Annotated in this window: 44 protein-coding genes (2 of these 44 running past the window's edge); 28 read left to right on the top strand and 16 right to left on the bottom strand. The window is 73.4% G+C overall.

Annotation, left to right across the window (positions count from 1 at the left end):
* Window positions 1-623 carry the 3' portion of a CaiB/BaiF CoA transferase family protein gene (locus BCD48_RS31870; protein ID WP_198543475.1) on the top strand. Its footprint begins 559 nt before the window's first position, so the window shows 623 of its 1,182 coding nt (coding positions 560-1,182); the start codon falls outside the window, past its left edge; its stop codon occupies window positions 621-623.
* A gap of 509 nt (window positions 624-1,132) precedes the next feature.
* Complete coding sequence (locus tag BCD48_RS31865) at window positions 1,133-1,990, top strand: SAM hydrolase/SAM-dependent halogenase family protein (RefSeq protein ID WP_071052112.1); 858 nt, start codon at window positions 1,133-1,135, stop codon at window positions 1,988-1,990.
* 154 nt (window positions 1,991-2,144) lie between these two features.
* On the opposite strand, the gene pucL is transcribed toward BCD48_RS31865, so the two are convergent.
* A complete protein-coding gene (gene pucL, locus BCD48_RS31860) occupies window positions 2,145-3,035 on the bottom strand; it encodes a factor-independent urate hydroxylase (RefSeq protein WP_071052077.1) in 891 nt (296 codons plus the stop codon).
* A gap of 1,206 nt (window positions 3,036-4,241) precedes the next feature.
* On the opposite strand from pucL, the gene BCD48_RS31855 reads away from it, so the two are divergent.
* From BCD48_RS31855 to BCD48_RS31790, 14 genes are all read left to right on the top strand, one after another.
* Window positions 4,242-5,570, top strand: coding sequence for a L,D-transpeptidase (locus BCD48_RS31855; protein WP_071052076.1), 1,329 nt, complete (start codon window positions 4,242-4,244; stop codon window positions 5,568-5,570).
* Window positions 5,571-5,759: 189 nt separating this feature from the next.
* Window positions 5,760-6,929 carry a phosphatase PAP2 family protein gene (locus BCD48_RS31850; RefSeq protein ID WP_071052075.1) on the top strand — a complete coding sequence of 390 codons (1,170 nt, stop codon included), beginning with the start codon at window positions 5,760-5,762 and terminating at the stop codon, window positions 6,927-6,929.
* A gap of 454 nt (window positions 6,930-7,383) precedes the next feature.
* On the top strand, window positions 7,384-8,139 hold the full coding sequence (locus BCD48_RS31845; protein ID WP_071052074.1) for an OmpA family protein: 756 nt from the start codon (window positions 7,384-7,386) through the stop codon (window positions 8,137-8,139).
* Window positions 8,140-8,271: 132 nt separating this feature from the next.
* A complete protein-coding gene (locus BCD48_RS31840) occupies window positions 8,272-8,682 on the top strand; it encodes an encapsulin-associated ferritin-like protein (protein ID WP_071052073.1) in 411 nt (136 codons plus the stop codon).
* A complete protein-coding gene (locus BCD48_RS31835; RefSeq protein WP_071052072.1) occupies window positions 8,679-9,485 on the top strand; it encodes a family 1 encapsulin nanocompartment shell protein in 807 nt (268 codons plus the stop codon). The genes BCD48_RS31840 and BCD48_RS31835 overlap by 4 nt, the downstream gene beginning before the upstream one ends.
* Before the next feature lie 439 nt (window positions 9,486-9,924).
* Complete coding sequence (locus tag BCD48_RS31830; protein ID WP_071052071.1) at window positions 9,925-10,122, top strand: (2Fe-2S)-binding protein; 198 nt, start codon at window positions 9,925-9,927, stop codon at window positions 10,120-10,122.
* Window positions 10,123-10,216: 94 nt separating this feature from the next.
* Window positions 10,217-10,702: a bacterioferritin gene (bfr, locus tag BCD48_RS31825; protein WP_071052070.1), complete on the top strand. Its 486-nt coding sequence runs from the start codon at window positions 10,217-10,219 to the stop codon at window positions 10,700-10,702.
* A gap of 324 nt (window positions 10,703-11,026) precedes the next feature.
* A complete protein-coding gene (locus BCD48_RS31820; protein WP_241842154.1) occupies window positions 11,027-15,331 on the top strand; it encodes a putative bifunctional diguanylate cyclase/phosphodiesterase in 4,305 nt (1,434 codons plus the stop codon).
* A gap of 668 nt (window positions 15,332-15,999) precedes the next feature.
* On the top strand, window positions 16,000-17,229 hold the full coding sequence (urtA, locus tag BCD48_RS31815; protein WP_071052068.1) for an urea ABC transporter substrate-binding protein: 1,230 nt from the start codon (window positions 16,000-16,002) through the stop codon (window positions 17,227-17,229).
* Between the two features lie 97 nt (window positions 17,230-17,326).
* The gene (gene urtB, locus BCD48_RS31810) at window positions 17,327-18,205 is read left to right on the top strand and encodes an urea ABC transporter permease subunit UrtB (RefSeq protein ID WP_071052067.1); all 879 of its coding nucleotides are present in this window, start codon (window positions 17,327-17,329) and stop codon (window positions 18,203-18,205) included.
* Window positions 18,206-18,300: 95 nt separating this feature from the next.
* Entirely contained in the window at window positions 18,301-19,554 is a 1,254-nt protein-coding gene (urtC, locus tag BCD48_RS31805) for an urea ABC transporter permease subunit UrtC (RefSeq protein WP_083419492.1), read from the top strand.
* Window positions 19,554-20,411 (top strand): urea ABC transporter ATP-binding protein UrtD, encoded by an 858-nt coding sequence (urtD, locus tag BCD48_RS31800; protein ID WP_198543474.1) that lies wholly within the window; start codon window positions 19,554-19,556, stop codon window positions 20,409-20,411. Before urtC ends, urtD begins: the two co-directional genes overlap by 1 nt.
* Window positions 20,412-20,539: 128 nt before the next feature.
* Entirely contained in the window at window positions 20,540-21,247 is a 708-nt protein-coding gene (gene urtE, locus BCD48_RS31795) for an urea ABC transporter ATP-binding subunit UrtE (protein WP_071052066.1), read from the top strand.
* A gap of 281 nt (window positions 21,248-21,528) precedes the next feature.
* Window positions 21,529-22,719 (top strand): alpha/beta hydrolase family protein, encoded by a 1,191-nt coding sequence (locus BCD48_RS31790; protein ID WP_241842153.1) that lies wholly within the window; start codon window positions 21,529-21,531, stop codon window positions 22,717-22,719.
* A 24-nt stretch (window positions 22,720-22,743) separates the two neighbouring features.
* Here BCD48_RS31790 and BCD48_RS31785 read toward each other — a convergent pair whose 3' ends face one another.
* The 6 genes from BCD48_RS31785 to BCD48_RS31760 all read right to left on the bottom strand — a co-directional run bounded on the left by BCD48_RS31785 (window position 22,744) and on the right by BCD48_RS31760 (window position 28,739).
* Window positions 22,744-23,286: a hypothetical protein gene (locus tag BCD48_RS31785; protein ID WP_071052065.1), complete on the bottom strand. Its 543-nt coding sequence runs from the start codon at window positions 23,284-23,286 to the stop codon at window positions 22,744-22,746.
* A gap of 298 nt (window positions 23,287-23,584) precedes the next feature.
* Window positions 23,585-24,226 (bottom strand): hypothetical protein, encoded by a 642-nt coding sequence (locus BCD48_RS31780; protein WP_071052064.1) that lies wholly within the window; start codon window positions 24,224-24,226, stop codon window positions 23,585-23,587.
* A gap of 327 nt (window positions 24,227-24,553) precedes the next feature.
* On the bottom strand, window positions 24,554-25,540 hold the full coding sequence (locus BCD48_RS31775) for a FadR/GntR family transcriptional regulator (protein ID WP_071052063.1): 987 nt from the start codon (window positions 25,538-25,540) through the stop codon (window positions 24,554-24,556).
* Between the two features lie 248 nt (window positions 25,541-25,788).
* The gene (locus BCD48_RS31770) at window positions 25,789-27,339 is read right to left on the bottom strand and encodes a hotdog domain-containing protein (protein WP_071052062.1); all 1,551 of its coding nucleotides are present in this window, start codon (window positions 27,337-27,339) and stop codon (window positions 25,789-25,791) included.
* 282 nt (window positions 27,340-27,621) lie between these two features.
* Window positions 27,622-28,161 (bottom strand): alkylhydroperoxidase, AhpD family, encoded by a 540-nt coding sequence (ahpD, locus tag BCD48_RS31765; protein ID WP_071052061.1) that lies wholly within the window; start codon window positions 28,159-28,161, stop codon window positions 27,622-27,624.
* Complete coding sequence (locus BCD48_RS31760; RefSeq protein ID WP_071052060.1) at window positions 28,161-28,739, bottom strand: peroxiredoxin; 579 nt, start codon at window positions 28,737-28,739, stop codon at window positions 28,161-28,163. Before BCD48_RS31760 ends, ahpD begins: the two co-directional genes overlap by 1 nt.
* A gap of 391 nt (window positions 28,740-29,130) precedes the next feature.
* Here BCD48_RS31760 and BCD48_RS31755 point away from each other — a divergent pair, with 391 nt between their 5' ends.
* Window positions 29,131-30,072: a hydrogen peroxide-inducible genes activator gene (locus tag BCD48_RS31755; RefSeq protein WP_071052059.1), complete on the top strand. Its 942-nt coding sequence runs from the start codon at window positions 29,131-29,133 to the stop codon at window positions 30,070-30,072.
* On the opposite strand, the gene BCD48_RS31750 is transcribed toward BCD48_RS31755, so the two are convergent.
* Window positions 30,031-31,422 (bottom strand): cation diffusion facilitator family transporter, encoded by a 1,392-nt coding sequence (locus tag BCD48_RS31750; protein WP_083419491.1) that lies wholly within the window; start codon window positions 31,420-31,422, stop codon window positions 30,031-30,033. The genes BCD48_RS31755 and BCD48_RS31750 overlap by 42 nt on opposite strands.
* A gap of 417 nt (window positions 31,423-31,839) precedes the next feature.
* Here BCD48_RS31750 and BCD48_RS31745 point away from each other — a divergent pair, with 417 nt between their 5' ends.
* The 6 genes from BCD48_RS31745 to BCD48_RS31720 all read left to right on the top strand — a co-directional run bounded on the left by BCD48_RS31745 (window position 31,840) and on the right by BCD48_RS31720 (window position 41,680).
* Complete coding sequence (locus BCD48_RS31745; RefSeq protein ID WP_071052058.1) at window positions 31,840-34,620, top strand: carboxylate--amine ligase/circularly permuted type 2 ATP-grasp protein; 2,781 nt, start codon at window positions 31,840-31,842, stop codon at window positions 34,618-34,620.
* Window positions 34,621-34,774: 154 nt separating this feature from the next.
* On the top strand, window positions 34,775-36,556 hold the full coding sequence (locus tag BCD48_RS31740; RefSeq protein WP_071052057.1) for an N-acetylglutaminylglutamine amidotransferase: 1,782 nt from the start codon (window positions 34,775-34,777) through the stop codon (window positions 36,554-36,556).
* A 324-nt stretch (window positions 36,557-36,880) separates the two neighbouring features.
* The gene (locus BCD48_RS31735) at window positions 36,881-37,306 is read left to right on the top strand and encodes a GNAT family N-acetyltransferase (RefSeq protein WP_071052056.1); all 426 of its coding nucleotides are present in this window, start codon (window positions 36,881-36,883) and stop codon (window positions 37,304-37,306) included.
* Between the two features lie 257 nt (window positions 37,307-37,563).
* The gene (locus tag BCD48_RS31730) at window positions 37,564-39,018 is read left to right on the top strand and encodes a hypothetical protein (protein ID WP_071052109.1); all 1,455 of its coding nucleotides are present in this window, start codon (window positions 37,564-37,566) and stop codon (window positions 39,016-39,018) included.
* A gap of 104 nt (window positions 39,019-39,122) precedes the next feature.
* Entirely contained in the window at window positions 39,123-40,430 is a 1,308-nt protein-coding gene (locus tag BCD48_RS31725; protein ID WP_241842152.1) for an AAA family ATPase, read from the top strand.
* Window positions 40,431-40,438: 8 nt separating this feature from the next.
* Window positions 40,439-41,680, top strand: a complete 1,242-nt coding sequence (locus BCD48_RS31720) for a vWA domain-containing protein (RefSeq protein ID WP_241842151.1) — start codon at window positions 40,439-40,441, stop codon at window positions 41,678-41,680.
* 54 nt (window positions 41,681-41,734) lie between these two features.
* Here BCD48_RS31720 and BCD48_RS31715 read toward each other — a convergent pair whose 3' ends face one another.
* The 3 genes from BCD48_RS31715 to BCD48_RS31705 all read right to left on the bottom strand — a co-directional run bounded on the left by BCD48_RS31715 (window position 41,735) and on the right by BCD48_RS31705 (window position 44,556).
* Window positions 41,735-42,919 carry an amidohydrolase family protein gene (locus tag BCD48_RS31715; protein WP_071052053.1) on the bottom strand — a complete coding sequence of 395 codons (1,185 nt, stop codon included), beginning with the start codon at window positions 42,917-42,919 and terminating at the stop codon, window positions 41,735-41,737.
* A 116-nt stretch (window positions 42,920-43,035) separates the two neighbouring features.
* On the bottom strand, window positions 43,036-43,548 hold the full coding sequence (locus BCD48_RS31710; protein ID WP_071052052.1) for a hypothetical protein: 513 nt from the start codon (window positions 43,546-43,548) through the stop codon (window positions 43,036-43,038).
* A 168-nt stretch (window positions 43,549-43,716) separates the two neighbouring features.
* Window positions 43,717-44,556: a crotonase/enoyl-CoA hydratase family protein gene (locus BCD48_RS31705; protein ID WP_071052051.1), complete on the bottom strand. Its 840-nt coding sequence runs from the start codon at window positions 44,554-44,556 to the stop codon at window positions 43,717-43,719.
* Window positions 44,557-44,816: 260 nt separating this feature from the next.
* Between BCD48_RS31705 and BCD48_RS31700 the strand changes: the two genes are divergently transcribed.
* On the top strand, window positions 44,817-45,827 hold the full coding sequence (locus BCD48_RS31700) for an aldo/keto reductase (RefSeq protein WP_071052050.1): 1,011 nt from the start codon (window positions 44,817-44,819) through the stop codon (window positions 45,825-45,827).
* A gap of 26 nt (window positions 45,828-45,853) precedes the next feature.
* Here BCD48_RS31700 and BCD48_RS31695 read toward each other — a convergent pair whose 3' ends face one another.
* Both BCD48_RS31695 and fdhD read right to left on the bottom strand, forming a co-directional pair.
* The gene (locus BCD48_RS31695; protein WP_071052049.1) at window positions 45,854-46,408 is read right to left on the bottom strand and encodes an Ntn hydrolase family protein; all 555 of its coding nucleotides are present in this window, start codon (window positions 46,406-46,408) and stop codon (window positions 45,854-45,856) included.
* Window positions 46,409-46,419: 11 nt separating this feature from the next.
* Complete coding sequence (gene fdhD, locus BCD48_RS31690) at window positions 46,420-47,391, bottom strand: formate dehydrogenase accessory sulfurtransferase FdhD (RefSeq protein ID WP_071052048.1); 972 nt, start codon at window positions 47,389-47,391, stop codon at window positions 46,420-46,422.
* 273 nt (window positions 47,392-47,664) lie between these two features.
* Between fdhD and BCD48_RS31685 the strand changes: the two genes are divergently transcribed.
* A complete protein-coding gene (locus tag BCD48_RS31685; RefSeq protein ID WP_241842150.1) occupies window positions 47,665-49,320 on the top strand; it encodes a hypothetical protein in 1,656 nt (551 codons plus the stop codon).
* A 356-nt stretch (window positions 49,321-49,676) separates the two neighbouring features.
* Window positions 49,677-50,456: a sporulation protein gene (locus BCD48_RS31680; RefSeq protein WP_071052046.1), complete on the top strand. Its 780-nt coding sequence runs from the start codon at window positions 49,677-49,679 to the stop codon at window positions 50,454-50,456.
* 109 nt (window positions 50,457-50,565) lie between these two features.
* Here BCD48_RS31680 and BCD48_RS31675 read toward each other — a convergent pair whose 3' ends face one another.
* From BCD48_RS31675 to BCD48_RS31665, 3 genes are all read right to left on the bottom strand, one after another.
* Window positions 50,566-51,282 carry a hypothetical protein gene (locus BCD48_RS31675; RefSeq protein ID WP_241842149.1) on the bottom strand — a complete coding sequence of 239 codons (717 nt, stop codon included), beginning with the start codon at window positions 51,280-51,282 and terminating at the stop codon, window positions 50,566-50,568.
* Window positions 51,283-51,729: 447 nt separating this feature from the next.
* Complete coding sequence (locus BCD48_RS31670) at window positions 51,730-52,803, bottom strand: DUF4097 family beta strand repeat-containing protein (RefSeq protein WP_083419490.1); 1,074 nt, start codon at window positions 52,801-52,803, stop codon at window positions 51,730-51,732.
* Window positions 52,791-54,131: a sensor histidine kinase gene (locus tag BCD48_RS31665; RefSeq protein WP_071052107.1), complete on the bottom strand. Its 1,341-nt coding sequence runs from the start codon at window positions 54,129-54,131 to the stop codon at window positions 52,791-52,793. Before BCD48_RS31665 ends, BCD48_RS31670 begins: the two co-directional genes overlap by 13 nt.
* A 413-nt stretch (window positions 54,132-54,544) precedes the next feature.
* Between BCD48_RS31665 and BCD48_RS31660 the strand changes: the two genes are divergently transcribed.
* Window positions 54,545-55,042: a protein-tyrosine phosphatase family protein gene (locus tag BCD48_RS31660; RefSeq protein ID WP_071052044.1), complete on the top strand. Its 498-nt coding sequence runs from the start codon at window positions 54,545-54,547 to the stop codon at window positions 55,040-55,042.
* Window positions 55,043-55,236: 194 nt separating this feature from the next.
* A protein-coding gene (locus BCD48_RS31655) for a CoA transferase (protein WP_071052043.1) crosses the window boundary here: on the top strand, window positions 55,237-57,671 show its 5' portion. It continues 127 nt past the right edge of the window; only the first 2,435 of its 2,562 coding nucleotides appear in the window; its start codon is at window positions 55,237-55,239; its stop codon lies off the right edge, out of view.

Below are 57,671 nucleotides of genomic sequence, written 5' to 3'. Positions count from 1 at the left end.
GGACCGGCGAGGGTGCGGCGCTCGCGCTCACCATGCTGGACGCGATCACGGAGTGGAACGGCTACGCGGTCCAGTTCGCCGAGCACACCGGCCGCCCGCCGGCCAGGGCCGGCGTCGGTCACGCGTCGATCGCACCTTACGAGGCGTTCACCACCGCCGACGGTGACAGCGTCCTGATCGGGGTGCAGAACGACCGGGAATGGGCTCGGCTGGCCGCCGGCCTGCTCGGCCGCCCCGACCTCGCGACCGACCCCGAGTTCGCGACCAACCGCGCGCGGGTGCGCAACCGGACGCGAACCGACGCGATCGTCGCCGAGGTCGTCGACGCTCTGCCCACCACGGCGGTGACGGCGGGCCTCGACGCGGCCGGGATCGCCTACGGCCGGGTCAACGAGATGGCCGACGTGCTCGCCCACCCGCAGCTGGCCGCCCGCGACCGGTGGATCGAGGTCGACTCGCCCGTCGGCCCGGTGCGCCAGCTGCGCCCGGTCGTCGAGTTCCCGGACACCCCGCCCCGGATAGAGCCGGTCCCCGCGCTCGGCGAGCACACCGAGAAGATCCTCACCGAGCTCGGCTACACCCCTGATCAGCTAGCCGTCCTGCGCGCCGACGGCGCCATCTGAGCCTTTGCCGTGGATCTCGCCAGGTTGGCGGTCAAGCGGTAGCCGGGTGCAGTTCACCTACTCAGCTGGCGATCACCCGGCACTCGGCTGGCGAGGCTCGGATCATGATCGTCGAGCGGGTATGCCGGCCGGCGCCATGCGACCCGTTCTGTCTGATGTGCGCATGCCCGGTCCGCGATCTACGTGGCTCGCCAGTCCTGGGAGCGTCGAAGATCGCCGGCTGGGAACGCGGACCGGGCCTCGGCGCCCGGTCGGCGATGGTCAGAGAGAAATGGCCCGGTGAGCTCCGGGGCCGCCCCGCGTCGAGGCCGCGCCGGTGGCGGCCCCGGCCCTCGTTCGTCACGGGCGCGTAACCCGTTTTGTCGGATTTATACATACACTTGTGATCAAGGTTCCGCGAGTGTGGAGACCCCGTCGAGGCAGCGTGCGGGCCAGTGTCGCACTGTGATGGTGACAGCGGTCGCCGGAAGTGGGCGGTCGCGGCGGGTGGCTGCCGGCGGGGAGGGAGCATAGGTCCTGTGCCGCATGTGAGCTTCCTGACCGACTACGGGCTCGCCGACGGGTTCGTCGCCGCCTGCCACGGCGTGCTGCTGCGCCGCGGCGTGAGCGCGCTCGACATCACCCATCTGATCGACCCCGGCGACGTTCGGCGGGGCGCGGCCGTGCTCGCGCAGACGGTGCGCTACCTGCCGGTCAGCGTCCACCTGGCGGTCGTCGACCCAGGCGTCGGCACCAGCAGGAGAGGGGTCGTGCTGGTCACGCCCGGGGGGATGCTCGTCGGCCCCGACAACGGGCTGCTGACGCCGGCCGCGGCGGTGCTCGGCGGCGTCACCGAGTCGGTGGCGCTGGCGGCCCGGCCGGGTGTGCCGGCGACCTTCCACGGGCGGGACGTGTTCGCGCCGGCGGCGGCCGAGCTCGCCATCGGCACACCCCCGGCGGCGCTGGGACGGCCGGTCGACCCGGCGGCGATCGTCCGGCTGCCGCCGGTGCTGGCGCGAGTGAGCCAGACCGAGACGCGGGCGGACCGGGCCGAGGCGGAGCTAGCGGCCGAGGTCGTCCTCGTCGACCGGTTCGGCAACGTGCAGCTCGCCGCGACCGGCGACCTGCTGGCCGACGTCGGCCTGGTGCCCGGCCAGCGGGCCGAGGTCCGCGGCGTGACGGCGCAGGAGGGGGCGCCGCTCGTGCTGCCGGTCGGGGTCACGTTCGGCTCGGTGGAGCCGGGCGAGCTGGTGCTTTACGTCGACTCGGCGGGGATGGCCGCGTTCGCGGTCCGTGACGGCGACGCGGCCTCCCGCCTGGGCCTCGCCCCCGGCGACGTGGTCACCCTGTGTCCTCGCCGGGCTCGGCCGGACCGCGCGACCGTATAGACGCGGTCATCAACCGCGGTGCTTCTCGCGGGAGGAGACCGTGGTCTATGGCGGCGTGTGTGGACACGGCCGTCGGCCACAGTTCCGGCACGCGGGAGGGCGCGAGCGCGTCGGGATGACCGCGCCGCGTAGTCGCGTGCGGGGTGCCGTCCGGTCAGCGGAAGCCCGGGACGGTCTGCCAGGCGGGGCCGGCGTCGGGGGCGTCGTCGCGCAGGACGGTGCCTTCGATCTTCCCGTATGGCCGGTCGGCGGCGTAGAAGACCGTGTTCGGGTTGTCGAGGCCGTAGGGCGCCAGGTCGACGAGGAAATGGTGCTTGTTCGGCATCGACATCCGGATCTCGGCGACCTCCGGATAGGCGGTCAGCACCTCCTCGCCCATTTTGTACAGCGTCTGCTGCAGCGCCAGGCTGTGCACGGACGCGAACGTCTCGAGCAGGATCGTCCGGATGCTGGCGAACAGCTTCCCGTAGTCGTGCTCGACTCCGATGAGGCGCCAGTGGGCGGTGACCTCGGTGGCGAGGATCCGGTCGTCGGTCTCGGCGAGCGTCGTGTAGCGGTCCTGGGCGAAGCCCCAGAACTCCGAGCCGGTCGACTTCAGCACCACGAGCCCGGCGAGGCCCGACACGACGTAGGCGTCGTCGCCGTCGACGGTGACGACCGTCGTGCGCCGTTCGGAGCCGGCGCGGCTGAACGCGTGGTCGTGGCCGGCGCCGTCGACCTGAATGCGGTCCCAGCCGTACTGCTCGATCTCGACCCGGGCGCCTGTCACCCAGTCGAACGAGCCGGTGAAGTGCCGGCCGAGGCGCAGCGCGAACTCCTCGATCTCGCCGACCCCCTCTCGGGCGAACGCGTAGGCCGTGTTCTTCTGCGCGTCCGTGGTCAGGATGTGCGCGTTGTCGCCGGTCAGGTGCGCGTCGGCGAAGTCCCCGCGCAGCGCCGACGACACGTTGAGGTCGGTGATCCTGTGGACCGGGGTGGACCGGTCCACGTGCACCAGCCGGACCTCGGCCTTCCCGAACTGGTTCGGTCCGAGCACGATCGCCATGGCTCCTCCTGAGGTCGGTCTGGTCCGGGCGGCCGGCCCGGCTTGGCGGGCCTGGTGCGACGCCTGAGCTGGCTGCCCGGGTGGTTGTTCCGTCGATGGCCGGTTGGTCAGTCGGTCGGTTAGCCGGTTCGTCGGGTGGTTGGCCGGGTCGGGTCGGTGGCCCGGCCGGGGGTGTGGCCGCCTGGGGGCCGGTCGCCATCCTCGCCCCGTCAGGTGCAGGCCCTGGTGACGGCGACGTTCGGCGGATGTTTCSCCGATCTTCCCGGCCCGTCCGAGGCCGGAGGCCGACAGACATCCCATGGGCTCGGATGTCCAGTCACAGCTGGTGACGGCGCCTCAGGCGCAGTGCCAACCCGGCCACCTCGTCAGCCCGGTCCCAGCCCTACCACCGCCATGTGCCAGGGCCCGGCGCCACGCGGGGAGGGCGCTCAGCGCCCGACACGGGGCGAGCGCGCCCAGCGCCTCGCCCCGGCATGTATGCGCGGAGAGCGGGCGGGACTACGCCGCGCATTTATTTGGGGCCAATTCCGTGACAATGGCGGGCCGTCGGCGCGCGGACCGTGACGCGCGCCGCCGATGGCAGGCGGATGTTGTTCTCTCGCCCGGTGGACGGTGGGAATTCGGCTATGCCCCCGGTGGTTCTCGTGAGGCAGTCTGGTGGCGGTTCGGGCATCCGTCCGAGTAGCCGGGCGGCACCGTGGGGGAGTCGTTCGGGCGCACATCGTGGCTGGCATTGATCCGGGTCGGGAAACGTTCACGGAAGTGGCATTCCTCCGGCCGAGGTTCTGCCGCCGCGAGCGGGGACGGCCTGGCGGGCGTGTCCGGTGGTCGGCCGTGGGGACGGCGATCATGGTGCGGCGACGGGTGTTTGGTCCCGCCCGGTGGCGTGGGGACGCCGGCGGGTGGGCTCGCGGACCTCCGGGGGTGCGGCTGGGGGCCGGCCGAAGGGCGCGCTCATGGCGAATGCGCGCGCGCCCGGAGACGGCCGACAGAGATGGCCACGCGGCATGGGAGGGCTTCGTGAGCATTGCCGGGAGAGGGCGACTCTCTGTATTAGCTCCATCGACAAATAGTGATGGTCGCCTGAGTGACAACGGTATTTCGCTTGCTCGGGGCGACGGATGCCACGCCGCTGGGTACCGTCCGACCGAGAGTTTTCGCGCGGACGCGCTAGTGGCCGTCCTGAAGATCGGAAGAAGGCGGGTAATGGTCTTCTCCGCGGGCGAACGCGGCGGGCAGGCGGGCCAATCCACCCGGCCGCGGGGCTGGCGGATCCGCCCGGTGTTGTTCGGGCTGGTCGCCGCCCTGCTCGCCGTCGTGCTGGCGGCCTGCTCCGGGTCCGGGGGCGGGGGCGAGCCCCCCGCGGCGGCGGCGTCGCGGACGCCGCCGGCCGCGAGCATCAAGATCACTCCAGCGGACGGCGCGTCCGGCATCGCGGTCACCGACAAGGTCGTCGTGACCGCGAACGCGCCCCTCGGCGACGTCACCATCGCGCGTGCCGCGAGCGATTCGCAGAAGACGGACGCTGGCACCCTGCCCGGCGAGTACTCGCCGGACCGGCGTACCTGGACCTCCGCCTCGGGCCTGTACGCCGACAGCCAGTACCAGGTGACCGCGTCGACCACGGCCACCAGCGGCGTCACCGGTACCGTGACCAGCCACGCCGCCTTCACCACCGGCATCCCGGCCAAGCCGTTCAAGGTGTCCTGGGAGCCGGTCGACGGCCAGACCGTCGGCGTCGGCACGCCGATCGTGCTGACGTTCAGCGGGCCGACCGCCGACCGGGCCGCGGTGCAACGGCACCTGTCCGTCGTCACCAGTCCCCCGCTGGAGGGCTCGTGGAGCTGGGCCTCCGACCGGGTGGTCCGCTGGCGGCCGAAGGAGTACTACCCGTCCGGGACCAAGGTGCATGTCGAGGCGAACCTCGCCGGGTTCGAGGCCGGCAACGGGCTGGTCGGCGTGAAGGACCGGGTGATGGACTTCACCATCGGAGCCCAGCAGATCAGTCACGTCGACATCGCCGCGCACACCATGAAGGTCTACAAGGACGGTCAGCTGGTGCGCACGATGCCGATCAGCGGCGGCAAGGGCGGCAAGCGGACGCTGCTGACGATGGACGGCCCGCACAACGTCCTCGGCAAGACCCAGAACCTGATCATGGACTCGGCCACGGTCGGGATTCCCCTTGGCGACCCCGACTACTACCGCGAGGAGGTCCAGTGGAACGTCCAGATCACCAGCGGCGGCCAGTACGTCCACTCGGCGCCCTGGTCGGTCGGTGATCAGGGGCGGGTCAACGTCTCGCACGGCTGCGTGAACGCCGCCCCCGAGGACGCTCAGTGGTTCTACGACTTCAGCCAGGTCGGTGACATCGTCGACGTCGTCAACAGCGGCCGGGCACCGGAGGCCGACCAGCTGGGCAACGACTGGTCGATCCCGTGGGCGACGTGGGCGGCCGGCAGCGCGCTGCCGGCGGGCGACGCCGGCGCGGTCGCCGCGCCCGCGGGCGTCGGCACGGGCCACCCCGGAGCCTGACCAGGAGCATCCAGTCAGCCACACTCGGGTACAGGCCATACGGGGGCCGGGCCCGCCGACCCCTTCCGGGCCGGCGGGCCCGGCCCCCTGCCACGTCCCGCCCCGCCCGGCGTGTGAGGTTCGGCCCGTCTGGGTCGCGAGGGCGGGCCCGGTGGCACATGTGTCGGAGGCGTCGGGTTGAGTAGAGAGATGTCAACGGGCCAAGACGGGGCAGGTGTCCCGGCGGGACGGGCGGAGGAGGCGCCGCCCAGCGCCGCGCGGGCGGACAGCGACCGGGCACCCACCAGGCCGGCCATCGCGCCGGCTTCCGCGCTGCCCGAGACGGCGCCCGCCGGTCGGGGCGAGCCGACCGGCGGGACCGTGGAGGGCCGCGCCCAGGCCCGCGCGGACACATGGCGGCGGCGGCTGCGTGACCCCGAGACCGGCCGGCCGGTGTGGTGGGTCGAGATCGTGATCCTGGTCGCGCTGTACTACTGCTACACCGGGACCCGCGGCTTCGCCGAGGGCTCCGTCGACCAGGCGACGAGGACCGGCGAGATGCTGGTGCGCTGGCAGGCCGCCATCGGGCTGGACATCGAGCTGGGGCTGAACCACTGGCTGCAGACCGTGCCGCCCATCGCGATCGCCTGCTGCTTCTACTACGCGACGTTCCATTTCATCGTCACGCCGACCGTCATCCTCTGGATGCACCGGCGGCATCCTCGCAGCTACTCGCGTGCTCGCTGGACCCTGGCCTTTACCACCATCCTCTGCCTGATCGGGTTCTTCCTGTTCCCGACGGCCCCGCCCCGACTGCTGCCAGGCGCCGGCTACATCGACACCATGGCCTACTACAGCAACTGGGGCTGGTGGAGCGCCTCCGCGAGCGCGGCCCCGCACGGCCTCGACAAGGTCGCCAACCTGTACGCGGCGATGCCGTCGCTGCACTGCGCCTGGGCGTTGTGGTGCGGGGTCCTGATCGCCCGCAACGCCCGCTGGAAGTGGCTGCGAGTGCTCGGCGCGCTCTACCCGGCGGCCACCGCCTTCGTCGTCATGGCGACCGCGAACCACTACATCCTCGACGCCTTCGCCGGCTGGGCCGTGCTGGGCATCGGCGCCCTCGCCGCCACAGCGCTCACCCGCCGCTCGACGCGCCGGTTCGCCGCGCGGCGCCCGGCGGCGCCGCCCGCCGAAGCCACCCCGAGCCCGACGATCGTGGAGCCGTCGCCCGCCGGTGATGCGGAGGTCGCCGTCGACCCGGCGCCGGGCGTGTCAGCCGCCACGGCCGCTCCCGGCCAGCGTCCGGGCGGTGAGCCCGCCGAGGGCGTTCCCGCCGGCCAGGCGCGCCCGGCCGGCGGCGGCCTCGCGACCCTCATCTGAGGCCGCGCTGGCCTGGACGCAGACCTGCCGGATCGCTTACCTCCCAGCAGACCTCCCAGATCGCTTCGCGATCCGGCAGGAACCCCGGCTTCGCGATCCGGCAGGAACCCTGTCGCCGATCCGGCAGGGACGCCGGCGCCGACCTGAACCCCCAAGGCCGTGGGTCGGCGTGTCGACCCGGGGCTGGCGCTTGTGCGGCTCGGTGTGGTGGCTGCGTTGCGACAGCGGCCTGAGCGGCCGCGGTTCGGCAGCCGCGCCCCGAAGACCGGATTCCTGCCCACAGGTGGCGGTTGTGGCGATGCGCCGGAGTGGCGTGTGCCGGGCCTTGGGGCCGATGTGCCACAGTTGGCGCTGTCGTGGTTGATATCCGGCATCCCGGTGATGCCGGACAGGGGTCGCGTCGACGCGTGCCTGGCAACCGCGTCCGCCTGCGTCCCCAGCTCGGAGTCCGTTCATGTTCCTGCCCGCCGTGACGCGCCCGCGCCGTCCTCGGCCGGTCGCGTTCGCCGTCTCGCTGCTGCTCGTCTCGCTGCTGCTCGCGCTGCTGGCGATCGCGGCGCGCCGCGGACCGATCGAGAAGGACCTGGCGCGGCGGGCGAGCGAGGCGGTTCACCGGGTCGGCGTGACGCAGGTCGCGGTGACGGTCGCCGGGACGTCGGTCACCCTGCACGGCGACTTCCCGAGCCCCGCCGCCGCCCAGGCGGCGCTGCGGGCCGCCCGCGTCGACGGCGTCAGCTCGGCCCAGCTGGGCACGGACGCCCGCGTCGCCACCGCGCCCGTCAGCGGGCCGAGCGGGGACGCGGATGCCGATGTGTCCGGGTCCGGCGACGCCCGTGAAGCGGACGAGGCGACCAGGGCCGCGCTGGCGGCCGCGGCCAGCGGGCATCCGGTCACGTTCGCGCGGGACAGCGCCGCGTTGTCGGCCGCGGACCTGGCGGCGCTCGACGGGGTCGCCGCGGCCCTGCGCGTCGGCACGCTGCCGGTGGTGGTCGCCGGGCATGCCGACAGCACCGGCCCAGAGCCGTACAACCAGGCACTGTCGGCCCGCCGCGCCGAGGCCGCCGTCGCCTACCTGGTCGGCACCGGCGTGCCGGCGGCCCGGCTGCGCGTCGTCGGCCTCGGTGAGACCCGCCCGGTCGCCGACAATGCCACCCCGGCCGGGCGCGCCGCCAACCGCCGCGTCGAGATCATGCCCGACCCGAGCTCCTGACGGCCTCGACCGCACCGCTCCCGCCCTGAGCTGGACGATTGCCTGATGGTGGTTCTGTCGTAGTTCTTGCATTGGGCGAATGCTGCCGCCCGTGGTCATTGGACCGGGCGTGCGCATGGTAGGCAGAGGTCCATGGCGGACTCGAGCATGGGGCTGCACGAACAGCCCGACAAGCTCACACCGGAACTTGTTGACCGGCACCGGGCGATCGTGTCGTTGATGGAGGAACTGGAGGCGGTCGACTGGTACGACCAGCGGGTCTCGGCGGCGACCGATCCCGAGCTCGCCGACATCCTCGCCCACAACAGGGACGAGGAGAAGGAACACGCGGCGATGACGCTCGAGTGGCTGCGCCGCCAGGACGCGGCGCTCGACCAGCAGCTGCGCACCTACCTCTTCTCGGAGGGCCCGGTGCTGGAGGCCGAGGCGCGCGCCATGAACGGGGACGGCGCCGCCGAGGCGCCGGCGGAGCCGGGCGTGGCGTCGCCGGCGGGGGCCGACCACTCACTTGGCATCGGCGGTCTGAAGGGAAAGTCCGAATGAACCACCTGCTCCGCGGGCACGCGCCGCTGACCGACGCGGCCTGGAAGGTCGTCGACGACGAGGCCCGGACCAGGCTCACCGTCAACCTCGCCGGCCGCAAACTGGTCGACTTCTCAGGCCCACACGGCTGGGACTACTCGGCGACGTCGCTCGGGCGCGCCACCCCGGTCGGGGCGCCCCCGTCGGACGGGGTGCGGGCCCGGCTGCGCCGGGTGCAGCCGCTGGTGGAGCTGCGCGTCCCGTTCACCCTGGACCGCCGCGAGCTCGAGGACGTCGACCGGGGCGCCGACGACGTGGACCTGTCGGCGCTCGAGGACGCCGCCCGGGCGATGGCGACGACCGAGAACTCGATCATCTTCCACGGCTACCAGGAGACCGGGATCGTCGGCATCGTCGAGGCGAGCTCGCACCCGCCGCTGTCCCTGCCGGACGACACCAACGGCTACCCGCGCACCGTCGCCAAGGCGGTCGCGATGCTGCGCCACGCCGGGATCGGCGGCTCCTACGGTCTCGCGATCGAGCCGGACGGTTTCACTGCCATCGTCGAGACCGCCGAGCACGGCGGCTACCTGCTGCTCGACCACCTGCGCCACATCCTGGACGGGCCGGTGGTGCGCGCGCCGGGCATCCGCGGCGCGGTGGTGCTCAGCCAGCGCGGCGGGGACTTCGTCGTCGAGTCCGGCATGGACCTCTCGGCCGGCTACGCCGGGCACACCGGAGACAACGTCGAGCTCTACCTGGAGCAGAGCCTGAGTTTCCGGGTGAACGAGCCCGACGCAGCCGTGGCGTTGAGCCCGGCCTGAGGCGCTGCTGGCTCGAAGGTCGCTTGCGCGACCGCTCGCCGCGGCGCCTGTCGGGCGCTGAGCGCCCTCCCGGCCTGGTTCCGGGGCTGAGGGCTGTCGGGGCCGGCGTGGTGGGACGAGGCGGGAATGGGCGGACGATCTTCGGGTTGTCCGCCCTTTGCGTGCCGGAGTAGTCACTTTCTGTCGCGAGGGTGGCGCCGGATGGTGGCCGGGGGGTTGGGAGGGGGTCGCCGGGCGCAAAGGGGGTGGGATGTGACGAGGTGCGCAGCGGGAGATTGATGGTTAGGTGGCCTTGCGTTAGGTGAGCCTAACTGGCACTCTGTATTCGTTAGGGAAGCCTTAGCTAAGCGTTGATGCTAATGCGAGGAACCCGGACAACGAACCCGAAGTGCCTGGTCGGCGGTGGAACACGCCGGCCCGTCCCGCGTGGTGAGGTGCGGTGCTGGTCTGCTCGTGCTTTGCTGTGTCCGACCGGACGCTACGCAGCGTAATCGCCGCGGGTGCCCGCGATGCCGACGAGATCGGCGAGCGCTGTGACGCCGGCACCGGCTGCGGCGGCTGCCTCGAAGAGATCTCGGAACTCCTGCTGTGTCATCGCGGCGGCGAGCCGGTCGCTGGCACGGCGCGGGCCGCCTGACGCCCGCGCCGGCTGGGCCGTTCGACGACAACGCCCTCGCGGTGTTGTCGCGGCGGCCGCGGTCCAACGGCGCGGTGACGAGTGGAGGCCTTGCGTGGTCAGTGGCGACGACGAGGTGATCGAGATCCTGAACGCGGTGCTTACTAACGAGCTCACCGCGATCAACCAGTACTGGCTGCACTACCGGATCCAGGAACACTGGGGCTACCACGGGCTAGCGCACCACTACCGTGACGAGTCCATCGACGAGATGAAGCACGCCGACAAGGTCATCCATCGCGTGCTCTACCTCGACGGCCACCCCAACCTGCAACGGCTGCACACCTTGCGCACTGGCGAGACGGTGCCCGAGATGCTTGAGCTCGACCACGCCCGCGAGCTGGAGAACGTCGAGACGCTACGTAAGGGTGTGACGCTGTCTCGCGGCAAGTCCGACTTCGGCACCGCCGTCCTTTTCGAGGATCTCATCCACGAGGAGGAGGAGCACATCGACTGGCTGGAGGCTCAGCTCGAGCTGATCCGCCAGATCGGCGCGCCCGAGTACCTCTCCGAGCAGATCCACAAGCACAGCTCGGACTGACGCTCCGCGATCGGCGAGAGATCGAGTGGGCTGGACGCACGGAGGTGCGTCTAGCCTTCGTCTGTCGGTCGGCGGGGGAAGGGTCCTTGCTGCGCTGGGTGATGCGTTTGTGCGCGCCAGGTCTCCGGCTGGCGGGGAACGGATACCGGGCGGTGCGTGAGGAGGCCTGAAGCGGCTACGCTGCGTCGCCGTTTCGCGCCGCCAAGCGGACCTAACGGAATGTACTCGGACGACTGCCGCTAGACTGCCCAGCGGAGGGCCTGGCCAGCGCAGATGGTCGCGCGGCCAGGTAGACGCTGCGCGGGAGGTGCGTTGGTCGCCGCGGTGACTGGGCTGGTGGCCGACGCGGTCTCGGCTGGGCTGCTGGTGGTGAACACCGAGGGCCGGGTTGTCTGGGTCAACGCCGCACTGGCGGCGGTCGTAGGCGTCGCGCCAGGGGGCCGGGACGCGGGCGGCGGCTCCAGCGCCGGGGCCGCGGACGTGGCCGGTGAGGTCGGCGGTGACGACGCCGACGGCCGCTCCGACGAGCGGCTCATGGTGGATCTGCCGACAGACCTCCCAGCAGACCCCGCGGACCTGGTGGACCGGCTTCGCCGGCCCGGCGGGGAAACCGGGCCTGGGGACCGGCCGCTCGGGCGCGCTCAGGCGCGTCACGCGGTCGCGGAGGCGCGGCTGCCCCTGTCGGGCCTCGTGCCCGGCGCCGCTCCGGTCGACGTCCGCTGGACCGCGCCGGACGGGTCCGCCCGCTGGCTGCGGCTGCGCTGCCAGCTGCTCACGCTGCCCGGCGTCGGCTGGGCGGACGGCCTCACGCTCTATGAGCTCTTCGACGTCACCGCCGGCTACCAGTCGGACACCCTCGTGGGTGGCGACGACACCTGGCGGGGCACCTCCGAGTGGGACAGGGCTGCCTGGGGCCCGACCGCCGACGCGGCGACCGTCGCGATGGTCCGCCCCGCGGGCAGCCTGTCCTCGTCCTCGTCCTCGTCCTCGTCCTCGTCCGCCGGCGCCGGCGCCGTGTGGCCCGTCCTCCCGGACCAGCGCTCCTCCCCGGCTCCGCCGGCGGTCGCGACGTCGGAACGGCTCGACCGCATCGAGGTGCTCACCCGCACCGGAACCTGGGAGTGGGACCTGGAGACGGGCCAGGTGGCCCTGTCCCGCAACCTGCTCGCTCTGCTTGGTTTCGACCTGGCCGAGAAGGTCGACTTCCACCAGATCCAGTCCCAGCTGCCAGCCGTCGACAGGCGCGCGATCCGCCGCAAGATCGGCGACGCGATCAAGAACCCCGGCACGTTCACTTTCGTCCACCGGCTCCTCGGTCGCGGCGGCCAGGGCGAACGGGTCTTCGACTGCCACGGCGAGGCCGTCCCCGACGAGTCCGGGCGCGCGGCGCGCATCCTCGGTACCGCGCATGACATCACTGACCTGCACCGCGTCCAGCAGGAGCTGGCACACCTGGCGGAGCGGGACGCGCTGACCGGCCTGTTCAACCGGCGGGCCATCACCAGGGCGCTGCGCGAGCACCTCGCCGCGTCCCCCGCCGGCCGCGCCGGCACGCTGCTGATCATCGATGTCGACCATTTCAAGGACATCAACGACCTGCGCGGCCACGCTGTGGGCGACACGGTCATGCGCGGCCTGACGCAGATCCTGCGCGACGAGCTGCCGGAGGCGGTGCTCGGCCGGCTCGGCGGCGACGAGTTCGCCGTGGTGCTGCCGGACGGCGACGGCGCCGACGGCCTGGCCATCGCCGACCAGCTGTGCCAGGCCGTCGCGCGCTCGCCGATCCCGGTCGACGACCTCGCGCTGCGGGTGACGGTCAGCATCGGTGTGGTTCCGCTGGCCGCCGTCGAGGACGACACGGCCGCGCTCGCCCAGGCCGACCTCGCGCTCTACGACTCCAAGGGCGCCGGGCGCGACCGCGCCCGGCTGTTCAGCGACGAGCAGTACGAGCAGGCGGCGCGGCGGGTGTCCGTCACCCAGCGGGTGCGCGCCGCGCTGGAGGCCGGCACGCTCGCCGTCGACGCGCTGCCGCTGGTCGACCTCGCCGCCCGCCGGGTCATCGGCTACGAGCTGCTGGTGCGGCTGCGCGACGGGCTCACACCGGAGCTGTCGCCGCGGGAGTTCCTCGAGCCGGTCGAGCGGACCGAGCTGGTGCTTCGGCTGGACCGGTGGGTGGTCAGCCAGGCCGTCGCCGCGCTGATCGCCGACGGCCCGGACGGGTCGCTCTACCTCCACGTCAACATCTCGGCCCGGTCTGTCGAGGACCGGGGCTTCGGCGACTTCGTCCTGGACGCGCTGCGCATCGGCGAGGTGAACCCCGCCAGGCTGGGGCTGGAGATCGCGGAGCGGTCCACGCTGGTGACCATCGAGCCGGCCCGCCGGCTGGCGGCGAAGCTCACCGCGGCCGGCTGCCGGTTCATCCTCGACGACTTCGGCGTCGGCATGGGCTCCGTCGTCCACCTACGCACGCTGCCGTTCAGCGGTATCAAGATCGATGGGGAGTTCGTCCAGCAGGCGGACGTCAACGCGCAGGACATCGCCCTCGTCGACGCGGTCGTGCGGATCGCCCGCACGCTCGGGATGTACACGATCGCGGAGAACGTCGACCGGGAGTCGCTGGCCAGTGCCCTGGGCGACATCGGCGTCGACTACGCGCAGGGTTTCCACGTCGGGCCGCCGCGCCCGCTCGCCGAGCTCCTCGCGGAGCGGTCCACCGCGGGCGACCCCGTGGAGCCCGACCACGCCGACGTCGAGCGGGCCGAGTTCGCGCACGCGGATGCGGGACGGGCCGAGTCCGAGCACGCGGCGCGCGAGCGGGCCGAGCTGGAGCGGGTGGAGCTCGAGCGGGTGGAGTTCGAGCGGGTGGAGTTCGAGCGGGCCGAGCTGGAGCGGGTGGAGTTCGAGCGGGCCGAGCTGGAGCGGGCCGAGCGGGAACGTGCGGAGCGTGAGCGGGCCGAGTTCGAGCGAGCCGAACTGGAGCGTATGGAGCGGGAACGCGCGGAGCGTGAGCGGGCCGAGTTCGAGCGAGCCGAACTGGAGCACGTGGAGCGCGAGCGGGCTGAGCTGGAGCGCGCCCGGCGTGAGCGGGCCGAATTCGAGCGGGCCGAGCGCGAGCGGGCCCTGCGGCTGGAACGGGAGCGCGCGGAGCGGGACCGGGCCGAGCGCGAGCGGGAGCGGATCCGTCGGGAACGGCTCGAGGCGGAGCGCCGGCGCGCGGAGAACCGCGGCTCGGTGTCGTGGGAGCGGCCTGGGCTCGGCGACCTCCCGCCCGGTGCACCGCCTCCGACGGGGCCGACGTCCCTGACGTACCCGGCGTTCCCGGAGACGGTGCCGCCGCCGGACGGTGCCGGGGGAGCACCCACCTGGTCCTATGGGCCGGCGACGCCGGCGTACCCGCCGCCATATCCGTCCGTGGCGCCGCCGTCCGGTGACCAGGTGCCCGACTATCCGCCGACGGACGGGTTCCCGCTCGGTGGGCCGCCGAGCGCGCCGTTGCCCATCGGCGGCCTCGCCGGACCCGGCTTCCCCGACCCGGGCCGCACGGGCGGCGGGTTCTCCCGGGGTGCCTTCCGCCCCGGCGACCTGTCGGGCGAGGGCTACCAGGGCGGCGGGTACGGCGGCTACGACGCGTCCCGGCCTGACCCGCTCGGGCTCGACCGCGTCGGCTACCTCGGGCGTGACCCGCTGTTCGGCGCCCGGGTCTCCCCGCCCGACCCGGACGGCGACCGACCAGGCGGCGGCCCGGCGTCCGGCCGCCAGGACGGCCCACCTGGCGGCTGGGACGCGGCTGGCGCCTGGGGCACGCCCGGCGGCGTCGGACCGGCGCCGTGGGACATCGTGTCAGTGAGCGGAGTCGTCGCGGCCGGGCCTGGCCCCGACGCCGAGAAGGACACCGGCGGTTCCCGAACCGGGCTGGACATCGGCGGAGGGGCTGGTGGCCCGCTCGGCGCCGGCGGTCGGGACATGCGCGGCACCGCCGCCGACGCTGGCTCGGGCGCCGCGAGTGACGGGGGCCCTGGCGCCGCGGGCGATGGCGTCGACGGGCCGGCGTGGCCCGCCGGCCATGCCGGCCATGCCGGCCATGCCGGCCATGCCGGCAATGCCGGCCATGCCGGCAATGCCGGCCATGCCGGCAATGCCGGCCATGCCGGCAATGCCGGTGACGCCGGCCCGGTGGCCAGGGAACGTCCCGACCACGGTCCCGTGGGCTTCCAGAGCAACGAGGACGCCGGGAAGGCCGGTCCGGGCGCCGTCGCCGACGAGCCGGCCGGTGATGACCCGGGCCGCCCGCCGAGCGGCCGGTCCGCGCGCCGCCGGCCGGCCGGCGAGGACGGGGCCGCCGGGCGGCGGCGGGCCGGAGGCCTGCAATGGGTCCGGCGGCACACCCCCGACCCGCGCTCGGTGGCTGATGGCGCCGCCGGTGCCGACAGCCCGCCGCGGCAGGATGAGGCCTCGACGGGCGAAGGCGTGACCGACCCGGGCGGGGCGCGGCCGCAGGTCGGGGGACCGGACACGGACGACGACGCGCCGCCGCCAGCCCAGGACTCGGCCGACACCCAGGTCGTGACGATCAACAAGCTCGGCCAGCACCCCGGTGGCACCGTCAACGGCCTGTACCGCTGGCCGTAGCCCTTATGGGTCGCTGACTCTCCATCGCCGCGACCGCCGGTTCCGCATGGAGGCTGTGACCCGCGTTCGCGGCGGGGTGTCGTCTGGCGCCTGCCGCGGCTAGCGCCCGCCGCGGCAGGCAGCGCGGCATTCCTCCGCTGTCCCGCGGCCGCGTCCCAACCGCGCCCGTGTCCTGACCTCGGTGTTTGCCGACCTCCGACGTGTTCCGACCGCGGCCGCGCCGTGGCCCGCCGGGGTAAGCCCGCCCTTCGCGGCGGCGGCATTCTGCCGCGAAGACGGGCTCTCTGGGGTTCCGGCGAGCCCGTAACCGGTTCACGACGTCGTGACAGGCGTAACACGGGCGTGCGCCGATGGGCCGGTGAACAGTAAGCGCGCACGTCGGTGAACGGTTGTCCGGAGTTCACCCGATAGTGGGGTCGCAATTCGCGAAACGACCTGGAAACACGTGTGTCCTGACGTAACGATCTGGTGACGGTGGCCCGCGGCGGTGGCGCCTGGATGATAATTGCCCTAACGTCAGGAGGTTTTTGGCCCGTACGTTTTCGCGGCTCCACTGGCCGCAAAAATGACGGGTCGCGCGGATTAACGTCCGGGTAACTCCGGAGTCCCATGCCGGTAACCGCTTTCCCTACACTGATCGATATCAGCGTCCTAGGGAGGGCAAGGAATTGTTCGGAAAGTCCTGGCGTAGGCTCGCACCGCTCGCGGTGCTGCCCGCTCTCCTGCTCGCGGCCTGTGGGGGGTCGGGGGATTCATCGTCTGACGGCGGCTCGTCGGACACGATCAAGGTCGGTCTGCTGCATTCGCTCAGCGGGACCATGGCCATCTCGGAAGTGACGGTCCGGGACTCCGAGCTGCTCGCTATCGAGCAGATCAACGCCAAGGGCGGCGTGCTCGGAAAGAAGCTCGTGCCGGTGGTCGAGGACGGTGCCTCCGACTGGCCGACCTTCGCCGAGAAGGCCCAGAAGCTCATCTCGCAGGACAAGGTCGCCACCGTCTTCGGTGGTTGGACGTCCGCGAGCCGCAAGGCGATGCTGCCGGTCTTCGAGCGCAACAAGGCGCTGTTGTGGTACCCGGTGCAGTACGAGGGCCTGGAGCAGAGCCCGTACATCTTCTACACGGGCGCCACCACCAACCAGCAGATCGTCCCCGGTCTGGACTACCTGAAGGAGCAGGGCAAGAAGAAGATCTTCCTGGTCGGTAGCGACTACGTCTTCCCGCGTACCGCCAACAAGATCATCAAGGCCTACGCCGCGGCGAACGGGATGGACATCCTCGGTGAGGAGTACCTCCCGCTGGGCTCCACCGAGGTCTCGACGATCGTCAACAAGGTCCAGCAGGCCAAGCCCGACTTCGTGTTCAACACCCTCAACGGCGACTCCAACGTGGCGTTCTTCAAGCAGCTGAAGTCCGCCGGCATCGGTCCGGACCAGATCCCGACCATGTCCGTGTCCATCGCCGAGGAGGAGGTCAAGGCGATCGGCACCGAGTACCTGGCGGGCCAGTACGTCGCCTGGAACTACTACCAGACGACGGACACCCCGGCGAACACCGAGTTCGTCAAGGCATTCAAGGCCAAGTACGGCTCCGACAAGGTGACCTCCGACCCGATGGAGGCCGGCTACAACGCGGTCAACCTGTGGGCGGCGGCGGTCGAGAAGGCCGGCACCACCGACGTCGAGGCGGTCAAGAAGGCGGCCGGCGGAATCTCGCTCGACCTGCCCGAGGGCAAGGTCACGATCGACGGCCCGACCCAGCACGTCTACAAGACCGCCCGGATTGGCCTTATCGGCGCCGACGGCCAGATCAAGTCGATCTGGGACTCGGGGGAGCCGATCAAGCCCGATCCCTACCTGAAGGGCGCGGAGTACCCATGGGCCAAGGGGCTGTCCTCGTAACCATCTGGAGGTAGCGGCCAAGGGCGCGCGAAAATGATCTTCTTTCGCGCGCCCTTTGGCTCTGGGCGCGTCGAGAAGATAACGGAGAACGGTTGAAGTGAACGGGTTCCTGAACCAGTTGCCGATCGGGCTGAGTATCGGGGCGGTGCTGCTGCTGGCGGCGCTGGGCCTGACATTCACGTTCGGCCAGATGGGCGTCATCAACATGGCGCACGGCGAGTTCATCATGGTGGGCGCCTACACGACGTACATGCTGCAGAGCTGGGCCGGGCACGAGGCGGTTATCGCGGCCCTGCCGGTGGCGTTCGTCGTGGCGGGTCTGTTCGGGGTGATTCTCGAACGGACGCTGATCCGCAGATTCTACGGGCGGCCACTGGACACGCTGTTGCTCACCTGGGGCGTCAGCCTCATCCTGCAGCAGCTGGTTCGGGACCTGATCGACAACCGCGGCGTCCAGGTCGTCGCCCCCGACTGGCTCATCGGGGGCGCGGATCTGGGCGGTATCCGGATTCCCTACAACCGGGTCTACATCTTCTGCCTCGCGGCGGTGTGCCTGGTGGGGATCTGGTTCTACATGAGCAGGACCCCGGCCGGCCGGCGGATGCGGGCCGTGATGCAGAACCGCGAGCTCGCGGCCTGCAGCGCGGTCCGCACCGACCGGGTCGACCAGATCACGTTCTTCATCGGCTCGGGGCTCGCCGGCGTCGCCGGGGTCGCGCTGACCCTGGTCGGCACGGTCAGCCCCACCCTCGGCACCAAGTACATCGTCGACGCGTTCCTCGTGGTCGTCGTCGGCGGTCTCGGCCAGCTGCGCGGCGCGCTGATCGCGGCGTTCGCGCTCGGCCTGCTCAACAGCTACGTCGAGTTCTGGTCGAACGCGAGCCTCGCGAAGGTGATCGTGTTCGTCGCGATCGTGGCCTTCCTGCAGGCCCGGCCCCAGGGCATGTTCGTCCTTCGCAGCCGGGCGCTCACGTGAGCCGGACCTCCCGGATCGGCTCCGCAGGCTCCGCCGATCCGGCAGGGACCCCGGAGGACGAGGCCGCAGGGAGCGAGCGACGGAGTGAACCGGAGATGCAGAGCGCCCCGGTGACGGCCACCGAGGAGCCGACCGCGGCGCCGGAGAGCGGGACGGCCGCGGCGAGGAGCGGGTGGCGCGCCCGGCTGGTGACGCCCCAGCTACCGTGGCGGATCGTCTTCGTCGTGGTCATCGCGGTCGGCGTGATCGCTCCGTACGTGCTGGACCCGGCGTTCCGCCTGCCGCTGTTCACGAAGTACCTGTGCTACGCCATCGTCGGGATCGGCATCGGCCTCGCCTGGGGCCACGGCGGCATGCTCACCCTCGGGCAGGGCCTGTTCGTCGGCCTCGGCGGCTACTCGATGGGCATGTACCTCAAACTGCACGACGCCGGCCCCGGCCACGTCCCCGACTTCATGGACTGGAGCGGCGTCGAGAAGCTGCCCGCGTTCTGGGAGCCTTTCCGAAGCCCGGTCGTCGCGATCGCCGCAGTGATCATCCTGCCGATCGTGGTGGCGACGCTGCTCGGTCTGCTGGTGTTCCGCCAGCGGGTGCGCGGCGCCTACTTCGCGATCCTCACGCAGGCGCTCGCCGCCGCCTTCGTGATCCTGCTGATCGGCCAGCAGGGCTACACGGGCGGCACGAACGGCCTGACGAACTTCAGCGGGTTCTTCGGCATCGACACCTATGCCGACCAGGGCCACCGGACGCTGTACTTCATCACCGCCGGCGTGCTGCTGGTCATCTTCCTGCTGCTGCGCCTGGTGGTCGCGAGCCGGTTCGGCCGGCTGCTGCTGGCGATCCGGGACGGGGAGGACAGGGTACGTTTCCTCGGCTACGACCCGACCGTCATCAAGACGATCGCGTTCGCGATCTCGGCGGTGACCGCGTCGGTCGGCGGCGCGCTGATCGTGCCGGTGGTCGGCATCGTCAACCCCGGCATGCTCGACATCGTCCCGTCGATCGAGCTGGTGATCGCCGTTGCCGTCGGCGGCCGTTACTCGCTCGCCGGCGCCGTCATCGGCGCGGTCGTCGTGAACTGGGCGCGGTCGACGTTCTCCGAGGACTACCCGTCGGCCTGGACCTACTTCCAGGGCGCCCTGTTCATCGGCGTCATCGCCTTCCTGCCCAGGGGCCTCGCCGGGCTCCTCAAGCAGCTGCGTGACGGCGGGCCGGCGCTGATGAAGAAGCTGGGAATCAAGCCCCCGTCCCGGCCCGCCCCACCCACCGCGCCACCGGCCGTCGCGCTGGCCGGCGACCAGACCGTGGTCGTGCCCGGGCAGGGCGCGTCCAGGCAGGAGGCGGTGTGATGCCGACGTCCGACGAGACCAGCACGGAGACCACCACCATCCCGGCCCAGCGCACCGCCGAGACCGGCGAGACGCTGCTGGAGGTGCGTGGGCTGCGGGTCGTGTTCGACGGGTTCGTCGCCATCGGCGGCATCGACTTCACCGTGAGCCGCGGCGAGCTGCGCTTCCTCATCGGCCCCAACGGTGCCGGCAAGACCACCCTCGTCGACGTCATCACCGGGATGACGAAGCCCGCCGCCGGCTCGGTGCGGTTCGCCGGGACGGAGCTGGTCGGCCGGCGCGAGTACCGGATCGTGAAGCTCGGGATCGGCCGGACATTCCAGACCGCGACGGTGTTCGAGGACCTCACGGTCCTGGAGAACCTCGACCTGGCGGCGAGCTTCCGCATGCCCGTCCCGAAGCTGTTCCTGCGGCGCAGGGGCGTCAGCGACCCGGTCGCGCAGGTCCTGGAGACGACGCAGCTCGCCGAGCTGGCCGACCGGAAGGCGGGGATCCTCTCGCACGGCCAGCGGCAGTGGCTGGAGATCGGCATGCTGCTCGCCCAGGACCCCCAGCTGCTGCTCCTCGACGAGCCCGTCGCCGGCATGACGAAGGACGAGCGGGAGCGTACCGGCGTCCTGCTCCAGCAGATCGCCGAGGAACGCACGGTCGTCGTCATCGAGCACGACATGGAGTTCCTGCGCCGGTTCGCCAGCGTCGTCACCGTCCTGCACGAGGGCAAGGTCCTCACGGAGGGCACGGTCGCCGAGGTCCAGGCGGACCCGCGCGTCCAGGAGGTCTACCTGGGCCGCAAGAAGGAAGACGACGAGTCTGGTGGGGCGGCCGCGGCCGCGCTTGGGCTGGAGGCCGCCCCGTGAGCGCAGGAGCAAGCGAGCGGAGGTCTCGTCCGACGAAGGAGGACGAGGCCGAGCAGGGGTCCCCGTTCGGCGCGGATGCGACGAACGGGGGGGCGATGAGTGCGGCGACGGAGCGAACTCGAGGCACCATGAGCGACGAGCTGATGCTGAAGGTCACCTCGCTGGACGTCGGCTACGGCCGGGCGCAGGTCCTCTTCGGCGTGAACCTGGAGGTGCCCGCCGGGTCTCTGGTCTGCGTCATGGGCCGCAACGGCGTCGGCAAGACAACCCTGCTCAACGCCATCATGGGCATCCTGCCCCCCTCCGCAGGCACCATCGAGTTCCAGGGCCAGAACATCACCCGGATCGCGACCTACGACCGGGTAAGGCGGGGGATGGGCTACTGCCCGCAGGGCCATGAGACCTTCCCGCAGCTGACCGTCTTCGAGAACCTCCAGGTCACCTGGGAGGCGGCCAAGGGCAAGAAGGGCGCGATCGACGAGGCGCTGGACGTGTTCCCACGCCTGCGGCCGTTCCTGAAGCGCCGCGCCGGCTTCCTCTCCGGCGGCCAGCAGCAGATGCTCGCCATGGCCAGGGCAATGGTGACCGGGCCGAAGATGCTGATCCTCGACGAGCCGACGGAGGGCATCCAGCCGTCCATCGTCGCCGAGATCGAGGAGGTCATCGAGCGCCTGCACACCGAGGTCGGTCTCGCGGTCCTGCTCGTCGAGCAGTATGTCGACACCGCGATCAAGCTCGCCGACAGCTTCATCGTCCTCGACGCCGGCCTCGTTGCCCATGCCGGCACCGCCGCCGACCTCCACGACGCCGACCTGGTCCGCCTTCTCGCGGTTTGAGGCGGAAGCTGGGCGCCTCCGCCAGCGGGCGGTGGCGCCCAGCTTCCGCTGACTCCACAGCCGGGTGCCCCCGCGCGGCTCCGCGCGGGCGTCGGACCACATCGGCGTGGCTACGTGAACCGTTCCACTCGGTTACCGTCCGTAGCATGGGTGCGTCGTCGGGTCGTCGCGGCGTGGGTGCTCGGGGGATTCGCGTCGCACCGCTTCATCGGCGTGCCGCGCGGCCGGCCGGCCTGCTGATCGCCGCGCTGATGGTGACAGCCGGAGGTCAGCCGGCGGCCGTGCCGACGCCCCGGGCGGCGGACGCGGCGGCGGACGCGGCGGCGGGCCTGGCGACGGCGCCGCCCACCGCGGCGGACCCCCTGACCGCGCCGGACAAGCCCGGCAGCCATGGCGTCGGCTTCCGCGCGGTGACCATCGTCGACGCCGGCCGCCACCGCACCCTGATCACCTCCGTCTGGTACCCGACGCGGTCGCGGCTGCCCGCTCCGAGGGCCGCCGGCACCACCGGTCCCGCGAACGCCGCCGCCGGTGCCGCCGGCCGCTCCGGCACCGTCGACGGCCCACCGGCGGCCGGCGGGGCTGTCCCGGCGCGGTACGAGATAGCGCCGGAGGTGAGCTATCCGTCGCGGATGGCGGTCGTGGACGCGCCACCCGAGCGGGGGCCATTTCCCCTGGTGGTGTTCTCGCACGGCAGCGCGGGCAGCCGGGTGCAGTTCGCCTCGCTCGCCGAGGCCCTGGCCAGCCGCGGGTACGTCGTCGCCGCGCCCGACCACCCGGGCGACACGATGGCCGACGTCGCCGCGGGGCCCAGCGAGTCGCTGATCGACCTGGCGAGTGACCGCCCCATGGACGTCAGCGCGGTCCTCGACTGGATGCTCGGCCCCGGGCGTCCCTTCGCGTCGATCCTGTCGGCGGACAAGGTCGCGGTCGTCGGCTTCTCCTTCGGCGGCCTGACGGCGATCGCCTCGTCCGTGGGGCTGCTGCGTGCGCCCGCCGACCCCCGGGTCCGGGTGTCGGTGGGGATCTCGCCGGCGAGCGCCGCACTGCCCGCGAGCCTGCTGGCGCGGGTGCGGATCCCGACCCTGCTGATCGCCGGCACCGCCGACGGCGTCACACCTCCCGGGCCGGGCGCCGACCGGACGTTCCGTGAGCTCACCGGGTCACCCGGCCGGGCGGAGGTGGTTGTCACCGGTGCCACGCACAACTCGTTCGGCGACCTGTGTGACCAGGTGTACCTGACGGCGGACGGGCGGGTGCCCGCCGGGATCCGGCTGCGCATGCAGCTGGGGGCGCTGCTCACCTGCCTGCCGCCGCTGGCCGACGCGGCGCTCGCCCAGCAGATGGCCCGCTGGTACACCGTCGCCTACCTGGAGCGCCACCTGCGCGGCGACACCCGCTACGACCGGTACCTCACCCCCGCCGCCGCGACCGCGCAGCCGCTCCCGGTAACGCTCCGCGCGGCGCCCTGAGGGGAGATCCAGGCGAACGGGCCGTCAGGGCGAGCGGGTCGGCGGGCGAAGGACGTGGCTCACGGAGCGGACGGCGGGCTGGTGGGCGGCGGCGCGCGGGGCGCCGCGGGCGGTGGCGCGGGTCGTCGAGCGCGCCGGTTCCTCGTCCGGATCGGCGGCGGCCTCGTCGGCGTCCTCGGCCTCGGGCGCTTCGCCGCCGGCCACCTGACCGTGGGAACCGTTGGGGTGGCCGCCCGGGTGACTGCCGTTGGGATGGTCGCCGTTCGTGCTGAGGGCGTCCAACCGGTGGCTGGCCTCGCCGCCGCCCCCGTCGCCGTTCGACCCGGTGGCGCCGTCCCAGATCTCCGGGTCGATGTAGATAGCCCGGGTCATCCCGCCATGACCGTGGATGGCGAGCAGGGTCTCCATGTTCGGGTAGATGGTGGTCGACTCCAGTCCGGAGGCCCACCAGAGCACACAGGTACCGTCCGGCGCCTGGGCGCCAAACGCGACGGCGCCAGTCCCGGACACCCCGGACACGTCCACGTCCCGCTCGAGCTGGAACCTGCGCACCTGTCGCGCGGACATCGCCTGGGATGACCTCCTCGTGGAGCACCAGCGTCCCCGCGCCGCCCGACCGGCCGCAGTGACTGTAGAACTGGCACGGTACCGACCTCGAGGCCGGACCGACGACCGGGCACTGGCCAGTCCCAGACCGGTCGGCACACGGTAGCGGTTGGAGCCCGCCCAGGTCATCCCTTTCCGTCTTACGGCCACTACTATTCCTGACCGCCATCGACCACCCGCAGGTCAGCACGACCCGCCGGCCAGTCCGGGACCACAGCCGGCTCGGCCCTCGGGATCACGGCCGGCGATCCCGCCGACGTCAGGTGAGCGGGCGGAAGGAGCCGGTGGGGCGGTCGAAGGCGTCGTGGGTGTAGACGGCAAGCGTCGCGGCGAGGTCGAGGGGCTCCACGCCGTGGGCGGCGAGGGTGAGCCAGAGGCCGGACATGAGCACGAGGCCGTGGTGCAGCAGGCACTCGGGATAGCCGGCGACGCGGGTGGCCGCGGCGGAGTGGAATGCCTGCGCGGCCGAGGCGTCGTCGGTCAGGGCCGCGAGCGCGCCCGCGCGTACCTGGGCGGTGAGGAACTCCCAGACCTGTTCCGTCTCCGGGGCCTGGGGACCCCGCCAGACGCCGCCGAACGTGAGCTGGCGCAGCACCTCCGTCGGGGCGTAGCCGGTGCGCAGGTGCAGCACCACCGCCCAGGAGGCGGTCAGCCAGCAGACCGCGCGCAGCGTGGGCATCGGGTCGCCGGTGAGCCTGTCGGCGAGGGCGCCCTCGGCGTCGGCCCGGCTCGCCGGGTCGAGCCAGCGCAGGACCTCGCGCTCGACGGCGACGATCTCCGCGATGGGCAGGTCGGCGGGATGCGGACGGGCAAGAGCCGCGGCCCGTCGGGAGACGGTGTCCACGAGTGCCAACGCGCCTGGCTCAGGAAGCGTCTGCCAGGCAAGACCCGCTGGCGCCATGCCGACACGCTAGCCCCCGTCGCCCCCGCTCCACCAAATGGCCACATGATTCGGTGCGCCGATGCCGGTTTTCCCACTGCGCGTGACGAACCATGACCCACCCGGCGCCGGGCGCCGGGGCCCCGGGTGGCCGCCCGGGGCGGATCCGGTGCGTGCCATGCCACAAGGGCCCTCGGTGACCCGCGTCAGCGGGTCACCGAGGGCCCTGTCCGTGGCAGCGCGGCGAGACCCCGCGGGTCGGAGCCCTCCCGCTGTGGCGGGGCCGGTGGCTCGGACACCTTCGGCGTCACCCAGGACCGGCGCGGGGCCGGGTGGCCTGGGCGCCGGTCAGCCGCCCAGGAGGTCGAGGACGGCCGACGAGGGGAGCTCGTCGGCCGCCTCGGCCAGGTGGCGGCGCCAGAGCGCCTCGGCGGCGTCCGATTCGCCTCGCTCGATCAGTTCGACGAGGCGGTTGTGGACCTCCTGGTGCTCGGCCAGCGAGCCATGCGTGTCCGCGGTGACGGTGGATCCGGCGACATCCGAGTGGTCGCCCGGCTGGTGGCTGGTCGCCGCGTGCAGGATGTGCCGGAGCATGTTGTCGATCACCGTGAGTGTCTGGTTCCCCGCCAGCTCGACGAGCAGGTGATGGAACCTGTTCAGGGACACCCATGGGTCGGGAGTGACGGTGTCCAGGCCCGCGCCGGCGGCGCCGAGCTGGCCCGCGCCGTGCCCGCCGGGAGCGCCGTGGCTCCCCTGGCCGTCCCGTCGGCCGCCGTCGATCGCCGCCGCGGACTCGGACAGCGCCGCGCGCAGCCGGCCCAGCGCCGGCTGCGCCGGTGCCTCGGCGAGCATCCGCACCGCCGGTGTCTCCAGCGACGCGCGCGCGTGCTGGACGTCGGAGACGGTGGTGCGGCGGTGCTCGAGGACCAGGCCCGCGTAGCGCGCGGCCACGTGGCCGTCCGGCCGGTGGACCCGGGCGCCGCCGTGAGCGCCCCTGCGAACCGAGATGAGCGCCTCGGACTCCAGCACCCGGAAGGCCTCGCGCAGCGTCGGCCGGGAGACGCCGAACTGCTCCATCAGTACGGCTTCGGGCGGCAGAGCGTCGCCTTCGACCAGCTCGCTGCGCACGATCTGGCGGCGCAGGTGCGCCGCCACGAGTTCGGCGGTTTTGGGTACCCGCACGTGCCGTCCGACGCGCCCGTCGTCGAGCACGGTGGTCGGGGTCGGGCGCGCGACGCCGGCCGAGCCGAGGCCGCCGGCAACCCGGGTCACGCGGACCGGGTGCACGGACCGTCGCGTCGCGTCCAGATTCGTGGCCGGTTGCAGTAACGCCATGACGTCGTCCCCCTGTAGGTGGCGGCGGCCTGCCGCCAGGCCGCGTGGATCGCTGTCGCGATGTCGCCGCGAGTCTTACAGGGGGTGCTGTAGTCGTACGGTTACGGGTAAGGTAATACCACGGTGTGATACGAATAATGTAACACACTGTGAAGATTGTTGATTACTGTCTGTATATATAGATGGAGTGCTGACCATCGGTGACCCCCGGGTCGGGCGCACCCATCAACGGCTGGCGACCTGCGATTTTACGGTTGCGGACGGCGATATGCGCTCAGGGCCACCATGGTCCTGGCGAGCACGCTCGGTGGCGCATCCGCGGGGCCGAGTTCCACGTCGACCACGGCCAGTCGCCGCCCGACATGTCGGACCGTGGCCACGGCCGCCACGTCGTCCTCCATCGGCAGTGGGCGGATCACCGTCAGGTCCAACGACAGGACATGGATGGCCGACCCGGTCGGCAGCCGGCGGGCGAGCACGGTGCTGACCGCCGCGTCGGCGAGCGCGCAGCAGGCGGCGGCGTGGACCCGGCCGAGCCGGTTCGCGAGCCAGCCGGCCGGCGGCAGGCGCAGCAGCAGCCGGTCGCCCTCGCCGCGGACGTCCGCGCCGAGCGCACCGAGCAGCGGGTGCGGCGGCGGTAGGTGACTGACGGGCCCGCTCGCCGTCTCGTCCCTGGTGGCGACGCCCGCCTCGTCCGCCTCGCGCTCCGGGCCGACCGGGCGGGGCCGGTCGCTCGCCGCGGGCTCGTCCAGGCGTGGGGCCGCGGCGGCGGCGGTGCCCTTCGCCGGTACGACCGGTGACGAGGCGGCCGGGTGGACCACCGCGCAGATCGCGGACGCCTCGGCCAGCGGGCGGCCGTCGGGCGTGCTGACCGTCGCGGTCGCCCGCCGTAGCCGGGCATCCGGCTCGTCGCCGTCGAGGGTGGCCACCGACGCCTCGGCGCGCAGCCGGACCGGTCGTTCACGCGGGCGGTCGGCCGCCGGGTCGGGGATGAACATCGACGCGGGTGGGCGTGGCCCGTCGGCGTCGTCCGGGTCGGACCAGCCGGCGGCCGGCCCGTGGGTGCGCAGCTGCAGCGCGGTGGTCACGGTCAGATCGCCGGGACTCAGGCAGGTCCCGGCGGCGGAGGCGACCGCCATCTCGGCGAGGGCCGCGACGGCGGTGGTACTGAGCCGGGGGCCGGGCGCCGGGCCGGTCAGCCAGGTCGGCACCGTCATCATGAGGCTGGCGAGCCCCTCGGCGGCCGTCAGCACCCGGGTGCCGGCCGCATCCCCAAACGGGTCGCCCGGCGATACGCCCGCGTCGTCGGCCAGCTCGCCGCCTGCCGCGTCGGGGACCGTCGCGCCCGCGACCGGAGCTTCGGCGCCCATGGGCCGCGCCTGGCGGAGATCCTGGGGGCCGTCGGCGCCGGAGACCGCCGGGCGGGGCGGCGGGAGCGGGGCGGCGGGGCCGGCGACGGCACGGGACCAGGCACTCAGCCGCCGCAGGCTCTCCAGCCGCGCGGCGCCGCCGACCACCGCGAGGTCGCCGCCGGCCATGGTGTGGCCGCCCTCGGCCTGGGCAAGGTTGTCGGCCTGGGCGAGGTTGTCGCGGAGCGCCGGGGCGCCGGTCGACGGCCCGGCGTCAGGGCGGGCAGCGGCGCCTGCCGGCGTGGTGTCCGCCAGGGCGGCGCGGGGCGGGCGGTCGCCCGGCCCACCGCCACGCCTTGCCAGGGGCCGCGGCGGTGACGCGACGTTGGTGCCCGCCGACGGCGTGGGTGCGCCGTCGGTGGCCAGGATGTCCGCCTCGTCCCCGATCACGGGGTTCTGTCTAGCAGGATCGGGCCGCCTCCAGAACGACCGCCCCTGCTCGGGTGACGGGGATCACGTTTGAATTTCTACATAGAACATGACGCATTGCGAATGTCGTGGTTATTTCACATCTATGTCGGAATAGCCGGGATTATCCGTCCCGTCATCCCGCCTCGGCGCGGACAGGCCGTGGAACATGTTGTGTGGATCGATGTGGGTCGGTGTGAATCAGCAGGGGCGCCCGGTCCCCGCCGGTTCCGTCTCTCAGGTGGAACCGGCGGGGAAGCGGGGTCACGCCGCGACGGGCGTGAACTCCTCGGCCTCGAGGGTCACGGCGACGGCATGGACCACGGAGGCGATCCGGAGCGCGTCCTGGACGGCCTCGCGGGCCACGCCCCGGCCGCGCAGCTCGTGCTCATGCGCCTGCAGGCAGCGGCCGCAGCCGTTGACCGCGGAGGCCGCGAGCGACCACAGCTCGAAGTCGACCTTGTCGACGCCCGGGTTGGCGATCGCATTCATCCGCAGTCCGGCCCGCAGCCGGTCGTACTCCTCGTCCTCGAGGAGGTGTAGCGACCGGTAGTAGACGTTGTTCATCGCCATCAGCGCCGCGGCCGTCCTCGCCGCGCGGTAGGCCTCCGGCGACAGGTGCCCGCGTACCTCGGCGTCGAGCTCGGCGATGACGGTGCGGCCCCGGCTGGCGAGCGCGGCGGTCAGCACCGTGCCCCACAGCTGCTGCTCGGTGAGCTGGGTCTGGCTGGTGACCGAGCCCAGGTTGAGCCGCAGGTCCTTGGCATACTCGGGCAGCGCGGCGCGCAGGGTATCGACGCCCATCAGGCCGGCACCTCCACCTTGCCCTGCTCGGGGACGAGCTTGCCGCCGACCGACAGCGTGTTCTGGCCCTTCTGCCAGTTGCAGGGGCACAGCTCGTCGGTCTGCAGGGCGTCGAGCACCCGCAGGACCTCGTTCGGGTTACGGCCGACGCTGCCGGCGGTGACCATGGTGAACTGGATCACGCTGTCCGGGTCGATGACGAAGGTCGCCCGCTGGGCGACTCCGTCCGCACCGAGGACACCGCAGGCCGCCGTGAGCTCCTTCTTGATGTCGGCGAGCATCGGGAACGGCAGGTCGCGCAGGTCCTCGTGGTTCTGCCGCCACGCCAGGTGGACGAACTCGCTGTCGGTGGAGACGCCGAGCACCTGGGCGTCCCGGTCGGCGAACTCCTCCTTGAGACGGCCGAACGCGGCGATCTCGGTCGGACAGACGAAGGTGAAGTCCTTCGGCCAGAAGAAGACGACGCGCCACTGGCCGGGACGGCTGACGGAGGTCTCCTGGATGAACGCGGTGTCGGCGTCGTTGGAGACGACGGCGGTCAGGTCGTATGTGGGGAAAGCGTCACCGACGGTAAGCATGGTAGCGCGTGTCCTCTCTCTTGGATGATCCGCGTGGGGCGGTGTCCGGGTGGTGCCGGGGCGCCGCTCGCCCGTCTCGCCGGGCGCCGGCCTCCGCCGGGCGGCGCGCGGGTGGGGCGGCTGGCCTGCTCGTGGTGCGCGGTCTCGTGGTGCGCGGTGCTGGTCTCGGTACGGGCGCGGAGGACCGGTACGGGGTGCCCTGATGGACGGGCGGGCCGGCCGGTCTGCCCGTCCCCACCTGAGACTGGCTGCGCTTGAGGGTCCTGTCCCTGGTCGCTGGGCAGATCGAAGGGGTGTCGGGATCCGGTCCGTCAGGGCCGTGTGTCCACTGTGGATCGGCCCGACTCAGAAGAGAAATCGAAAGATTCCGAAGAATTGATAGCGTTTCCCTATGGCCAAGCCCCAGCCCACGCTGGCTCAGCTGCGCGCGCTCGTCGCCGTGGCCGAGCACCGCCACTTCGGCCGGGCCGCCGCCGCGCTGCACGTCAGCCAGCCGACGCTCTCGAGCGCCGTCGCCGCGCTCGAGAAGACGATGGGCGTCCAGCTCGTGGAGCGGACCACCCGCAGCGTGCTGCTGACCCCCGTCGGCGACGAGGTCGTCCGCCGCGCCGGCGACGTGCTCACCGCCGTCGACGACATCGTGACGGTGGCACTGCGCGCCCAGGCCCCACTCACCGGCGACATCACGCTCGGTGTCATCCCGACGGTCGCGCCGTACCTGCTGCCGCGGCTCATGCCGATGCTGCGTGACATCCGGCCGGAGGCCCGGTTCGCGCTGCGGGAGGAGCAGACCGCCCCGCTGCTGGCCAGCCTGCGTGCCGGCGCGACCGACGTCGCGCTGCTGGCCCTGCCGATCGAGGAGCGAGGGATCGCCGAGATCCCCATCTACGACGAGGACTTCGTGCTCGTCACCCCCGACGGCCACCCGCTGGCCGGCGGCGCCGCGGTTCCGGTCGCCGCGCTCGGCGGCCAGGACCTGCTGCTGCTCGAGGACGGCCACTGCTTCCGGGCGCAGGCGCTCGAGGTCTGCCACGAGGCCGGCGCGCGCGAGCGCTCCTCGCTGCGGGCGGCGAGCCTGTCGACGGTCGTGCAGATGGTCGCCGGCAACCTAGGCGTCACCCTGCTGCCCGCCTCCGCTGTCACCGTCGAGGTCGGCGAGGGCCGGGGCAGGGGGCTCGCCGTGGCCACCTTCCGCACCCCGCCGCCGCGGCGGCGGATCGGCCTCGCCTACCGCGAGACCTCGGCCCGCGCCCGCGACTGGTCCCTGCTCGCCGCCGATATCCGGGGCTCCCTACCCGGGACCGCCCTGCCGCTCGTCCCCGTGGCCGACTGACGCCGGCGCCGCCGGTGCGGCTGGCGATGCCGGTGCGGCTGGCGCCGCCGGTGCGGCTGGCGATGCCGGCGAGGTCGGCCGCGGCGACGCCTGCCGTACGGACGCTGGCGCCGGGGCGACCGGCGTGACGGAGCACTGCCAGCGAGGGCCGAGCGTGATGGTGAGAACGGCTGGCTCGGCGTGGTCGACCTGCAGTGTCACGTGGTCGATGTGCCAGCGCTCCCGCAGCAGCAGCCGCGCCGTGTTCTGGACCCGGTGGCAGTCGCCGCCCTCGTCCACCAGCAGGTGCGCGGACAGCGCCGGCAGGCCCGAGGTGACCTCCCAGACGTGCAGGTCGTGGACGTCCGCCACCTCGTCGATCGAGGCGAGCGCCTGGCCGATCTCGGCCGGGTCGACGCCGACCGGCGCCGCCTCCATGAACACCCGGCCGGTGTCGCGGATCAGCCCGGCACCGGCGCGAACCATCAGGCCGGCGACGACCAGCGCCGCCAGCGGGTCCGCCCGGGTGAAGCCGGTGACTATGATCACCAGCCCGGCGGCGGCCGTCGCGATGAACGCGAACAGGTCGGTGAGCACGTGCTGGAAGGCGCCCTCGACGTTCAGGCTGCGCCGGTCGGCGCGGGCCAGCAGCGCCGTCGCGGCGAGGTTGACCACGACGCCCACCAGCGCCGTGACGAGCACCGGGACGCCAGCCACGTCGTTCGGGTGGGCCAGGCGCTGGCCGGCCTGGACGGCGAGCACCGCGGCGAGCGCCAGCAGCGCGAAGCCGTTCGCCTGCGCCGAGAGGATCTCCACCCGCCGCCAGCCGTAGGTGAGCCGCCCACCCGCCGGCCGGGCCGCCAGCCGCATCGCGACCAGCGCCAGCACCAGCGCCCCGGCGTCGGTGAGCATGTGCGCCGCGTCGGAGAGCAGCGCGACCGAGCCGGCGATGATGCCGACGACGACCTCCACCAACAGGAAGCCGCCGATCAGCGCGAGCGCCGCCCACAGCAGACGCGCGTCCGCCGTCGCCGACGGCCGATGCACATGCCCGCCGTGCCCGCCCCGGTGCCCGCGGCCGTCGCCGTGCCCTTCGTCGTGGCCTTGCTCGTCGCCGGCGTGCCTGCCGTCGTGATGCTCGTCGTTCACGTGGCCGTGGTCGTCCTGGTGCTCGTACCGGTCGCGGTCCGGGCGCCCGTCGCGGGGCGGATGGCCAGCATGGGCGCCGGCCAGGGGCTCCCCGGCTCCTCGGCTGCCCGCCGGGTCCGCGGCCGGATCGTCCTTGCGGAGACGGCCGGCGTGCGGAGTGCCGCCTGGCTGGGGCGCGAGCCCGCGGGCGCCGTCGACGCCCGCGCCGTCCTGGATGCTCACGGGTGCGCGGACCCCGTGAGAACGCGCCGGCCGGCCGTGCGCGCCGTGATTTCCCGGACCCCCGTCGAAATGCGCGCCGATTCGGTTTCCGAAACCATTTTCACTGCATTCGGACCGGTATTCGCGGGCATGCTCGCAACCCTACGCCGCGAGCCCTGGAGCCGACGCCGCTCGTGCTGGCTATCGCTCGGCGTGACCGGGGCGCCTGGCGTCCCGCGGGCCTTGCCGGGCCCGCGGAGAGGCCCGCTCGTCACCTCCGGGGGCCGGCCCGCGGCGCCGGGCCACCGGACAAAACGGTAAACTGTTGGCATTGTCACCGATTGTGACGCCTGGAATGTAGGTTTCACAGCGGAACATCGGGAAGATCCCGATCAGTGGACATGCCGTTGTAACGGCCCCGACGTAGCGTGGGAGAACATGAGCGGCGCGCCCATTCCAGCCGTCGGCGTCGAGGAGGAGTTTCACATCCTCGATCTGGCCACCCGGCAGCTCGTGCCCCGCGCCGGCGAGATCCTGGAACAGTTGCCCGCCGGCCCTTTCGCCCCCGAGCTGCTGAACTCCGTCGTCGAGACGAACAGCGCACCCACGCGGGATCTGGCCGCGCTTCGCGCCGACCTCGTCGACCTGCGCCAACGCCTCGCCGCCGCTGCCGAGCCGCTCGGCCTCGGCCCCGCGGCGGCCGGCACCGTCCCGATCGTCGACCCGACGATCCTGGAGATCAACAGCGACCCGCGCTACCTGCAGATGACCGAGGAGTACCAGATCCTCGCCCGCGAGCAGGTGATCTGCGGCGCCCACGTGCACGTCGACGTCCCCGACCGGGAGACCGCGATGGCGGTGATCGCCCGCGTCGCCCCGTGGCTGCCGCTGCTGCTCGCCGTCTCGGCCAGCTCACCGTTCTGGCAGGGCGCCGACAGCGGCTACGCGAGCATGCGCACCATGGTCTGGGGGCGCTGGCCGACCGCCGGCGTAGCCGGGACGTTCCAGACGGCCGCCGAGTACGAGCACCTGGTCGCGGACCTGGTGAAGTCGGGCGTGATCAGCGACCCGGGCATGGTCTACTTCGACGTCCGCCCGTCGGCCCACCTGCCCACGCTCGAGATGCGCGTCTGCGACGCCTGCCCGGACGTCGACACCGTGGTGCTCGTCGCCGGCCTGTTCCGCGGCCTGGTCAGCCATGCCATCGAGACGATCGAGACCGGCGCGCCGTTCGGTGCCCCCCGCCCCGAGCTCCTGCGCGCCGCCATGTGGCGCGCCGCCCGCTCCGGGCTGGAGGGCGACCTGATCGAGCTGTCCGGCGTCGGTGCCGGGCCGGTGCCGGCCGAGGACCTGCTGGCCCGGCTGCTGCAGCAGATTCGCCCGCAGCTCGCGGCCGCGGGGGACTGGGAGCTGGTCGGCGGCCTCGCGGAGCAGGCCGTCGACCGGGGCAGCGCGGCGGCCGCGGCCAGGCGTGCGTTCCATCGGCGCGGCCTGCTCACCGACGTCGCGGACCTCGTGCTGGCGCGGACCCGTCAGACCGGACCCGCCACCACCGCCTCGGGCACGCCCGCCGGCGTCCCCGTCGCCGCCCGCGTTCCCGCCGGCGCCGGTGCGGGTGCCGACCAGGCCCCGGCGGCGGCCGAGGGCTCCACGGGGCTCGTGCGCGCCGAGCGGGTGGCGCCGACGCTGCTCGCCGGCTACCTGGCCCATCCCGGTTTCCACGCCGGCGGCGTCGACGAGGCGGTCGACGCCCGGGGCCCGGTCCGCTCGCCGTACCGGGGGGTGCTGCGCGCCCTGGAACGGCTCGGCCCTGACGTCCTCACCGCGCGCTGCGCCGCCCTGGTCGCCGAGCAGGAGTCCCGGGGGATGGTGTTCCGGGTCGCAGGCGAGGCCGAGGGCCGCCCGCTGCCGTTCGACCTCGTCCCGCGCATCGTCGAAGCCGACGACTGGGCGACGATCAGCGCCGGCCTCGTCCAGCGCGTCCGGGCGCTGGAGGCGTTCCTCCGCGACGTCTACTCCGACCGGTTCGCCGTCGCCGACGGGATCGTCCCCGACTGGATCGTCACCGCCTCGCCCGGCCTGCGCCACTGGGGCCACGCCGTCCCAGCGGGGACGATCCGCGCGACCGTCAGCGGCATCGATCTGGTCCACGACCAGGACGGCCGGTGGCTGGTGCTCGAGGACAACCTGCGGGTCCCGTCCGGCGCCGGCTATGCGGTCGCGGTCCGCCGGCTGACCCGCGCGACGCTGCCGGAGCTGTCCTCGCCGTCGGGCATCCTCGGCCTCGAAGGGGTGCCGGCGCTGCTGCGCACCGCGCTCGTGGCCGCCGCCCCCGCCGGCGCCGGCGGCCGGGACGGGCTGGGCGAGCCGGCGCTCGCGGTGCTCACCTCCGGCCCGCACGACTCGGCCTACTTCGAGCACGCCTTCCTCGCGGACCGCATGGGCGTTCCGCTGGTACAGCCGGCGGACCTCATGGTGGAGGACGACGTCGTCAGCCATCGGGTGCCGGGCGGCAGGCGCCGGCGGGTCGACGTGCTCTACCGCCGGATCGACGAGGACGAGTTGTTCGCCGCCCTCGGCGCGGATGGCGCGCCGCTGGGTCCCGCGCTCATCAGCGCGCTCACCGCCGGCACGCTTTCCCTCGCAAATGCCCCCGGCAACGGCGTCGCCGACGACAAGGTCGTCTATGCGTACGTCCCCCGGATGATCAACTACTACCTCGGTGAACGCCCCCTGCTCGACGACGTCCAGACCTACCTCTGCGGCGACCCCGACCAGCTCGACCACGTGCTGCGCCATCTCGACGAGCTGGTCGTCAAGCCGACCGACGGCTACGGCGGCGCCGGCGTGCTGATCGGCCCCGCGGCTGAGCCGCACGAGCTGACGGCCGCCCGCGAGCGCCTGCTGGCCGAACCGCGCCACTGGATCGCGCAGGAGGTCGTCTCCCTGTCCACTCATCCGACCTGGCCCGGCATCGACCCGTCGGACGGCGATGGCGCGGCACCCGTCAGCGCCACGGCCACGGACGTCGGCAACCGGACCAACGGGAGCGCGAGCCGGCTCGAGCCGCGCGCGGTCGATCTGCGGGCGTTCGTCTATGAGGGCGAGCAGACCGTGGTGGCACCAGCGGCGCTCAGCCGGGTCGCCCCCTCCGGCAGCCTCGTCGTCAACTCCTCACGCGGCGGCGGCTGCAAGGACACCTGGCTCCTGCGCGCCTGACGGCGGCGCCCGCGTCGGCGCCGTTCGGTGATCAGCCATGAACGACGGGAGGCGGTCGGCGGCCGAGGGCAGTCCCTTCCAGGCGTGAGCACGAGTACGTAACGCGGCGCGGCGTGCGCCTTGAAGGCCGATTCGGGAGATCCAGGGAGCGGACATGTGCGGGCTGAGCGGTGAACTACGACTCGACGGACGGCCGGCCGACGTCGCGGCGGTCGCACGGATGACCGCCGCGATGCAGCGGCGCGGACCGGACGGCGTCGGGGTCCATGCGGCGGGGCCGGTCGCTCTCGGCCACCGGCGGCTGAAGATCATCGACCTCTCGGAACGCGGCGCCCAGCCGATGAGCGACGCCGAACTGGGCCTCACCGTCGTCTTCAACGGCTGCATCTACAACTACCGCGAGCTGCGCGACGAGCTGGCGGCCGCCGGCTACCGGTTCTTCTCGACGTCGGACACCGAGGTCGTGCTCAAGGCCTACCACCGCTGGGGAACGCGCTGCGTCGACCGCTTCGCGGGCATGTTCGCCTTCGCCGTGCACGAGCGTGACTCCGGCCGGGTGGTGCTCGCCCGCGACCGGCTCGGCATCAAGCCGCTCTATGTCACCGCGGACGCGCACCGGATCCGGTTCGCCTCCACGCTGCCGGCGCTGCTCGCCGGCGGCGGGGTGGACACCGACATCGACCTCGTCGCCCTGCACCACTACCTGTCGTTCCATGCCGTCGTGCCCCCGCCGCGCACGATCCTCACCGGCGTGCGCAAGCTGCCGCAGGCGACCATCCGGGTCATCGAGCCCGACGGCACCAGCACCGACGAGGTCTACTGGCGGCCCGACTTCACCCGCCAGGCCGAGCAGGCCAGCTGGACGCCGGCCGACTGGCGCGACGCCGTCGGCGAGCGGCTGCGCACAGCGGTGCGCCGCCGGATGGTCGCCGACGTCCCGGTCGGCGTGCTGCTGTCCGGCGGGCTCGACTCCAGCATGATCGTCGCGCTGCTCGCCGAGGCCGGGCAGGCGGACCTGGCGACCTTCAGCGTCGGCTTCGAGGCGGCTGCCGGCGAGTCGGGCGACGAGTTTCACTACTCGGACATCGTGGCCAAGCACTTCGGCACCGACCATCACCAGATCATGGTCCCCGGCGAGGCGCTCCTGCCGGCCGTCGACGCGGCGGTCGAGGCGATGAGCGAGCCGATGGTCAGCCACGACTGCGTCGCGTTCTACCTGCTCTCCCAGGAGGTCAGCCGGCACGTCACCGTGGTGCAGTCGGGCCAGGGCGCCGACGAGGTGTTCGCCGGCTACTCCTGGTACCCGCCGCTGGCGGGCGTTGCGCGCGACCAGGCCGTCGACGCCTACCTGGGGGTGTTCTCCGACCGTTCGCACGCCGACATCGCCGCGGTCGTCGCGCCGGGCTACGCGCTCGAGACCGACGCCAGTCGCGGTTTCGTCCAGGGACACTTCGCCGCCCCCGGCGCCGAGACCGTCGTCGACGCGGCACTGCGGATCGACTCCACGATCATGCTCGTCGACGACCCGGTGAAGCGGGTCGACAACATGACGATGGCCGCGGGCCTGGAGGCGCGGACGCCGTTCCTCGACCACGAGCTGGTCGAGCTCGCCGCCGCCTGCCCGCCGGAGCGCAAGCTCGCCGCCGGGGGCAAGGGCGTGCTCAAGGACATCAGCCGCGCGCTGCTGCCCGCCGAGGTCATCGACCGTCCGAAGGGCTACTTCCCGGTGCCGGCGATCCGCCACCTGTCCGGCCCGTTCCTCGACCGGGTCACCTCCGCGCTCTCCGACCCGGCCGCCCAGCGCCGCGGCCTGTTCCGCCCCGACTGGGTGAAGACCATGCTCGCGGCCCCCAACGACAACCGCACTCGGCTCGGCGCCAACGCCCTCTGGCAGGCCGCCCTCCTGGAGATGTGGCTTCAGACCCACGGCATCTAAGGCGGTCCCGCGCCAGACGCTCCGCGCCCGGTGCCGGGCGCCGGGCGCGGGCGCTGGGCGCCCTCGCCACCTGGGTCTGCCACAGGCGTATGGCGTGGCCGGCCTGGTTACGGGCTGGCGAGGTGGATGCGTTGGCGCCAGCGCTGATGCGCGGTCACCTGCTGCGGCTGGGTTGTTCGTATTGGTCGCCTGGACGAGACGGTGTCCACTGCGGCTTCATTCCGCGCGAGGTTCTCCTCTGGGTGACTGTCTGGCAACAGGTGTTGACGGTCCCGTGTGGCCGGATGCCCGGTATCACGTCCCGCAACTGACAAAATACCAACTGTGAAGATCGAGGAGCTGGGTGCGGACGGGACCGAGCAGGCGTACGACGCCATGCGTCAGCTGCGCCCGCACCTGACCTCGGCCGGCTTCGTCCGGCTCGTCAACGAGGTGCAGCGCCCGCAGGGCTACCGGCTGGTCGGCTCCTGGGAGCCGACGTCCGGCAAGGTCGTCGCCGCCGCGGGCTTCCGCGTCCTGCACATGCTGGCGCATGGCCGCGTCCTCGTCGTCGACGACCTGTCGACCATCCCGGCGGCCCGCGGCCAGGGCCACGCCTCCCGCCTGCTCGCCTGGCTCGAACGCGAGGCCCGCAACCAGTACTGCGCCCAGGTCCACCTCGACGCCGGCACCCACCGCTACGACGCCCACCGCCTCTACCTGCGCCACGGCTTCGCCATCAAGTCCTTCCGCCTGATGCGCCAGTTGTGAGCCGCCGGCGAAACAGGGCCGGGGAGCGGGGCCTCGTCGATTCCGCCTGCCCGGTCCTCGGCGCGGCACTGCCCAGATCGACGAGGACGTCATCGACGGCCGCACCGTCCTGCCGAGCGCGGCCGTTCTGACTCGAATGTCGCTCGAAGGGTTCGGACGACTGGGTACTGGGAGCGTTGGTCGGGACGCTGTACGCTATGCCCGATGAGTAACTTCTCTGGTGGAATGGGGGCTTGGTTCATCGAAGGTGAGTGCTGATGCACTCGTCGGAAATGACCGAGGATTCCCGTCTTTCCTGTTGGCGGCGGGTGCGCGCGTTCGCGGTGCCGCCGCCCATGATCGATCAGGCGGCCGCCCGTCGAGCGGTCGGTGACTGGGCCGGGGCCTGCGCCGCCGCCCACGTCGATGTCGATCTACATCCGCGATCCACGGCACGTACCCACGGCCGGGAGATCGCGGCCCGGCTCCGGGACGACCTACGTCATCTCGCGCCCGACCTGCTCCGATGGCACCTCCCGCGGGCCACACCCCAGGGGCTGATCCTCCCGGGTCTGACCATCTCCCTGGCCCGGTACGCGACGGGCGACGGCAGACCGCTGCACCTCGTCGCCCGGACTCCTCCAGCCTCGGCCGCCGGCGGTCAACGGTTCAGCCTCGGGGTGTGGGACGGGTCTTCGGCGAGCGCGGGCCGGCATCCTCGTCCTCGCCCGCATCGACGGTTCCGCCTCGACCTGCACCGGCACCTCTGGGACGCCAGCCATGCCGGTGAGCTGCGGACCAGGGCCGGAGTCCACCGGGCGCTCGACCGGGCGTGGGATGAGCCGCGGCCGGACCGCGCCGTTCCCGCGGGCTGGGCTGTGTCGCCGGGCTGTGCTGTGTCGCCGGCCTGGGCAGTGCCGGAGGACCGGACGTCGCCACCCGGCCGCGCCGGACCACCGGGCTGGGCAGCCCCAGCGGGCTGCGCCGTGGACCACTGGGCGGCGGAGGCCGAGATCCTGCTGCGCGCCGACGGCCGGGCCGAGGACGCCGTGGCGGTCCGGCTCGGTGCCCGGCGGCTGCTGGCGCTGCGGCTCGCCGGCCCGGGGCCGGAACTCGCCGGCGTCCCGCGCGTCGCGTCGCGGCTGGCCGCCCTGCCGGTACTGCCGGACGCCGCGACATGGCTGCCGCCCGACCTGTTGTTGCTGCGCGCCGGGCTGATCGACCCCGGCCAGCTCCACCCGCTGGTGGCCGAGGCGCTGGTGCCCGGCAGCCCGCGGCCCGGCCCGGCGCCCGACGGCGGCGTCTCGCCGTGGCTCGTCGACTGCGGTGGCGTACGGCACCGGATCGGCCTGGTGGACGGGGTGCTCGTCCCGCTGGACCACGACCCGGCCGAGATCCGCCGCGAGGAGCTGCTCACCGCGCTGAGTGGCACCCCGCTGCCGTGCCTACGCGTGATCGACGAGGCCTACCGCCATCCGGAACACCTCGACGACATCCGCGCCCGGCTGGACCACGGCGACTTCGCTGGTGCCCTGGCGGTCGTGGAGGCGCTCCTCGGCCCGGAGGCCGTGCTCCGGGACGGAGCCCTGCGCGACGAACTGATGGCGGCGGCACGCGGCCGGATCGCCCACGGGCTGTTCCGGTCGGGTCTGGCCGACCGCAGGGGGCCGCACGCCTCGCGGCGTCGCGACCATGACCGCCGCCGCCGCCCTCGGCAGGCGCACTACCGCTGACGGCCGGCCTCGGTCGCCGTTCCCTGACGCCGTCCTCTGACGCCGTTCCCTGACGAGCTCTCCCGCCGCGCGACTCCCGCGCCCGCCCCCACAGGTGATCACACATGCCCACACGCACGTCCACGCTGCCCACGTCCATGCCGTTCGAGCCCGTACCACCTATGACCGCCCCACCCATGGCCGCATCGCCCGCGCCGACCCCGGCCGCCGCCTCGTCCTGGGATGCGACCGGCCAGCTCACCGTCGCCGACGACCTGCTGGCCCTGCTGACGAGCACCGTGAGCGAGCCGCGCCAGGACCCACAGCTGGAGGCCCTGATGCTCGCGGTGGCCGCCGACCTACCTGTGTTGCTGTGGGGTGAGCCGGGGATCGGCAAGACGGCGGCGTTGACCCAGCTCGCCGCCTCTCTCGACCTGCCGCTCACGACCGTGATCGCGAGCGTGCACGAGCCGTCCGACTTCGCCGGCCTGCCTGTCGTCGGAGACGACCCGGCCGCGCAGGGCATCCCGATGGCACCGCCGGACTGGGCGGTGCGACTGGTCCGGGCCGGCCGCGGGCTGCTCTTCCTCGACGAGCTGTCGACGGCGCCGCCGGCCGTGCAGGCGGCCCTGCTGCGCCTGGTCCTCGAACGGCGCATCGGCGCTCTGCGGCTGCCGGCCGGAGTACGGATCGTCGCCGCAGCCAACCCCCGGTCGTCGGCGGCCGACGGCTGGGAGCTCAGCCCGCCGCTCGCCAACCGGTTCGTCCACCTCCCCTGGACGCACGACCCGGACGTCGTCGTGCGCGGCCTGGGCGGGACGTGGCCGGCGGTGACGCTGCCGCGGCTCGACCGGGCCAGGCTGCCCGAGGCGGTGGTGTTCGCCCGCCGCGCCGTGTGCGGCCTGCTCGCCGCCCGCCCCGGGCTCGTGCACCGGCTGCCGGACGGGAACGCCCGCCGGGGCGGCGCCTGGCCGTCACCCCGCAGCTGGGAGATGACGCTGCGGCTGGTCGCCTTCGCGACGGCCGCCGGCACCTCGCGGGAGGTGCTGTCGATGCTGGCCCGGGGCACGGTCGGGGACGGCCCGGGACTGGAGCTGCTGGCCAGCCTCGACCGGCTGGACTTGCCCGATCCCGAGACCCTGCTCGCCGATCCGGCGGCGGCCGACCTGCCCGAGCGGGGCGACCTTCGGCAGGCCGTCCTGGACGGTGTCGTCGACGCGGTCCGCCGCCGCCCTGGCAAGGACCGCTGGAACGCGGCCTGGACACTGCTTGTCCGGGCCCTGGAAACCGGCGCGCCGGACCTGGTGGTCGTCCCGGCGAACACCCTCGCCGCGCTGCGCGACTCCGACTGGGAGGTCCCCGAGGCGATCGAGCGGCTCGCCGGCGCGGTGTCCCTGGCCCGGCGCGCGGCCGGGGCCGGGGCCGCCCGATGACGACGGGCGTGCCGGTCACACCGGGCGCGCGGATCACCCTGGACACGGAGAAGCTGTTCGCCGCCCGGCTGCTTGCCGCCCGGGTGCGCCCCTACCTGGCGACCGCCCTGTTCGCGCTGCGCCCGGTGGAGTCGCGGCGGGTGCCGACGATGGCCGTCGACCGCCACTGGCGCTGCTACGTCTCGCCGGCGTTCGTGGATCGGACACCGTTGGAGGAGCTCGCCGGGGTGTGGGTGCACGAGGTTTCGCACCTGCTGCGGGACCATCCCGGCCGTGGCGACCGGTACGCGCGTGAACACGGCGTCGACGGGCCGGGGGAGCGGCTGCGGATGAACATCGCCGCCGACTGCGAGATCAACGACGACATCTACGGCGACGGCCTCGCCCGCCCAGACGGTGCCGTCGAGCCCGATCTTCTCCGATTGCCCCCGGGGAGGCTCATGGAGGACTACCTGGGCATGTTCCGGCTGGGCCCGTACACGCAGGGCCTCGCCTGGCTGGACTGCGGCAGCGGTGCCGACGGCCTGGAACGGGGATGGGATCTCGGTCCCCTCGGCGCGCACGCGCTGACCGCCCAGGAACGCGACGCGATTCGTTTCCGGGTCGCCCGGGGCATCACCGGCAGCCCTGGCAGTGCCCCCGCCGGCTGGCGGCGGTGGGCGGAGGAGGTGTTCCACCCACCCCAGCCGTGGCGGGACCTGCTCGGCGCGGCCGTGCGGTCCGCGGTCTCCGCTCCCGGCGTCGGTGACGACTACACCTACGGCCGCCCGGCGCGCAGAGGCGTCGCCATTCACGGCGCCGTCCTGCCGAGCCTGCGGCGCAGGCCGCCCCGTGTCGGCGTCGTCATCGACACATCCGGGTCCGTGAGCGACGCCGAGCTGGGAAGCGCCCTGCTCGAGGTCACCGCGATCGGCCGGGCCGTCGGCGGCCGCGGTGACCTGGTCACCGTCGTGCCGTGCGACGCGGCCGCCCAGGCGGTCCGCTCGCTGTGCGACGCCGAGGGCATCCCCCTGCTCGGCGGCGGGGGGACAAATCTGCGTGCCGGTCTCGACGCGGCGCTGCGGGCCCGGCCCCGCCCGGACGTTCTCGTCGTCCTGACCGACGGGCAGACTCCCTGGCCCCAGCGGAGCCCGTCGTGTCGCACCGTCGTCGGGCTGTTCGACCGGCGGCCGTCGCCGGGGCAGGAGTCCTTCGGGTCAGAGCCGCCGCCCGCCTGGGCGACGGTGGTCACCATCGGCGCCGGGTCGTGAGCGGTTCCCGCGCGATGTTTCCCCACCGGGCGCCTGGGGCGCCCCGCCTCGCGGTCAGGCGGGGCGGGGCGTCGCCAGGTCGAGGGCGTTGCCGTGGAGGACCAGGCGGCGGTCGGCGGGGGAGAGGGGCTTGGTCTCGGGGAGGTAGTCGAGGGGGCGCGGGAGCGCCTCGATGTGCGGCCAGTCGGAGCCGAAGACGACGCGGTCGGCACCCATCCACCGCACGACGGACTCCAGGTCGTCCTCCCAGAACGGGTTGATCCAGACGTGCCGCCGGAAGATCTCGACCGGGTCCTCCCGGAACCAGCCTGGCAGCTTCCTCGCCTGTGAGCGTGCCTTGCGGAACAGGTCGGGGAGGAACTCGGCGCCGTTCTCGACCGAGGCGACCCGCAAGTTCGGGTACTTCGCGAAATGGTTGGCGAGCAGCATCGAGAGCAGGTAGTCGTGCACCGCCTTCTCGATGGCGAAGCTCGCGATCGTCGGCCCGTAGCTGTTGCCGGAGAAGCTGAAGCTGTGCCCGCCGCCGGCATACCCGTCAGTCGAGACGCCGCTGTCGCCGGCGTGGACCACCAGGGTCAGCCCGCTCTCGTTGAGCCGCGCCCAGAAGGGCGCGAACGTCTCGTCGAACGGGCTGTGCTGGCCGGTCGCGGTCGTCGGCGCGGCGGCGCGCATCACGACCATCCGGGCGCCCTGGCCGATCGCCCATTCCAGTTCCTCGACGGCCCAGCCGACGTCGGCGAGCGAGAGGTAGGGCGCGGCGATGATCCGGCCCTGGTAGTCGAAGGTCCAGTCCTCGGCCAACCACCGGTTGAACGCGCGGAAGGTCTTCGTGACCGCGACCGGGTCGTGCCGGAGCGGTTCCTCGTAGATCATCCCGAGGGTCGGGAAGAGGAAACAGCCCGCCAGGCCCTGCTCGTCGAGAACCCGCAGCCGCGCGGCCGGGTCGCGGTACTCCGCGCGGACCGGCTCGCTGTCGCGGATCAGTTCCAGCGGGTTCGCCTTGTTCGGGTTGCCTCGGAAGTACTCGTTGAGGCAGCCGGGCCTGGAGACGGGGTCGAACGTCGCGTTGGACACCGCCCGGCTGACCCGGCCGCCCAGCACGTGGTACTGCCGGCCGTTGATGGTCGCCCACTGCACGCACCGCGGCCCGTCTCGCGGGTCGAGATGGCGGGTGAAGGCGTCGACGGCCTCGTAGTAGTGGTTGTCCGCGTCCCACACCGGGTGCCCGAGCTGGTCCACAGCCGAATCTTAGAACGCGTTCTATTTGATGTGCCCGCACTTCGCGGCGGAAATTCCGCCTTACGCCCGCGCCGCGCGGCGGGCCGTCTCGGAACGTCCGGCCGCCGGAGCGTCGTTCAGGTGCCGCGCGTCCGGGTGAGGGCCAGCTCGCCCGCGCGAACCTTCTCGAGACTCGCCGCGACGGCGTCGACGACGTCGGGCAGGGAGGCGACCAGTTCGTCGGCGGACTCCTCGTACTCGGCCGGGTTCTCGACGCCGGCCGCGGCGAGCAACGCCATCGGGTCGGCGAGGCGCTGTCGCAGCCAGGCGACCGGGTCGGTGGTGAGGCCGCGGTCGAAGACACGCGCGCCGGGCTCGTTGTCGGTCATCGTCGGGTGGTGGTGCACCCGGTCACGGCTGCCTGGCCCGCGCTCGACGGACTCGAGCAGATCCACGCGCAGCAGCGACGTGTCGACGACGATCCGCTGCGACGCGTAGATCGACCCGCGCCACGGCTGCGGCTCGACGAGCCGCAGCTCGACACGCACTCCCCGCTCCGGGCCTTCCTGCCCCGGGGCCGGGTCCGGGTCGACGAAGTACATGTCCCGGACGGTCACCGCCAGCCGGTCGAAACAGAACACGCTGAGCATCTCCGACCCCCTTTTCGTCCCGCCAGCGTCGCGCGCCGCCGCGTGGATGTCGACCCCGCGCGGCGCGGCCGGCGCCCAATCGCGGCCGGGCGCCGGAGAGCGGGTGGGCCACCGCCTCGGCCGCCTTCGGTGCCACGCCGACCGGGGCAAGGCCGGGCGGTCCTGGTGTCAGGAGCCGGTGAAGACGGGGTCGCGCTTCTCGAGGAAGGCCACCGGCCCCTCGACGGCGTCCTTGGAACGCATCACGGCGTTTCCGTGGCGCTCCTCGATGGGGAATGCCTCGGCCTCGGGCAGGCATTCGGTCTCGCGCAGGGTGGCGAGGATCGCCTTCACCGCGAGCGGGCCGTTGCGGGCGATCCGGCCGGCGATCTCGCGCGCCTTCGCCAGTGCCTGCCCGTCTGGCACGACATGGTTGACGAGGCCGAGCTCGTACGCGCGCCGGGCGGGCAGGTCCTCGCCGGTGAGCAGCATCTCCGCCGCGACCGCGTAGCCCGTCTGCCGGCGCAGCCGGACCGCCGACCCGGCCATCGGGAAAAGCCCCCGCTGCACCTCCGTCACCCCGAACACGGCGCTCTCGCCGGCGACGCGGATGTCGGTTCCCTGCAGGATCTCGGTGCCGCCGGCGCGGGCGTGCCCCTCGGCGGCCAGGATGATCGGCTTGGTGGGCCGGTATCTCTTCAAATAGGCCGCGAGGGGGATGCCCGGGTCGTCCTGCAGCCGGATGATCCACTCGTTGTCCCGCACCCCGGCGCGCAGCCGGCCGATCTCGGCCAGGTCCATGCCCGCGCAGAACGTGCCGCCCCGGCCGGTCAGGATCGCCACCCGCAGGGTGTCGTCCTCGTCGAGCCGCCGCCAGGCGTCGTACAGGCGGCAGAGCACCTCCGCGTTCGTCGCGTTGCGCTTCTCGGGCCGGTTCAGCGTCACCGTCAGCACCGGCCCGTCCGCCTCGGCCAGCACCAGCGGTCTCGCTCCGGACTCGGGCACACCGACCTCCCAGACTGTCGTCACCGAGGGCCTCGGCTCTCCTCACCGACGGCCTCCGGCCAGGTGGCCGCGACGGGACCGCGAGGCCAGACTAGAACACGTTCCACCAAGCCGCCCCGGACGATATGCGACCCCCGTCCCACCCACAAGCGGACCGCGGCCAGCCGGGGTGCCTGCGCATACCCGGCCAGCGCGGTTCGCGCCTGGGCGGGTATGGGCGATTGGGCCGGGAATGGTTTGGGGGTCGGAGGACGGCCGGCCGGTTCTTGGCGTTGACTTGGGGCATGCGCTATGTCACGGGGCTCGGGGACGCGGTCAAGAGCGGGAAGAAGCTCTCGAAGATCGGGCTGGGGACCTGGCAGTTCGGGTCGCGGGAATGGGGCTACGGCACCGACTACGCGGCCCGGGAGGCCCACCTGATCCTGCGCCGGGCGCTCGAGCTGGGGATCACCGTGATCGACACGGCCGAGATCTACGCGTTCGGCCGCAGCGAGCGCATCGTCGGCGAGGCGCTGCGGGAGGCCGGCGAGGAGGCCACCGAGGGCGTCTTCGTCGCGACGAAGCTCCTCCCGCTCGTGCCGGCGCCCGCGATCGTCGAGCAGCGCGGCGTCGCGAGCGCCCGCCGCCTGGGCGTCCGCACGATCGACCTGTACCAGGTGCACCAGCCGAACCCGATCGTCGCCGACACCGTGACGATGAGAGGCATGCGCCGCCTGCTCGACGTCGGGCTGGTCGGCGAGGTCGGCGTCTCGAACTACTCGCTCGCCCGCTGGCAGGCCGCCGAGGCGGCGCTCGGCTCGCCGGTGCTGTCCAACCAGGTCCCGTACAGCCTCGTCCACCGGGCGGCCGACGACGCGCTGATCCCGTACGCCGAGCGCGCCGGCCGGCTGGTCATCGCCTACAGCCCGCTCGCGCAGGGCCTGCTGTCCGGCCGCTACGACGTCACCAACCGCCCGTCCGGCGGCATCCGGGCGACCAACTCGCTCTTCCTTACCGAGAACCTTGCCCGGCTCGCCCCGCTGCTCGACGTGCTGCGCGAGGTCGCCGCGGCGCATGACGCGACCTGCGCCCAGGTCGCGCTGGCCTGGGCGATCCACCAGCCGTGCGTGATCGCCATCCCCGGCGCCTCCAGCGTCGCCCAGGTGGAGGCGAACGCGGCCGCCGCCGACCTTGAGCTCACCGACGACCAGTACGCCGCCCTCACCGACGCCGCCGCCAGGTTCACCCCGATCGCCGGCCCGTCCGCGTGGGCCGCCCTGGCCGCCGAACGCCTCGGCCGTGGCGGGCGCCAGTAGCCGGGCCGGGTGCGTCGGTCGCGCCGTCAGCCTGGGTTCGGAGGCTCCTCAGGGTCCCAGATCAGGTGGAACGGGCCGCGGACGTCGGTGGAGTGGTGGACGGCCGCCGCCAGTGCCTTGCGGACCCGCTCGTCGGGCGGGAGGTCGGCGCTGCTGTGCAGCGAGCCGCGGGCGAAGTCCTCGCCGGCGCCCACAGCGAAGTAGTCGTCGACGCTGCGGCCGATCTGGAAGTCCGAGTCGATCCGGTAGAGCCGGCCCTGGATGCCGACCAGGAAGCAGCCGCCGCTCTCGTTGCCCGAGTCGTTGCGCGCGTAGCCGCCGTCGCGCAGGCAGTCACGCACCGCGGCGACGAAGTCGGTCGCCATGAAACGGTCGAGGTCCCAGGTGTGCGGCACCGGCGGGACCAGGCTGTAGCGCAGCAGCTGACCCATCCGGAACGAGTCGGTGAACCCCATGACGTAGGACCCGTTGCGGAAGACCTTGGTGTCGGCGCGGACGGTGACCGACCATCCGGCGATGCCCGCGCTGTCGCCGCCGATCACGACCCGCCCATTCTGCTCCACCCCGACGATGCAGGTCACGAAGGCGGACTCTATCGGGTTACGTCCAGGGATGTTTGCGGATTTTGCGCCACTACGGACGGTCCTTCCTCACTCGACCGGCCGGTCGGAGCTTCGGCGCTGAGTACCCGGTGGGCGCCGGCGTAGACGTTCATCGAGTCCCCGCGGAGGAACCCGACAAGGGTCATCCCGCTCTCGGCGGCGAGGTCGACGGCCAGCGCCGAGGGCGCCGAGACAGCGGCGAGCATCGGGATCCCGGCCAGCAGGGCCTTCTGCGTGAGCTCGAACGACGCCCGCCCGCTGACCAGCAGCACCCGGCCGCGCAGGGGCAGCGGGCCCGCCTTCGCCGCCGCGCCGACGACCTTGTCGACGGCGTTGTGTCGGCCGACGTCCTCGCGCACGATCTCGATCCGCCCGGCAGCGTCGGCGAGCGCCGCGGCGTGCAGCCCCCCGGTGGTCGCGAACAGCCGCTGCGCCCGCCGCAGCGCCCCCGGCAGGCCCGCGAGCGTCGCCGCCTCGATGCGCAGCGGGTCGTCGGCGACGCGGTGCCGGGCGCGCATCCGGATCGCGTCGATGCTCGCCTTGCCGCACAGCCCGCACGAGCTCGTCATGTAGAACGATCGGGCCGCGGCCGTGAGATCGGGCTGGGGAATCGACGGGTCGAGCGTGAGGTCGAGGACGTTGTATGTCTGCCGCCCGCGATGCCCGCTCCATGCCTCCGCCGACGCGAGGAGGGGCGGGGCCGCGTCTTCTTCGGCCGGCTCGGTACCAGCGCAGTAGCGCATCGACAGGACGTCGCCGCCGCCGCCGATCAGCCCTTCCCCGATGAGGAACCCCACCGCGAGGTCCATGTCGTCGCCTGGAGTGCGCATGGTCACCGCGAGCGGCTGGCCGTGGATCCGGATCTCCAGCGGCTCCTCGCCGACGACGGTGTCGGCACGGGCCGTCGCCGGGCCGCCCACCGTCACCCGCACCACCCGACGCCGCGCGCTCGCTCGTCCCATGCCTCCACTGTCCCCGTTGCGTCAGCGCCTGGATACGCCAGCCTTCACCGCGCGGCGGGGCGGCCGGCACGGCGATGGCCGTTGCGGCGGTTCTACGCCGCGGTGGGTTGGGAAAGCGTGCTGACGGCGTGGGACAGTGGCCCCGCGTTGCTCTGGTCGGGCGGATCGCGATCGTTTGGTGATCCAGGCTCTGTTGCATGGGACACTGCGCCCGTGGCGATGACCGGTTCCCGACGCCCCGAGCTCCCGGTGGACCCGCCGGCGGATCTCGGCGTGGAACCGGCCGCGGCCCATGCCTCGCCCCGCCACCGGCTCGTCGCCGGCGACCCGACCGCGCTCGCCGACGCCTACACCCGTCACGGTGACCGGCTGCTCGCGGTCGCCGCCGCGGCCGGGCAGCCTCCGGCGGAGGCCGCGGCGGTCGCGCGCGCCGTGCTCGTCGAGGTCTGGGAGCATCCCCTGCGCTTCCCCGCCGACGACGCCGCGCTCGCCGAGACGCTGGCCGCCGCCGCGGGCCGGCTCGCCGCCGAGCGCTCATCAGACGCCGACGAGCCGGCGCGCCGGGGCAGGCCCGAGCCGTCACCGGGGTTCCTGCCGGATTGGCGACAGGGTTCCTCCCGGATCGGCGGACGGGGTCCCTCCCGGATCGGCGACGGGGTCCCTGCCGGATCGGCGGAGCCGATCTGGGAGGTCAGCGATCTGGGAGGTCGTGATCTGGGAGGTCAGCGATCCGGTAGGTCCGGGCCCCGCTCCCGCCCGGCCCGGCCGTCGGCCGGCCCGGCGGGCGTCGACCAGGCCGACCCGCGGGCGGCGCTGCTGGCCGCGGCGCTCGCGCGCCGGCCCGCCGTCGCGGCCGCACCCCCGTTCGCCGCCCCGTTCGCGGCCTGGACCGCGGCCGTCGACCGGGTGCTCGCCGAGCTCTCCCCCCGGGACTGGGACCGTCCGACGGGCAGCGACGGCCGCACGCCCCGCGAGGTCGTCGCCCGCCTCGCGGGCCTGGACGCCGCGCTGGCCGGCGCGATCGGCATTCCGGTCGCCGGCACCCTCGCGCCCCCGGCCGTTGACACCCGGGCGCAGGGCATCCTGAGCGCAGGCCTCGCCGGCGCCACCGGGCCGGGCGCTGGAACGGTCCCAGACGCTGGAACGGTCTCTGACGGCGAAGCCGGGCCGGGTGACGCGGGCGGCGCGGCCGGCGCACCGCGCGCGGACGGCGCGACGGCCCGGCCGGGGCCGGGCCGGGCGACCTCCTACTGGCCGGCGGTGTTCTGGCCTCCGGTGTTCTGGCCGCCGGTGCTCCTCTGGCGGACCTGGCACGAGGGCGCACGCGGCCTGTGCGCCTGGCTGGCGGGGCGGGAGCCCGAGTCGGCGCACATCATGATCGACGCGCTTGGCTGGACGGCGCCTGTCGAGGACCACCTGACCTCCCGCGTGCTCGGCACCTGGCTTGACGGGGCCGCGCTCGCGGCGGCGGCCGGTGTCCAGCTCCCCGCGCTCGACGTGGCCGAGCTGAGCGCCGTGACCGAGCTCGCGCTGCACCGGGTCCGCTGGCGGACGGGTCCCGAGGCTGGCCTCGGCGACGGCCCGCTGGCGCTGACGCTGATCCCCGGCGACCTGGACGGAGGCGGCCCGAGCGCCGGGCCGGCCGGCGGCGACACCGGCGCGGGCGGCGTGGGCGGTGTGGGTGGCGACCGGGTGGCCGTCGGCCGCTGGCTCGTCGGCCCGGGTCGTCCGCCGCTGGCGGCGCCGGACCCGGCCGCCGGCCACCCGTCGCCCGCCGCCGAGCTTCGGCTCGGCGTCGTCGACTTCTGCCTGCTCGCGGCCGGTCGGCGCACCCCGGCGGAGACCGCCGCGGCCGCGACCGCCGTCGGCGGCGACCCCGCCGCCGGCCACGCACTGCTCGCCGGCGCCGCCGGCGTCCTGCCAGCCTGACGGGGCGAGGCGCTGGACGCGCTCCCCCCCCGTGTCGGGCGCTGGGGCGCCCTCCCCGCGCCGTTTCGGGGTGGGGCTTCATGGCGGTGGCTGGTCTGGCCGGGTGTGGGGTAGGTGGTCGCCAGACCACCCAGATCGCTTACCTCCCAGATCTGCTCCGCAGATCTGGGAGGGACCCTGTCGCCGATCCGGCGGGGACCCCGGGCGCTGCGCCGCTGCGCCGTCACCAGTCGTGGCTGGCCTGACCGCTGTCGCCTGACCGACCCCCGCTGGCGATGGTCACGGGCCGGCCGGTAAGAAACTAGTGCCGAATAGAAGCTCTGATGGGTATGCCACCCGGTCGGAAGGTTTGCGCGATGGGAATGAAGCGGTTCATGTCTCGGCTGGGCGTCGGGGCCGCCGAGGTGGAGACCGTGCTGGACCACGACCAGACGAGGCCGGGAGCGGTCGTCACCGGCACGACCACCGTCACGGGTGGCAAGGTCGACCAGCGGATCGAGAAGATCCTCGTCGCGCTCGAGGCGACCGTCGAGATCGAGCGCGACGACAGCACCTACTACGAGCAGGTCGCGTTCGGCACCCAGCAGATCGGCGGCAACCTGGTGATCGCGCCGGGCCAGCAGATCGGCGGCCGCTTCGAGCTGCCGGTGCCGTGGCAGACCCCGATCACCGACGTGGGCGGCTGGCACCTGAAGGGCATGAAGATCGGCGTACGCACCACCCTGTCCATCCCGGGCGCGCTCGACCCGGGTGACCTGGACCCGGTCTCCGTCCACCCGCTGCCGGTCCAGGAGGCGGTGCTCGCCGCGCTCGGCGACCTCGGGTTCCACTTCCACTCGGCGGATGTGGAGAAGGGGCACGTCGGCGGCTCGTCGCTGCCGTTCTACCAGGAGATCGAGCTCAAGCCGTCCGGCGAGTACGGCCGCCGGATCAAGGAGCTGGAGGTGACCTTCCTGGTCGACGACCACGGCATGGACGTCGTCCTGGAGGCCGACCGCCGCGGCGGGCTGCTGCGCTCCGGCGGCGATGCGCTCAGCCGCTTCCGGGTCGGCCACGGCGACCTCGACCGCGGCCGCCTCGCCCACCAGATCCACGAGCAGCTCCAGCAGCTCGGCGCCCGCCGCGGCTGGTTCTAGCCAGTCCGTGGGAGAGACGGCGTCAGACACATCCCATGGCTTGGGCGTCAAGCCGCGAGGTGCGGCGTAGGGAGGTCTGGGGCGCGGAGCGTCCGGTCACGGGAGCGCCTCAGGTCTCCTCGGCGCAGGAGGTGAGGGCGGCCGGGCTGAGCACGGGCCCGCCCAGCTCGCCGCCGTCGCCCGGGACCGCGACCGCCTGGACGACGTGGTCGGGCGGGCGCAGCCGGCGCTCCCGCTGGGAACGGTAGATCTCCGCGGGCACCATCGGCCGGGCGGCCGCCGCGTCGGCGAGCTCACGCCAGTCCGGCTCGGACGCCGAGTAGGCGAGCTCGGCCAGCCGGCACACCCGCAGCACGTTGCTCAGCGGCTCGACCTGGGCGACGGCCTCGGCGACGCCATGGTGCGCGGCGTAGAGGCCGTCCCAGGCCCGCTGGGCGTGCGCGAGCCGCTCGTCGTTGTCGCGTAGCCAGCCGAGGCGGCGCGCCTCCAGCTCGGCCCGGACCCGCCGGCCGGCCGTGCCCGCGTTCTCGGCCGGCGGGTCACCCGCCAACAGCTGCGCGATCCGGTCGTGCGGCGCCGCGACCTCGACCAGCGGACCAAGGTTCAGCCTGCGGTACCAGCGGGCGGCGGCGGCCGGGTCGGCCAGCTCGTCCGCGATCTCGGTCAGCCGGGTGCGCCCGGGCGCGGTCTGCGACCGCGGGTCGGCGAGGAAGAACCGCCGGCCCACGACGGACCGGGCCATGAGGCGCGCCCCGTCGCCCCGGCGGAGCGCGCCGTGCATATGGTCTGGGTCTTCCTGGTGATGCGGACCGCGGTCGTCAGGCATGCGACCACCCACGCAATCCTTAGGCCGTCGAGGGTGCGAAGAGAGTATTTTCGCGCTTCCACCGATCTGTGGCAGCGGTTCTGCATTTTTTGGCTCCGCGTCGGCGACTGCCGTGCGATACCGGGATCGTAGTGCTCCTGCTCGCCGGGCCGGTTCAACGCCGCTGTGTCCGCTGTACGACACCTCGGGCCGTTAGGCCCGATCCGCGTATCGGCGATCTTCCGGAGCGCCCGGACGTCGCGACGCGCAGGTCCCGTCCGCCCGCCCCGGCGCCGCCCTCTCGCCGCCCTCCCGCCGCTGCGCAACCTCGAGGCCGGTCCGTGTCGGACCAGCAAGCCCATAGGCCTGGCCCTGTGACACAGTCCGACCACCAGCCCCGCGAGTGTGGTGGACGGGCGTGTCTCCAGGCGTGCCCATCCACCACACTCCGGGCTGGCGTGCCGGCCGCTACGACGCCTCGCCGGCGTCCGCGTAGCGGATCGAGACGTCGCCCGAGCTGGATCTCGCCTCGATCCGGCGGGAGGACCGTGGGTCGGTGGCGACCCGGACCGAGTCGCTGCCGGACGAGGTGTGCGCGGTCGCGTCATAGGTCTCCGAACCGAGCGGCACGGTGACCCGGACGTCGCCGGACGACGTCGTCGCCTCCACGTCCGTCGCCGCGACGGTGAGGCCGACGTTGACGTCGCCCGACGACGAGTGCGCATACACCGTGGCCGCGCCGAGGCGGGTGGCGCGCACGTCGCCCGACGACGTGGAAAGTCTGGCGGTGCCCGAGCATCCGTCGGAGGACACGTCGCCCGACGACGTGTGCAGGTCGAACGACCCGGTCAGGCCAGCCGCCCGGATGTCGCCCGACGAGGAACGCGCCACGACCGTCACGCCCGCCGGGACCGCCAGGCGCAGCGTGGTCTCGCAGCTGAGCAGCATCTGCCAGGAGCAGTCCGCGTGCACCCGCGCCGTGTGCCCGTCGATGTCGACCTTCAGCGCGGGCGGGTGCACGGTACCGGAGAGCTTGGCGTCGACGACCGCCTCGTCGTCGGGCGTGCCGGTGAGCGTGAGGCTGCCGGACGACGCCCGCACCTCCAGCCGGTCGACCGACGCCGGCAGGGTGAGGTGCTCGTCGCGCCGTTCCTCACCGGTGGTCAGGTTGACGGCCTGTGTGCCGGCTCCGACCGCCAGCGCGGCGGCGAGCAGCACCCCGATGGCGAGCAGCACGCCGCGGGCGCGGCGCGGCCCGCCCGCTGGCGGCTGGTCGTCCAGGGACCGTCCGCCGGCCCCGCCTCCACCGGGCGGTGTGGTCGCCGTGGCGGCAGTGTGAGCTGGCTCTGGTGTCACGGTGCCAGACGTCGACGTTTGCGTGGGCTCGGGGACGGGCTGGGAGGCGGGTGCGGGCGTCGTGGCCGTGGCCGTCGATGCGGCCGTGGATGTCGGGTCGGCCGTCGCGGCCATCGTGCGGTCTCCCTCGGACGCGGGGCGGGCGGGTGGCGGTGGGGCCGGCTCGGGCTGGTTCAGTTCTGGCATGGCAGGTCCAGCCGCACGGTGGTGCCTTCGCCGGGGGCGCTGCGCACCGTGAAGGTGCCGTCGACGGCGACCGCCCGGTCGCGTAGCCCCGACAGGCCGGTGCCGCCGCGCTCGCTCGCCCCGCCGTGGCCGTCGTCGCTGACCTCGACCGCCAGCCGGCCGTCGGCGCGGCGCGCCACGATCCGCGCGGACGCGGCGTCCGCGTGGCGGGCGACGTTCGTGAGCGCCTCGGCGACGAAGAAGTAGGCGACCGCCTCCACCTCGGCCGAGGGCCGCGGTGTCACGTCGACGTCGAGCGTCACCGGAATCGGGCAGCGGGCGGCGAGACCGGCGAGCGCGGCGTCCAGCCCTCGGTCGGTGAGCACCGCCGGGTGCAGGCCGCGGGCGAGGTCACGCAGCTCGACGAGGGCGCGCTTGGTCTCGGCGTGCGCCTCGGTGACGAGCTCGTGCGCCCCCGCGGGGTCTTCGGCGAACCTTTCCTGCGCCCGGCCGAGTGTCATCGCGACGCCCACCAGTCGCTGCTGCGCGCCGTCGTGCAGGTCGCGCTCGATCCGGCGGCGCTCGGCGGCCGAGGCCGAGACGATGCCGGCGCGGCTGGACTCCAGGTCCGCCACCCGCTGGGTCAGCGCGGCGGTCTCGCTGGGCGAGAGCATCCTGCGTCCGATCGCCAGCTGCAGCCTGACGAGCCCGCGGGCGAGCCACGGCGCCGCGAGGAGCGCGATGACGCCGACCACGACGTGCGTGGCGACGGAGCCGCCGTAGCCGAGGTCGAGCCCGACCAACCGGCCGCCGTTGCCGAGGACGTGCCCGTAGGCCGGGAACAGCAGGAACGCGAGCCCACCGCCCCACGCTGTGGCGACGACCCAGCCGCCGGCCCAGCCGAGCACCGGGAGCACGATCAGCGCCCACAGGAGCTCCAGCCAGCTGCCGCCGGCCGACATCCGGGCCCACATCCGCGACCAGGCCCGCCCGATCCTCCCGGACGGCGTCCCGGCGGGCACCGGCGTCGGCCGCAGGCGCAGCCGCTCGCCGAAGTAGGCCTCGTAGCGCCACGACTCGAACCGCGCGAACCGGTGGGCGGCCGCCAGGGCTACCCACAGCAACGGCAGCCCGATGACGATGAAGAACGACGAGGACACGCCGGCGATGCCGAACGCGAGCGTCACGGCGAACGTGATCGTCCCGAAGAGCAGCGTCTGCGCGGCGAATGCCGTCGCCAGCCAGTTGCGTCGCGAGTAGGTAGCGCGCAGCGCCGCGACGAGGGCGTGCGCTGGTCTCCCCAGCGGGCCTGGCCTGGCCGCGAGGCCGCCGCCCGCGGGCCCGGTCATCGGACCCACCCGCCGGGCCTCGCTCTGAGAGCCGCCGAGGGCGGTGTGTCCGTGCCCGCGCGGGCGTGAGCCCGCCGGGAGTCTGGTCGCGTCGTCATGTCCTTCGCGTCCCGCTGTCTGTCACCACCGGCGCGCTGTCCGCCCGCCGCCCGCCCCGCGATGCCGGGGCGTCGCCTCGACCGTAGATCGCCGTGACCCGGTCGCACGACCGCGCAGACCCACCAATCCGTACTGGGGAAAACCTCACCCAGCGGCCTCCGGGCCACCTCCGTCCCGACGCCGGCCCGGAGCCTGGAGGGGCACGACGCCTGCCTACGCGGGCGGAGCGGGGGGCGCGAGGGCGGGGGATGGGGGCACGAGTAGCCCGGTTAGCCCGCATACTGACAACCCGGCGAGAGCGGTGCGTGACGGGCATGCACACTACGGGTGTGACCTCGCGACTCAACGGAGCGATCCAGCTCCCGGATGGCACCCACATCCGAGGCCGCGGGCGCCGGGAGGGGCTGCCGGACGGGCCACTCCCGGAGTTCGGGCTGTATCTCGGACGGTCGCGGGGGCTGCCGCGGCGGGCGTCGGCGCGCCGGGCCGCCGAGCAGGAGCCGGCGTGGCCGGCGGTGTGGCTCGACTGGCCGGACTTCCGGACACCGCGTGACCCCAGGGCCGCGGCCGCGGTGATCAAGCAGGCGTACGGGCGGGCGCGCGCGGGGGAGCGGGTGGAGGTCGCCTGCGGCGGCGGCACCGGGCGGACCGGCACCGTGCTGGCCTGCATGGCGATCCTCGCCGGTCATCCGGCGGGCGACGCCGTGGCCTGGACCCGGCGTCACTACCGCGCCCGCGCCGTCGAGACCCCGGGCCAGCGTCGCTGGGTCGGCTGGTTCGCCGCCCTGGAGACCCTCGACGGCCCGTCCTGACCGCGGCCGGCATCGGCCCGCCGGGCTGCGTGCCGGCGCCCTGCCCGGCCGGAAGGCGGGCGGAGGCCGGCTTTTGATGCCGGTCAGACGGTTCGCTGATACGACAAGGGAGGGCGCCGGGACTCGGGTGGTGGTGCCTGGCGGGGCCGGATGCCGCGCCGGCCGGAGACGAGGCGCGAGGGCGGGTGGGGCGCATGGCGGCGGGACCTGAGGCGGCCGGCGAGGCGGGGGCGGGCGGCCGGCTTCCCGCGTTAGCCGGAGTTCGGGTTCTCGAGGCCTCGGTGACCCGGGCGGGCCGGGTCGCGGGGATGCTGCTCGCCGACCTGGGCGCGGACGTCGTGCGCGCGCGGTTCCCGGCTCGCACCGACGGTGCCACGGCCGGCTCGACGCTGGCCGACGAACAGGCGGAGTTCGACGCGCCTGTTGGGCCGGACGGGCGGGCTGGGCCGGACGGGCGGGCGGTGGCGGAGGGGGCGGCGAGGCTGGCGTCGCCCGCGGGGCTGCTGTGGGACCGGGGCAAGCGCGTCGTGCGGATGACCTCCGAGGACGTCGGCCGGCTGGCCGGCGGGGCGGACGTGCTGATCGTCGACCACACCCCCGGCCGGCTGGCCGAACTTGGACTGGACGCGGTGACCCTCGCCGAGCGTCACCCAGGGCTCAACCAGGTGCGGCTGCCGCCTTATGGCGAGCACGGCGAGTGGCGCGAGGTCGCCGAGGACCCGCTGCTGCTCGCCGGCCTCGGTGGGACCGCGGCGCGCAACCCGGCGACGCTCGACTGCCCGGTCGCGCCCGTCGCCACGACGATCGTCCAGCTGCACGGGGCGCTCGCCGCCGCCGCGGCCGTCGCCGCGCTGCATGGCCGGCGCCGCGACGGTGGGCGCGGGCATGCCGTCACCGTGAGCGGGCTGCACGCCGCCTCCGCCCAGCTCGGCATGATGACGCAGGTCGGCGTCGACCAGCCGGTCGTGAAGGGGAACCGCTCCGGCCGCGGCGTCCCGTTCTGGCGCATCTACCAGGCCGGCGACGGCCGCTGGCTCTACCTTGCCGCGCTCGTCCCGGAGATCTTCTTCCGTGCCCTGGACGCGATGGATCGGATGGACGTCCTCGTCCTCCCCGGCGTTGACGGCGACTGGAACAAGGTCGTCGTATACGACGAGGGCGGCCAGCTGGTCGCCGACGAACTGGAGAAGGAGTTCCGCAAGCGGCCGCTGCGGGAGTGGCTGGACCTGTTCGCCGCCGCGGACGTGCCCTGCGCGCCGATCGCGACCCGCGCCGAGTGGGCCGTCCGCGACATCGCCGAGGCGAACCGGAGCTTCGTCCAGCGTGCGCACCCCACCCTGGGCACCGTCAGGATGCCCGGCTTCCCGGTCGACCTGGCCGGCACCCCCGCGAGCCCCGGCCCCTTCGCGACCGCCGACCTGAATCTCGACCCGGAAGGCGAGCTCTGGCCGGCCACCGAGGCGCCCGCCGCGGAATCGCCCGCCGCCGCCCGTGCCAGTGACGGCGACGGGGTCGACCGGGGCCTGCCACTGCGCGGTGTCACGATCGTCGACCTGTCCTCCTACCTCGCGGGGCCGCTGATCGGGGAGATCCTGGCCGACTGGGGCGCGGACGTCGTCAAGGTCGAGCCACCGGACGGCGACCCGTTCCGCGCGTTCCCGATGTCGGTGTTCGTCGCGAGCCAGCACAAGCGCGACCTCGCGCTCGACATCGCCCGCCCCGGCGGCGCCGACCTGCTGCTGCGGCTGCTCGCCGGAGCGGACGTCCTCGTCGAGAACATGCGGCCCGGACGGCTGGAGAAGCTCGGGCTGCCATCCGAGCGGATCGCCGCGGCGCGACCCAACCTGGTGCGCTGCAGCGTCTCCGCCTACGGCCGAGCCAGCGCCTACGCCGGCGCGCCCGGCTTCGACCCGGTGTTCCAGGGCCTGTCCGGCCTCGCCGACGCACAGGGCGGCGACGGCGACCCGGTACTCACCCCGATCCCGCTCAACGACACGGGCACCGGCGTGCTCGGTGCCCTCGGGGTGCTCGCCGCGCTCTATGCCCGCGCCCGCGACGGCGCCGGCCAGCGGCTCAGCCTGAGCCTGGCGAACACGGCGACCTACCTGCAGGCGCCCGAGTTCACCGAGTTCGCCGGCCGCCCCGAGCCGGCCCGCGGCGCCACCAACTTCCCCGGCCCCACCGCCGGGCACCGCTACTACCGGTGCGCCGACGGCTGGATCGCCGTCGCCGCCGTCACGGCGGCGCAGACCCGCGACCTGCTCGGCGTTCTCGGCGTTCTCGGCGTCGGGACACCTGGGAAGGCCGCCCCCGCCCCTGACGCGGCCATCGCCCCTGACGAGGCCGTCGATGCCGCCGCGGCGGCGTTCGCGGCGCGGACGGTCCGTGCCGCGGCGGCCGAGCTGGCCGCCCGGGGGATCCCCGCCGTTCGCGCCGTCATGGGGGACAACCACGCCACCGACGAGCACCTGGCCGCCAACGGCTTCACGCACCTCGTCGACGACCCCCGGTTCGGCCGGTTCCACATCGTCCGCGGCTACGGCGCCTGGAGCCGCGACGCGGGCCGGCCCCCGGCGCGTTCGGTGCTCGTCGGCCACGACACCCGCGAGGTCCTCGCCGAGCTCGGCTG

The organism is Pseudofrankia coriaricola, assembly GCF_001854805.1.
Taxonomy (GTDB): domain Bacteria; phylum Actinomycetota; class Actinomycetes; order Frankiales; family Frankiaceae; genus Pseudofrankia.
Note: the sequence above shows the minus strand (reverse complement) of the source record. Positions and strands in the feature narration are given on the sequence as shown.

Coding starts and splice junctions, on each gene's coding strand:
- BCD48_RS31710 (WP_071052052.1), bottom strand. CDS start 43,548: ATGCTCAGCGTGTTCTGTTTCGACCGGCTGGCGGTGACCGTCCGGGAC.
- BCD48_RS31675 (WP_241842149.1), bottom strand. CDS start 51,282: ATGCCTGACGACCGCGGTCCGCATCACCAGGAAGACCCAGACCATATG.
- BCD48_RS31835 (WP_071052072.1), top strand. CDS start 8,679: ATGAACCACCTGCTCCGCGGGCACGCGCCGCTGACCGACGCGGCCTGG.
- urtD (WP_198543474.1), top strand. CDS start 19,554: ATGCCGACGTCCGACGAGACCAGCACGGAGACCACCACCATCCCGGCC.
- fdhD (WP_071052048.1), bottom strand. CDS start 47,391: ATGGGACGAGCGAGCGCGCGGCGTCGGGTGGTGCGGGTGACGGTGGGC.
- BCD48_RS31760 (WP_071052060.1), bottom strand. CDS start 28,739: ATGCTTACCGTCGGTGACGCTTTCCCCACATACGACCTGACCGCCGTC.
- urtE (WP_071052066.1), top strand. CDS start 20,540: ATGAGCGACGAGCTGATGCTGAAGGTCACCTCGCTGGACGTCGGCTAC.
- BCD48_RS31855 (WP_071052076.1), top strand. CDS start 4,242: ATGGTCTTCTCCGCGGGCGAACGCGGCGGGCAGGCGGGCCAATCCACC.
- pucL (WP_071052077.1), bottom strand. CDS start 3,035: ATGGCGATCGTGCTCGGACCGAACCAGTTCGGGAAGGCCGAGGTCCGG.
- ahpD (WP_071052061.1), bottom strand. CDS start 28,161: ATGGGCGTCGATACCCTGCGCGCCGCGCTGCCCGAGTATGCCAAGGAC.
- BCD48_RS31850 (WP_071052075.1), top strand. CDS start 5,760: ATGTCAACGGGCCAAGACGGGGCAGGTGTCCCGGCGGGACGGGCGGAG.
- BCD48_RS31785 (WP_071052065.1), bottom strand. CDS start 23,286: ATGTCCGCGCGACAGGTGCGCAGGTTCCAGCTCGAGCGGGACGTGGAC.
- urtC (WP_083419492.1), top strand. CDS start 18,301: ATGCAGAGCGCCCCGGTGACGGCCACCGAGGAGCCGACCGCGGCGCCG.
- BCD48_RS31775 (WP_071052063.1), bottom strand. CDS start 25,540: ATGGCGTTACTGCAACCGGCCACGAATCTGGACGCGACGCGACGGTCC.
- BCD48_RS31670 (WP_083419490.1), bottom strand. CDS start 52,803: ATGCCAGAACTGAACCAGCCCGAGCCGGCCCCACCGCCACCCGCCCGC.
- BCD48_RS31745 (WP_071052058.1), top strand. CDS start 31,840: ATGAGCGGCGCGCCCATTCCAGCCGTCGGCGTCGAGGAGGAGTTTCAC.
- BCD48_RS31840 (WP_071052073.1), top strand. CDS start 8,272: ATGGCGGACTCGAGCATGGGGCTGCACGAACAGCCCGACAAGCTCACA.
- BCD48_RS31740 (WP_071052057.1), top strand. CDS start 34,775: ATGTGCGGGCTGAGCGGTGAACTACGACTCGACGGACGGCCGGCCGAC.
- BCD48_RS31780 (WP_071052064.1), bottom strand. CDS start 24,226: ATGGCGCCAGCGGGTCTTGCCTGGCAGACGCTTCCTGAGCCAGGCGCG.
- BCD48_RS31665 (WP_071052107.1), bottom strand. CDS start 54,131: ATGACCGGGCCCGCGGGCGGCGGCCTCGCGGCCAGGCCAGGCCCGCTG.
- BCD48_RS31680 (WP_071052046.1), top strand. CDS start 49,677: ATGGGAATGAAGCGGTTCATGTCTCGGCTGGGCGTCGGGGCCGCCGAG.
- BCD48_RS31730 (WP_071052109.1), top strand. CDS start 37,564: ATGCACTCGTCGGAAATGACCGAGGATTCCCGTCTTTCCTGTTGGCGG.
- BCD48_RS31755 (WP_071052059.1), top strand. CDS start 29,131: ATGGCCAAGCCCCAGCCCACGCTGGCTCAGCTGCGCGCGCTCGTCGCC.
- BCD48_RS31660 (WP_071052044.1), top strand. CDS start 54,545: ATGCACACTACGGGTGTGACCTCGCGACTCAACGGAGCGATCCAGCTC.
- BCD48_RS31845 (WP_071052074.1), top strand. CDS start 7,384: ATGTTCCTGCCCGCCGTGACGCGCCCGCGCCGTCCTCGGCCGGTCGCG.
- BCD48_RS31700 (WP_071052050.1), top strand. CDS start 44,817: ATGCGCTATGTCACGGGGCTCGGGGACGCGGTCAAGAGCGGGAAGAAG.
- BCD48_RS31725 (WP_241842152.1), top strand. CDS start 39,123: ATGCCCACACGCACGTCCACGCTGCCCACGTCCATGCCGTTCGAGCCC.